This is a genomic window from Streptomyces sp. NPDC014734 (assembly GCF_043083325.1).
GTDB lineage: Bacteria > Actinomycetota > Actinomycetes > Streptomycetales > Streptomycetaceae > Streptomyces.
Window position 1 is genome coordinate 1 of record NZ_JBIBYN010000005.1, and the last position, 47017, is coordinate 47017.

Annotated in this window: 43 protein-coding genes and 1 pseudogene; 28 read left to right on the plus strand and 16 right to left on the minus strand. The window is 72.7% G+C overall.

The window, feature by feature from the left end; genetic code table 11:
• Positions 1-136: 136 nt before the first annotated feature.
• The 5 genes from ACF1CT_RS10695 to ACF1CT_RS10715 form a co-directional block, all read right to left on the minus strand.
• Positions 137-1072 carry a dihydrodipicolinate synthase family protein gene (locus tag ACF1CT_RS10695; protein WP_391783447.1) on the minus strand — a complete coding sequence of 312 codons (936 nt, stop codon included), beginning with the start codon at positions 1070-1072 and terminating at the stop codon, positions 137-139.
• Positions 1069-2076 carry an ABC transporter ATP-binding protein gene (locus ACF1CT_RS10700; protein ID WP_391783448.1) on the minus strand — a complete coding sequence of 336 codons (1008 nt, stop codon included), beginning with the start codon at positions 2074-2076 and terminating at the stop codon, positions 1069-1071. Before ACF1CT_RS10700 ends, ACF1CT_RS10695 begins: the two co-directional genes overlap by 4 nt.
• Positions 2073-4040 (minus strand): dipeptide/oligopeptide/nickel ABC transporter permease/ATP-binding protein, encoded by a 1968-nt coding sequence (locus ACF1CT_RS10705; RefSeq protein WP_391783449.1) that lies wholly within the window; start codon positions 4038-4040, stop codon positions 2073-2075. Before ACF1CT_RS10705 ends, ACF1CT_RS10700 begins: the two co-directional genes overlap by 4 nt.
• A gap of 1 nt (position 4041) precedes the next feature.
• Positions 4042-4992, minus strand: coding sequence for an ABC transporter permease (locus ACF1CT_RS10710; RefSeq protein WP_391783450.1), 951 nt, complete (start codon positions 4990-4992; stop codon positions 4042-4044).
• Positions 4993-5262: 270 nt separating this feature from the next.
• On the minus strand, positions 5263-6858 hold the full coding sequence (locus ACF1CT_RS10715) for an ABC transporter substrate-binding protein (RefSeq protein ID WP_391783451.1): 1596 nt from the start codon (positions 6856-6858) through the stop codon (positions 5263-5265).
• Positions 6859-7044: 186 nt separating this feature from the next.
• Here ACF1CT_RS10715 and ACF1CT_RS10720 point away from each other — a divergent pair, with 186 nt between their 5' ends.
• The 5 genes from ACF1CT_RS10720 to ACF1CT_RS10740 all read left to right on the plus strand — a co-directional run bounded on the left by ACF1CT_RS10720 (position 7045) and on the right by ACF1CT_RS10740 (position 13216).
• Positions 7045-7779 (plus strand): FadR/GntR family transcriptional regulator, encoded by a 735-nt coding sequence (locus ACF1CT_RS10720; protein ID WP_391783452.1) that lies wholly within the window; start codon positions 7045-7047, stop codon positions 7777-7779.
• A gap of 170 nt (positions 7780-7949) precedes the next feature.
• Positions 7950-8981 carry an acetylxylan esterase gene (locus tag ACF1CT_RS10725; RefSeq protein WP_391783453.1) on the plus strand — a complete coding sequence of 344 codons (1032 nt, stop codon included), beginning with the start codon at positions 7950-7952 and terminating at the stop codon, positions 8979-8981.
• A gap of 14 nt (positions 8982-8995) precedes the next feature.
• Complete coding sequence (locus tag ACF1CT_RS10730; RefSeq protein WP_391783454.1) at positions 8996-10291, plus strand: GDSL-type esterase/lipase family protein; 1296 nt, start codon at positions 8996-8998, stop codon at positions 10289-10291.
• A gap of 108 nt (positions 10292-10399) precedes the next feature.
• Entirely contained in the window at positions 10400-11839 is a 1440-nt protein-coding gene (locus ACF1CT_RS10735) for an exo-alpha-sialidase (protein WP_391783455.1), read from the plus strand.
• A 189-nt stretch (positions 11840-12028) separates the two neighbouring features.
• Positions 12029-13216, plus strand: a complete 1188-nt coding sequence (locus tag ACF1CT_RS10740; protein ID WP_391783456.1) for an FAD-dependent monooxygenase — start codon at positions 12029-12031, stop codon at positions 13214-13216.
• Between the two features lie 172 nt (positions 13217-13388).
• Here ACF1CT_RS10740 and ACF1CT_RS10745 read toward each other — a convergent pair whose 3' ends face one another.
• Together ACF1CT_RS10745 and ACF1CT_RS10750 are read right to left on the minus strand one after the other, a co-directional pair.
• Entirely contained in the window at positions 13389-14078 is a 690-nt protein-coding gene (locus ACF1CT_RS10745; RefSeq protein WP_391783457.1) for an ABC transporter ATP-binding protein, read from the minus strand.
• On the minus strand, positions 14075-15196 hold the full coding sequence (locus ACF1CT_RS10750) for an ABC transporter permease (RefSeq protein ID WP_391783458.1): 1122 nt from the start codon (positions 15194-15196) through the stop codon (positions 14075-14077). Before ACF1CT_RS10750 ends, ACF1CT_RS10745 begins: the two co-directional genes overlap by 4 nt.
• A 195-nt stretch (positions 15197-15391) precedes the next feature.
• Here ACF1CT_RS10750 and ACF1CT_RS10755 point away from each other — a divergent pair, with 195 nt between their 5' ends.
• Positions 15392-16015: a TetR/AcrR family transcriptional regulator gene (locus tag ACF1CT_RS10755; protein WP_391783459.1), complete on the plus strand. Its 624-nt coding sequence runs from the start codon at positions 15392-15394 to the stop codon at positions 16013-16015.
• 75 nt (positions 16016-16090) lie between these two features.
• Here the strand turns inward: ACF1CT_RS10755 and ACF1CT_RS10760 are convergent, their stop codons facing one another.
• Positions 16091-16786 (minus strand): FadR/GntR family transcriptional regulator, encoded by a 696-nt coding sequence (locus tag ACF1CT_RS10760; RefSeq protein ID WP_391783460.1) that lies wholly within the window; start codon positions 16784-16786, stop codon positions 16091-16093.
• Between the two features lie 153 nt (positions 16787-16939).
• Here ACF1CT_RS10760 and ACF1CT_RS10765 point away from each other — a divergent pair, with 153 nt between their 5' ends.
• The 4 genes from ACF1CT_RS10765 to ACF1CT_RS10780 all read left to right on the plus strand — a co-directional run bounded on the left by ACF1CT_RS10765 (position 16940) and on the right by ACF1CT_RS10780 (position 21262).
• The gene (locus tag ACF1CT_RS10765; RefSeq protein WP_391783461.1) at positions 16940-17899 is read left to right on the plus strand and encodes a dihydrodipicolinate synthase family protein; all 960 of its coding nucleotides are present in this window, start codon (positions 16940-16942) and stop codon (positions 17897-17899) included.
• Positions 17896-18996 carry an ROK family protein gene (locus ACF1CT_RS10770; RefSeq protein WP_391783462.1) on the plus strand — a complete coding sequence of 367 codons (1101 nt, stop codon included), beginning with the start codon at positions 17896-17898 and terminating at the stop codon, positions 18994-18996. Before ACF1CT_RS10765 ends, ACF1CT_RS10770 begins: the two co-directional genes overlap by 4 nt.
• Positions 18993-19745, plus strand: a complete 753-nt coding sequence (locus tag ACF1CT_RS10775; RefSeq protein ID WP_391783463.1) for an N-acetylmannosamine-6-phosphate 2-epimerase — start codon at positions 18993-18995, stop codon at positions 19743-19745. The genes ACF1CT_RS10770 and ACF1CT_RS10775 overlap by 4 nt, the downstream gene beginning before the upstream one ends.
• 62 nt (positions 19746-19807) lie before the next feature.
• Positions 19808-21262 (plus strand): sialate:H+ symport family MFS transporter, encoded by a 1455-nt coding sequence (locus ACF1CT_RS10780; RefSeq protein ID WP_391783464.1) that lies wholly within the window; start codon positions 19808-19810, stop codon positions 21260-21262.
• Positions 21263-21459: 197 nt separating this feature from the next.
• On the opposite strand, the gene ACF1CT_RS10785 is transcribed toward ACF1CT_RS10780, so the two are convergent.
• On the minus strand, positions 21460-22689 hold the full coding sequence (locus ACF1CT_RS10785; protein ID WP_391783465.1) for an acetyl-CoA C-acetyltransferase: 1230 nt from the start codon (positions 22687-22689) through the stop codon (positions 21460-21462).
• 445 nt (positions 22690-23134) lie between these two features.
• Here ACF1CT_RS10785 and ACF1CT_RS10790 point away from each other — a divergent pair, with 445 nt between their 5' ends.
• Positions 23135-24694 (plus strand): 3-hydroxyacyl-CoA dehydrogenase, encoded by a 1560-nt coding sequence (locus tag ACF1CT_RS10790; RefSeq protein WP_391783466.1) that lies wholly within the window; start codon positions 23135-23137, stop codon positions 24692-24694.
• A gap of 145 nt (positions 24695-24839) precedes the next feature.
• Positions 24840-25232: a VOC family protein gene (locus ACF1CT_RS10795; RefSeq protein ID WP_391783467.1), complete on the plus strand. Its 393-nt coding sequence runs from the start codon at positions 24840-24842 to the stop codon at positions 25230-25232.
• Positions 25233-25463: 231 nt separating this feature from the next.
• On the opposite strand, the gene ACF1CT_RS10800 is transcribed toward ACF1CT_RS10795, so the two are convergent.
• Positions 25464-26162 (minus strand): DUF6597 domain-containing transcriptional factor, encoded by a 699-nt coding sequence (locus ACF1CT_RS10800; protein ID WP_391783468.1) that lies wholly within the window; start codon positions 26160-26162, stop codon positions 25464-25466.
• A 52-nt stretch (positions 26163-26214) separates the two neighbouring features.
• Between ACF1CT_RS10800 and ACF1CT_RS10805 the strand changes: the two are divergent.
• A pseudogene (locus ACF1CT_RS10805) lies at positions 26215-26550 on the plus strand (CU044_2847 family protein); the annotation flags it as partial.
• Between the two features lie 139 nt (positions 26551-26689).
• Here ACF1CT_RS10805 and ACF1CT_RS10810 read toward each other — a convergent pair.
• Positions 26690-27898 (minus strand): YihY/virulence factor BrkB family protein, encoded by a 1209-nt coding sequence (locus tag ACF1CT_RS10810; RefSeq protein WP_391783469.1) that lies wholly within the window; start codon positions 27896-27898, stop codon positions 26690-26692.
• Positions 27899-27915: 17 nt separating this feature from the next.
• Here ACF1CT_RS10810 and ACF1CT_RS10815 point away from each other — a divergent pair, with 17 nt between their 5' ends.
• From ACF1CT_RS10815 to ACF1CT_RS10875, 13 genes are all read left to right on the plus strand, one after another.
• Complete coding sequence (locus tag ACF1CT_RS10815; RefSeq protein ID WP_391783470.1) at positions 27916-29562, plus strand: acyl-CoA dehydrogenase family protein; 1647 nt, start codon at positions 27916-27918, stop codon at positions 29560-29562.
• 374 nt (positions 29563-29936) lie between these two features.
• Positions 29937-31199, plus strand: a complete 1263-nt coding sequence (locus tag ACF1CT_RS10820) for a GAF domain-containing protein (RefSeq protein ID WP_391783471.1) — start codon at positions 29937-29939, stop codon at positions 31197-31199.
• Between the two features lie 134 nt (positions 31200-31333).
• On the plus strand, positions 31334-31945 hold the full coding sequence (locus ACF1CT_RS10825) for a GNAT family N-acetyltransferase (RefSeq protein ID WP_391783472.1): 612 nt from the start codon (positions 31334-31336) through the stop codon (positions 31943-31945).
• 379 nt (positions 31946-32324) lie between these two features.
• Positions 32325-34022, plus strand: a complete 1698-nt coding sequence (locus tag ACF1CT_RS10830; RefSeq protein WP_391783473.1) for a nitrite/sulfite reductase — start codon at positions 32325-32327, stop codon at positions 34020-34022.
• Positions 34019-34198: a hypothetical protein gene (locus ACF1CT_RS10835; RefSeq protein ID WP_391783474.1), complete on the plus strand. Its 180-nt coding sequence runs from the start codon at positions 34019-34021 to the stop codon at positions 34196-34198. Before ACF1CT_RS10830 ends, ACF1CT_RS10835 begins: the two co-directional genes overlap by 4 nt.
• On the plus strand, positions 34195-34908 hold the full coding sequence (locus tag ACF1CT_RS10840) for a phosphoadenylyl-sulfate reductase (RefSeq protein ID WP_391783475.1): 714 nt from the start codon (positions 34195-34197) through the stop codon (positions 34906-34908). The genes ACF1CT_RS10835 and ACF1CT_RS10840 overlap by 4 nt, the downstream gene beginning before the upstream one ends.
• A gap of 23 nt (positions 34909-34931) precedes the next feature.
• Complete coding sequence (gene cysC / locus ACF1CT_RS10845; RefSeq protein WP_391783476.1) at positions 34932-35477, plus strand: adenylyl-sulfate kinase; 546 nt, start codon at positions 34932-34934, stop codon at positions 35475-35477.
• Positions 35474-36409: a sulfate adenylyltransferase subunit CysD gene (gene cysD / locus ACF1CT_RS10850; RefSeq protein WP_391783477.1), complete on the plus strand. Its 936-nt coding sequence runs from the start codon at positions 35474-35476 to the stop codon at positions 36407-36409. The genes cysC and cysD overlap by 4 nt, the downstream gene beginning before the upstream one ends.
• Complete coding sequence (locus tag ACF1CT_RS10855) at positions 36410-37744, plus strand: sulfate adenylyltransferase subunit 1 (RefSeq protein ID WP_391783478.1); 1335 nt, start codon at positions 36410-36412, stop codon at positions 37742-37744.
• A 263-nt stretch (positions 37745-38007) separates the two neighbouring features.
• Positions 38008-39120 (plus strand): aliphatic sulfonate ABC transporter substrate-binding protein, encoded by a 1113-nt coding sequence (locus ACF1CT_RS10860; RefSeq protein WP_391783479.1) that lies wholly within the window; start codon positions 38008-38010, stop codon positions 39118-39120.
• 49 nt (positions 39121-39169) lie between these two features.
• Positions 39170-39958 carry an ABC transporter ATP-binding protein gene (locus ACF1CT_RS10865; protein ID WP_391783480.1) on the plus strand — a complete coding sequence of 263 codons (789 nt, stop codon included), beginning with the start codon at positions 39170-39172 and terminating at the stop codon, positions 39956-39958.
• Positions 39945-40823, plus strand: coding sequence for an ABC transporter permease (locus tag ACF1CT_RS10870; protein WP_391783481.1), 879 nt, complete (start codon positions 39945-39947; stop codon positions 40821-40823). The genes ACF1CT_RS10865 and ACF1CT_RS10870 overlap by 14 nt, the downstream gene beginning before the upstream one ends.
• Positions 40824-40828: 5 nt before the next feature.
• Entirely contained in the window at positions 40829-41593 is a 765-nt protein-coding gene (locus ACF1CT_RS10875) for a sirohydrochlorin chelatase (RefSeq protein WP_391783482.1), read from the plus strand.
• 156 nt (positions 41594-41749) lie between these two features.
• Here ACF1CT_RS10875 and ACF1CT_RS10880 read toward each other — a convergent pair whose 3' ends face one another.
• From ACF1CT_RS10880 to ACF1CT_RS10890, 3 genes are all read right to left on the minus strand, one after another.
• Positions 41750-42334, minus strand: coding sequence for a TIGR03086 family metal-binding protein (locus ACF1CT_RS10880; protein ID WP_391783483.1), 585 nt, complete (start codon positions 42332-42334; stop codon positions 41750-41752).
• A 119-nt stretch (positions 42335-42453) separates the two neighbouring features.
• The gene (locus tag ACF1CT_RS10885) at positions 42454-43089 is read right to left on the minus strand and encodes a TetR/AcrR family transcriptional regulator (protein ID WP_391783484.1); all 636 of its coding nucleotides are present in this window, start codon (positions 43087-43089) and stop codon (positions 42454-42456) included.
• A gap of 4 nt (positions 43090-43093) precedes the next feature.
• A complete protein-coding gene (locus ACF1CT_RS10890) occupies positions 43094-43456 on the minus strand; it encodes a hypothetical protein (protein ID WP_391783485.1) in 363 nt (120 codons plus the stop codon).
• Between the two features lie 314 nt (positions 43457-43770).
• Here ACF1CT_RS10890 and ACF1CT_RS10895 point away from each other — a divergent pair, with 314 nt between their 5' ends.
• Together ACF1CT_RS10895 and ACF1CT_RS10900 are read left to right on the plus strand one after the other, a co-directional pair.
• Entirely contained in the window at positions 43771-44649 is an 879-nt protein-coding gene (locus ACF1CT_RS10895; protein ID WP_391783701.1) for an aldo/keto reductase, read from the plus strand.
• Positions 44650-44682: 33 nt separating this feature from the next.
• Entirely contained in the window at positions 44683-45534 is an 852-nt protein-coding gene (locus ACF1CT_RS10900; protein ID WP_391783486.1) for an ABC transporter ATP-binding protein, read from the plus strand.
• A 110-nt stretch (positions 45535-45644) separates the two neighbouring features.
• Here the strand turns inward: ACF1CT_RS10900 and ACF1CT_RS10905 are convergent, their stop codons facing one another.
• On the minus strand, positions 45645-46043 hold the full coding sequence (locus ACF1CT_RS10905) for a DUF4440 domain-containing protein (protein ID WP_391783487.1): 399 nt from the start codon (positions 46041-46043) through the stop codon (positions 45645-45647).
• The gene (locus ACF1CT_RS10910; protein WP_391783488.1) at positions 46040-46615 is read right to left on the minus strand and encodes a DUF1697 domain-containing protein; all 576 of its coding nucleotides are present in this window, start codon (positions 46613-46615) and stop codon (positions 46040-46042) included. The genes ACF1CT_RS10905 and ACF1CT_RS10910 overlap by 4 nt, the downstream gene beginning before the upstream one ends.
• Positions 46616-47017 lie beyond the last annotated feature (402 nt).

Sequence of the window (47017 nt, forward strand, 5' to 3'; positions counted from 1 at the left end):
GGGGGGCCCCCCCCCGGGGGGGCGGCGCCCCCCCCCCCCCCCCCCGCGCCGGGGGGGGCCCCCCCCCCCCCCCCCACCCCCCCCCCCCCGGGGGGGGCCGCCGCGCCCCCCCCCCCCGCACCTCCGTCCGTTGTGCTCAGGCCACGGACAGTCCCGCACGGTCCAGACAGGCGGCGATCGTCGTGGTCTCCGCCTCGTCCAGTCGCCGCATCGGCCGGCTCATCGCATTGGTGGCGATGATCCCGCGCAGCATGAGGGCGGTCTTGAACGCGCCGAGTCCGGCGGCGGTGGCGGACGCGGTGCCGGGGCGCGCCGCGCGCACGATGTCGAAGAGGTCGACGAGGCGGTCCTGTTCGGCCCGCGCGGTGGCCCAGTCGCCCCGCACCGCTGCCTCGTGGAGGCGCACGTACCCGTGCGGGTCCACATTGCCCAGGCCGGGGACGGAGCCGTCGGCGCCACCGAGCATCATCGCGTCGACGACGAGTTCGTGCCCGGTGAGCACGGAGAACCCCGGTATCCCGCGGGCTCCGAGGGCGAGGCGACGGAACGAGCCGTCGTCGCCGCTGGAGTCCTTGACCCCGGCCAGCACGCCTTCGGCGGCGAGCGGCAGCAGCAGTTCCGGGTCGAGCTTGCTGTGCACGCAGACCGGTACGTCGTACGCCAGGACCGGCAGGTCGAGGGCTGCCGAGACGTCCCGGAAGTGGCGGTCGATCTCGGCGGTGTGGGTGCGGGTGTAGAACGGCGCGGTGACGACGACGGCGTCGGCGCCGAGGGCGGCGGCGGCGCGGGCCCGTTCGATCGCGCGGTCGGTGGTGGTCTCGATCGCTCCGACGAGGACCGGGACCTGTCCCGCGCAGGCCGCCGTGATGATCCTGATGACCTCGTCCTGGCGGCTCGGCGTCAGATAGGCGGTCTCGCCGGAGCTGCCGAGGGCGAACAGGCCGCTGACACCGCCGTCCAGGAGGTGTGCCACGACGCGTTCCAGGGACGGCCGGTCGATCTCGCCGTCCTCGGTGAGCGGGGTGACGACGGGCGGGATCACTCCGGAGTGGCGCGGAGTTCGGGCGGTCATGCGGTGCTCCTTGCGGACGGTACGGGGGCCGGGTCCCCGGCGGGGGACTCGGGGCGCTGGGGGTGGACGCAGTGCCAGCGGTGCGCGTCCGGGCCGGTGGCCGGGGCGGGGAAGACCGTGGCGCAGGCGTCGTCCGCCTTCCAGCAGCGAGTGCGGAACGGGCAGCCGGAGGGCGGGTTGGTGGCCGAGGGGACTGGGCCGGTGAGCACGATCCGTTCGGTGGTCTCCAGCAGGCTGGGGGTCGCCGAGAGCAGTGCCTCGGTGTACGGGTGCGCGGGGCTTCCGGCGACGTCCGCCGCCCGCCCTTCCTCGACGATCCGGCCGAGGTAGAGGACGGCGACGCGGTCGGCGAGATAGCGCACGGTCTGGATGTCGTGCGAGATGAACACCATCCCGAGGCCGAGGCGTTCACGCAGGTCGACGAGGAGGTTGAGGACCTGGGCGCGGACGGAAACGTCGAGCGCGGAGGTCGGTTCGTCGGCGACGATCAGTTCCGGTTCGAGGGCGAGCGCGCGGGCGATGGCGACGCGCTGGCGCTGGCCGCCGGAGAGCTGCCCGGGGAGGGCCGCGAGGGTGTGACCGGGCAGGCCGACCAGGTCGAGCAGTTCCTCGACGCGCGCCTCGCGCTCCCCCCGGGTACCCCGTCGGTGCACGTCGAGCGGGTCGCGCAGGATCTGGCGGACCGTGAGGCGGGGGTTGAGCGCGGTGGACGGGTCCTGGAAGACGACGCCGACGGCGGAGCCGAACTCGTCGCGGCGCCGGGCGCCCGACATGTCCCACAGATCGCGGTCGTGGAAGAGGACCTGTCCCTCGGTGGGCTTCTGCAGCCCGGTCAGGACGCGGGCGAGGGTGGACTTGCCGCAGCCGGACTCGCCGACCAGGCCGACGATCTCGCCCCGGTTGACCTCCAGCGTGGCGTCGGTGAGGGCGTGTACCGCGTCCCGGCGGAACACGCCGCCGCTGCGGGCCTTGTGGCGTACGTGGACGCCGTCGAGCCTGATCACAGAGCGCTCCCTTCCAGTTGTGCGGCCTTCGCCGGGTGGTGACAGGCGAATCCGTGGTCGTGCGCGCCGTCGCGCGGGGTGAGTGCGGGCGGGGTCGTGCGGCAGAGTTCGGTGGCCCCGGCGCAGCGCGAGGCGAACCGGCAGCCCGTACCGAAGCCCTGGGGTGCGGGGACGATGCCGCGGATCTGGTGCAGCCGTTCGGCGCCCGCCTCCAGGGAGACGACGGAGCCGAGGAGGCCGCGGCTGTAGTGGTGGGTGGGGCCGGTGAGTACGGAGCGGGTGGAGCCGATCTCGGCGAGGCGGCCCGCGTACATGACGGCGACGCGGTGCGAGAGGTCGCCGACGAGGGCGAGGTCGTGCGAGACGAGGACCATGGCGAAGCCGAGTTCGTCGCGCAGCCGGACGAGGAGTTCGACGACCTGCGCCTGCACGGTGACGTCGAGGGCGGTGGTCGGTTCGTCGGCGATGAGCAGGCGGGGGTTGCGGGAGAGCGCCATGGCGATCAGGACGCGCTGGCGCTGGCCGCCGGAGAGCTCGTGCGGGTAGCTGCGCAGGGTGCGTTCGGGCGAGAGGCCGACGAGTTCGAGGAGTTCGGCGGGGGTCCGGGTGCCGCCGCGCGAGGTGAGCTGCTTGAGCTGGGTACCGACGAGGACGGACGGGTTGAGGGAGGAGAGCGCGTCCTGGTAGACCATCGCGATCTCGGGGCCCATCAGCGCGCGGCGTTCCTTCGGCGGGAGCGCGAGCAGGTCGCGGCCGCGGTAGAGGATCTCGCCGCTGACCTCGGCGTTGCGGGCGAGCAGGCCCATGACGGCGAGGCTGGTGATGGACTTGCCGCAGCCGGACTCTCCGACCAGGCCGAGGGTCTCGCCCTCGTGGACGGTGAAGTTCAGCGCGTCGACGACGGGGATGTCGCCGTAGCGGTCGGGGAAGCGGATGGCGAGGTCGCGGACGACGAGGAGCTCGGCGGCGTCCTCGCGGACCGGGGTGATGGCCGGTTCGGTGGCCTGGATCCGGTCGGCGAGCCGGGCGAGCGCGGCGTCGATGTCGGCGGTGGAGGCGGCCTCGACCGGGTCCGGCGCGGTGGTCGTGGTGGGGTCGGCGGCGGGACGGGCGCTCTTCGGGGCGGCGGAGGCGTCGGTGAGGCCCTCGGAGAGGATGTTGAGCGCGAGGACGGTGATCAGCAGGGCGAGGCCGGGGAAGAAGGTGGCCCACCAGCCGCCGGCCAGGAGGATCTGCCGTCCGTAGGCGAGGACGCTGCCCCAGCTGGGGTCGGGGTCCTGCACTCCGGCGCCGATGAAGGAGAGGCTGGCCTCGAAGATGATCGCCTCGGCGACCATGACGGTGGCGAACACCATGACCGGGGCCATGCAGTTGACGGCGACGTGGCGCAGGACGATGTAGCCGCGGCGGGCGCCGATGACCTTCTCGGCCGCGACGTAGTCCTCGCCGTACTGGGACAGCACGTTGGCGCGGACGACGCGGGCCAGGGACGGGGTGTAGACGAACGCGATGGTGAAGATGATCACCGGGATGCTGGTGCCGAAGACCGCGACGAGCACGGCGGCCAGCGCGATCGGCGGGAACGACATGACGACGTCGAGGGTCCGCATCACGGATTCGTCGCCGAGCTTGCGGGAGGTGGCGGCCAGCGAGCCGAGCAGCGAGCCGGCGACCAGGGCGACGGCGGTCGCGCCGAGGCCGATGACCAACGAGTAGCGCGAGCCGTGCACGACCCGGGCGAAGACGTCGCGGCCTGCCCGGTCGGTGCCGAACCAGTGGTCCGCGCTCGGGGCCTGGACCGGGGTGCCGGTGGTCAGCGGATCCTGGGTGACCAGGGGGGCGAGCACGGCGCCGAGGACCACGACGATCAGGACGCCGAGGGCGATGCGGGAGGTGACCGGGAGGGAGCGGAACGCGATGCCCGGTCGGGACAGTTTGGTGGCCAGAGAGCCGGTGGCGAACATGTCACACCGTCCTGATGCGCGGGTTGACCAGCAGGTAGAGCAGGTCGACGATGACGTTGACCACCAGGAACGCGATGGCGATGGTCAGTACGGTGCCCTGGACCAGCGCGACGTCGCCGCCGGTGACACCTTCGAGGATGAGCTTGCCCATGCCGGGCAGGTCGAAGATCGCTTCGATGACGACGGCGCCGCTGAGCATGTAGCCGACCTTGATGCCGAGCACGGTCAGCGGGGTGACGAGCGCGTTGCGCAGTACCGAGCGGATCACCAGGAGCGGCGGGAGTCCGTTGCCGCGTGCGGTGCGGACGTAGTCGCGGTCGAGTTCGGCGACCATGGCGGTCCGCACCAGGCGGGCGAGGGAGGCGGAGACGGGGAGCGCGAGGGAGATCGCGGGCAGCGTCATGGTGGTGAGCCAGCCGCCGAAGGAGTCGGCGGGGTTGGTGTAGCCGCCGGTCGGGAAGATCCGGGTGTTCAGGGCGAACTGCTGGATGAGCAGCACACCGAGCCAGAACGACGGGATGGCGACCCCGGCCATGGAGACGACCCGGAAGAGCTGGTCGGGCCAGCGGTCCCGGTACATCGCGCCGATCACGCCGAACAGGACGGCGAGCACCACCGCGAGGACCAGGCCGAGGAGGGTCAGCTGGAGGGTGAGCGGGAAGGCGGCGGTGATCCGGTCGATGACGGGCTGGCTCGGCGGGACGGTCGACCCGAGGTCGAAGTGGAGCAACTGGCCCAGGAAGTGGACGTACCGGACCGGGAGGGGGTCGTCGAGGCCGTTGGCCTCGGCGAAGGCCGCACGGGCCTCAGGGGTGGCGCTCTCCCCGAGCGCGTTGAAGGCCGGGTCGACCGGCGAGAACTGCAGCACCACGAAGACGAGCAGCGCGATACCGAGGATCATCACCGGCATCATCGCGACGCGGCGCAGCGCGAGCCGGAGAAAAGCAACCATCGTCGGGTTCCTTGCGGTTGGGCGGGTGACGGTCCGGGACACCTGGCTGGAGGAGGTGTCCCGGACCGGGCGATCGGGCGCCCGGGCCGGGGCCCGGCAGGCGCTCAGAGGCTGTCGGGTGGCCTTCGGCCGGAAAGCGGACGCGGCAGGGCGCGTGCGACTCCACGGCGCCGGGAGGGCCCGGTAGCGGAGCTACTCGGTCGTCCCGGCAACACCGGAAGCGCGTGTGCCAGGACGTGGCCGCCCGGTCGGAGGTCACCCGGCAGGCTCTCAGGCGCGGCCGACGTCCATGAAGGACAGACCGGTGGTGGGCAGCGGCTTGAAGCCGGGCAGCGCCTTCTCGTTCCAGGCGGTGGGCAGTTTGCGGTGGAGGATCGGGTAGAGCGCGGCCTCGTCGGCGACCAGGTCGGTGATCCGGCCCCACAGCTCCTTGCGCTGTGTCTCGTCGGCGGCGCCGGCGGCCTTGTCGAGCAACTGCTTGACCTGCTTGTAGGCGGCGGAACCGGCCCAGCCGTAGCGCTTCTCGGGCCAGAATCCGTAGTAGAACCAGCGCAGCAGGAGGTCGGCGTCGTTGCCGAAGACGGACGGGTCGCCGGGTGCGACCAGCACGTCGAAGGCTCCCTTGTCGACCTTGGCGTACTGGGCCGGGGACTGCGCGATGTCGAGGGTGACCTTCACACCGGCCGCCTCCCAGCTCTCCTTGAGCAGCGGGGCGATGTCCTTGACCCAGCCGGTGTCGGTGGTGAGGACGGTGAAGGAGAGGTCCTTGACGCCCGCGGCGGAGAGCAGTTGCTTCGCCTTGGCCACGTCGTGGGTGTAGACCGTGGCGGCCTTGCGGTAGTCGGGGTGGGTCGCGGGGACGTAGCCGGTGGCGGCCGCGGCGTTGCCGACCATCGCGGTGGAGATGATCTTCTCGGTGTCCAGGGCGTAGTGCAGTGCCTGGCGCACGCGCTTGTCGGCGAACCGCTTGTCGGCGGTGTTGAACATCAGGAAGAGCAGGCCGAAGGACTGCACGGACTCGGTCCTGGCGGAGCCCGAGAGCCGCTTGACGTCGATGTACGGGACGTCCTCGATGGCCTGGACCCGGCCCGACTCCATTGCGCTGACACGTGCCGACTGATCGGACATCAGGCGCCAGACCATCTTCTTGGCCTTGGCGGGGTGCGGGCCGTTGTACTTGTCGTACGCCTCGAAGACGATCTTGTCCTCGCGGGTGGCCTCGATGAACTTGTACGGCCCGGAGCCGACCGGCTTCGCGTCGAACGCCTTGGGGTCGGGCTCGACGATCTTCCTCGGGACGATCCGGGCGACCGCGATCCGGGACGGGAAGAGCGCGAAGGGGTGCTTGAGCTTGAACTCGACCGTGCTCGCGTCGACCGCCTTCACGGTGTCGATGAAGGGCACGAACTGCGCCATCAGCGAGGAGTTCTTCGGGTCCAGGATGCGCTCGAAGCTGTACACCACGTCGTCGGGGGTGACCGGCGATCCGTCGTGGAAGGTGGCACCCTTGCGGAGCGTGGCCCGGTAGGTGGTGGCGTTGATCTTCGTCGGCATCTCGGTGGCCAGCGCGGGGCGGGCCACCAGCGTTGCCGGATCGAGATCCACCAGGCCCTCGAAGATGTGCATGTTGGCGGCGTACGGCGTCGCGCCGGAGGTGATCATCGGGTCGAAACCGGTGGACAGGGGGTACGAGAGGCCGGCTTCGATGAGCCCGTCGCCGCCGCCCTCGGACGCCGTGCCGTCGGCGGTCGAGGACGGTCCTCCGCAGGCGGACAGGCCCACCGTGAAGGCGGCTGCCGCACCGACGGCACTGGCGTAACGCAGGAAGGTGCGGCGCTCGACACCCGCGGGTCTCAGCTCGGGCACGGGTCCTCCAGGGACATTGAGGTGGAACGTGACGGCATGAAGGATCGAGGGAGCGCATCGGGGATGCGGAGCCGCAGGATGTGCGGCCCCCAAGATCCAGGCATAAGACGTCAGATGTCTGATGCCTTGATAGCGTGGGAACGTAGCTTGACAATCGAGAGGGGTCAAGAGGTGGGGAGTTCACACATGTCCGGCACGAGACCCGGACGGCAGTTGCTCCGGCAGGAAGTCGTCGAGGGAATCAAGCGCTACATCCTTGAGGAACGGCTCCGCCCGGGGGATCCGCTGCCCACCGAGCCGGCCCTGTGCGAGGCGCTCGGCGCCAGCCGTTCCAGCGTCCGCGAGGCGGTCAAGATCCTCAACGCGCTGGACATCGTCGAGGTGCGGCACGGCCACGGCACCTACGTGGGCCGACTGAGCCTGTCCGCCCTGGTGGAGAGCCTGACCTTCCGCGGACTGCTCTCCCCCGACGACGACTTCCAGGTGATGGCCGACCTCGTCGACGTGCGCGAGCTCTTCGAGCGCGGGATGGCCGACCGGATCGTGACGCTGCTGGCGCCGGAACAGCTCGACGCGCTGGACGGGCTGGTGACCACGATGCGCGAGACCGGCTCGCAGGACGGGCACGGCTTCGTCGAGGCGGACCGGGCGTTCCACGCGCTGCTGGTGGCCCCGTTGGGCAACGAGCTGATCGGCCAGCTCTCGATGGCCTTCTGGGACGTGTACACGATCGTCGCGCCCCACCTCGACGGCTTCACCCACGCCGACGAGACGGCGACGATCACGGCCCACCAGAACATCGTGGACGCCGCCCGGGCCAAGGACGTACCCGGATTCATGCGGGCGCTGAGCGAGCACTACGCCCCGGTCAGGCGCAGGATCTCCGAGGCCCGCGTCCGGGACGGCCGCGCCCGGGACTGACCGCCCGGCGGACCCTCCGGAGGATCGGCCCCGCCCCCACCGGGGCCTTCCGGGGCCTTGACGCTCGCCGCGAGCCCTGCCTACTGTCCGTGTGCCGCCAGGACATCTGACGTCTTCTGTCCCGAGGGGCGGCGTTCACCACCCTGGTCGCACCCCGGAAGGGCACCTCCATGCCGTTGACCGATCTCCCGCTCGCGGACTGCCGCGCCCACCGGCCGGAGCTGCCGGTTCCGGACGGTTTCGACGCCTTCTGGGCGCGGACCCTGGGGCGGGGGCCGGTGGACGGCTTCCCGGCGCTGCCCGACGGTCCGGCCTCGGCGGGGAAACCGGTGTACACCCTGGTCGACACCGGGCTGCCACAGATCCGGACCTACGACGTGACCGTGCCGGGTTTCGCCGGACGGCCGGTCCGCGGCTGGCTGCGACTGCCGGCCGGGGCCACCGAACCGCTCGGCTGCGTGGTCGAGTTCCTGGGGTACGGTCGCGGACGCGGTCTCGCCCACGAGAACCTGCTCTGGGCATCCGCCGGACACGCGCATCTGATCATGGACACCCGCGGCCAGGGCTGGTCGGCCGCGCCCGGCGGGACCGCGGACATCGACGCCGGTGCGGCCGGAACCGTCCCCGGTTTCGTCACCCGCGGCGTCGAGAGCCCGGAGACGTACTACTACCGGCGGGTGTTCACCGACGCGGTGCGCTGCGTGGAGGCGGTGCGCGCCCGTCCCGAGATCGATCCGGACCGGATCGTCGTCACCGGGGTCAGTCAGGGCGGCGGCATCGCGCTGGCGGTGTCCGGGCTGGTGCCGGGGCTGGCCGGGGTGATGCCGGACGTGCCGTTCCTCTGCGACTTCCGGCGGGCCGCCGAGGTCTCGGGCCGGCCGCCCTACACCGAGATCGCCGAGTACCTGAGGCTCCACCGCGACCGCGTCGAGTCGGTGTTCACCACACTCTCGTACTTCGACGCGGCGCTGCTCGCCACCCGCGCCACCGCTCCCGCGCTGTTCTCCATCGCGATGATGGACGACATCTGCCCGCCCTCCACCTGCTTCGCCGCCTACAACCACTACGCGGGCCCCAAGGACGTCCGGGTCTACGAGTTCAACGGGCACGAGGGCGGCACGGCACACCATCAGCGGGAGCAACTGGACTGGGTGCGCTCCCTGTTCGCCGGCCTGCCGTCGGGGCGGGCCGGACACTCCTGACCGGAGGCTCTTCCGTGCGCAGACGATCCATGCTTCTCGCCGCGGGCGCGGCGGCCCTGGGCTCCCCGCTCGGCGGTCGCGCCTTCGCGGCCGCGGGCGGCGGCCCGCTCCTGGACCACGGCACGCCGGTGGATCTGGACGGCGGCGAGTACGTCGACCTGTCGGACCGGCTCGACGCGCTCGCCCCGCTCACCACCGGGACCATCCTCGTCACCTTCCGCACCACCAGCCACAACGAGGCGATGACCCTGTTCAGCGCCTCGGACCCCACCGCCCCCTCCTCCAACATCACCCTGAACCTGTCCGGCGGCGCCCTCCAGTTCTCCGCGCGGAACGGGGGCACGGTACTCATCAATGTCATGACCCGGACACGCTACGACGACGGTCTCCGCCACACCGTCGCCGTCACCGTCGGCCCGTCGGGCACCCGGCTCCACGCGGGTGGGCGCGTGGTGTTCGAGACCGCGCGGCACGCCTTCCTCCGCGACGTCTCCGGGCTTGACGCCCTCGCCCTGGGCCGCAACCTGGACAGCGACCATCCCGGCGGCGAATGGTTCTGCACCGGCACGATCGAACGGGCCGCGGTCTGGGACCGGGTGCTCGACGAGTCCGAACTTGTCGCGCAGAGCCCCCGCCCCGACCTCGCCGACCTGGGCCGGATCTCCACGATCCTCAACAGCGACACGCCCGCCACCTGGGTACTCACCGGGGACAGCATCACCCACGGCGCCCTGCACACCAACGGCTGGCGCAGCTACCCGGAGCACTGGACGGAGCGGGTCCGCTGGGAGCTGGGCAAGCCGAAGAACCGCGACTTCGTGATCGACTCCGGCGTGAGCGGAGCCACCAGCGCCGAACTCGTCGCCCGTTTCGCGGAGCGGGTCACCGCCTTCTCCCCGGAGGTCGTGTCGATCATGATCGGTACGAACGACATCGCGACGTCGGGACTCGGCCCGGAGGCCTACCGGGCCAACCTGGTCTCGCTGGTGCGCTCGGTGCGGGCGCTGCCCGGCTCACCGGTCCCGGTGCTCCAGTCCCCCAACCCGGTCGATCCGGCCATCTGGCCCGGCCGCACCGGACTCTCGCGGTACGCGCAGGTCATGGGCGAGGTCGCGGCACAGCAGAACACCGTCTTCATCGACCACTACGACGACTGGCTGAGCGGCGACGGCGGGCAGGTCCCGCTCTCCCTGCTCAGCGACGGGCTCCACCCCAACGAGCGGGGGCACCACCGCGTCGCCCTGAAGATGATCAAGGATCTGAGGGTCTTCGACGGCGGCAGCCGGGTCTGCTCGCTGCGCGTCCCGTAGCGGGACACCGGCCCTTCCCCCGTACCCGGCCGACGGGTACTTCCCCGTCCCGGGCCCGCGTCTCCACCCTTCCGAGAAGCACCACCCCTTCCGAGAAGAGAGATCCCCATGCAGCGAAAAGTCTCCCTCGCTCTGCTCAGCGCCGCCCTGCTGGTGGCCACCGCGGCCGGCACCGCCCACGGTGCCGCGCCCGCGGCCGGTGAACTGACCTCCCAGGACCTGACCGTCGACGGGGTGGGCTCGCCCCACTACCGCATCCCCGCGCTCACCACCTCCGTCAAGGGCACCGTTCTCGCCGCCTACGACGCCCGGCCCACCCTGGGCGACCTGCCGGGCAACATCTCCGTCGTGCTGCGCCGCAGCACCGACGGGGGCGTCACCTGGCAGCCCCAGCAGGTGGTCCGTCAGGACGCCGCGCCGAAGGGGTACGGCGACCCCAGTCTCCTCGTCGACCGGGAGACCGGCCGGATCTTCCTCTTCTACGCGGCCTCGGTGAACCAGGGCTTCTTCGGCTCGGCCACCGGCAACGACGAGAACGACCCGAACGTCCTCCAGGCCGACTACAGCTACTCCGACGACGACGGGCTCACCTGGTCCCACCGCCGGATCACGAAGCAGATCAAGAACCCCGCCTGGGCGGGCATGTTCGCGGCCTCCGGCGAGGGCATCCAGCTGCGGCACGGCACGTACCGGGGCCGGCTGATCCAGCAGTACGCGGTCCGCGTCAACGGCGCCAACTACGCGGCAAGCGCCTACAGCGACGACCACGGCGAGACCTGGAGGATGGGCAACCCGGTCGGGCCGGGCGGCGACGAGAACAAGACGGTGGAGCTCTCGGACGGCCGGGTGATGCTCAACAACCGTTCCGCGCCGTACCGGACGATCGCGTACTCCACCGACGGCGGCGTCAACTACACCCCCTTCGCGCAGGACACCCAGCTCACCGACCCGGCGAACAACGCCTCGGTGATGCGTTACAACCCCGATGCCGCGCCGTCGGACCCGCAGTCGTCGTGGCTGCTGTTCAGCAACACCGAGAACGCGTCGGCACGGCGGAACCTCACGGTCAAGATGTCCTGCGACAACGGGCGGACCTGGCCGATCAGGAAGGTCGTCGACCCGGGCGCCGCCGCCTACTCCACGCTCACCCGGCTGCCCGGCGGGCGCCTCGGACTGCTCTACGAGCGCGCCGACTACCAGCACATCACCTACGCGTCCTTCGACCTGAAGTGGCTGGGCGGCACCTGCGCCGACATCACCATCACCCCGCCGGCCACGCTGAGGGCGGGAACGGGCGCGGAGGTCACGGTCCGCGTCGTCAACCGGATGGACGTGCGGCGCGAGGCCGGCACCATCGACCTCTCCGTGCCGTCCGGCTGGACGACGCAGCAGCGGGCCATTCCCGCGCTGAACCCGGGCCAGGGGGCCAACATCAAGGTGCCGGTCACCGTGGCCGCCGGGGCGTCGGGGAACGCGACCCTCACCGCGACGTACCGGACGATGGGCCTCCAGGCCTCCGGCGGCAGGTCGGTGACCGTGACTCCGTGAACGCGCGGTGACGGGCCCGCCCGGGCCCGGGCGCACGTCCGCGCCGGGTGATGCCCGGCGGGGACGTGCGCCCCGGACGATGCCGTGCGCCCCGGGGAGGACGCCGTGGATCCCGGTGCCGTCGTGGACCGGGTGCGACGATGAGGCGGGCCGAACACTTCGCGGGGCGTCGGAACGGACGGTGCAACGGTGGCGGTGACGGGTGTGCGCATCGGGGTGGTCGGCGGCAGCATCGCCGGCTGCGCCATGGCGATCGCGGCGCAGCGGGCCGGGGCGGACGTGACCGTCCATGAGCGCGGCGACGGCGCGTTGCAGGACCGGGGCTTCGGCATCGTCATGCCGCCGTCGCTCCACCGTGAACTGGTGACGGGCGGATACCTGGGTGCGGACATGCCGACGGCGCCGGTCGACACCCGCGTCTGGCTCACCCGGGCCCCGGGGGGCCGGTCGGCGCGCGAGCTGGCCCGGCAGCGGTCCCCGGTGGCGTCGTGCAACTGGGGCCTGTTGTGGCGGGCGTTGCGTGCTCGCGTCCGCGAGGAGGTGTACCACCGCGGGATGCCCGTCGAATCCGTCGGACGGGCGCCCTCCGGCCGGGCCCTGATCCGCACCGGGTACGGGGAGCGGGAGTACGACATCGTGGTGGGGGCGGACGGCCACCGGTCCGTCACCCGCGAAGCGGTGGCACCGGGCGTCCGGCCGGTGTCCTCCGGCTATCTGGCGTGGCGGGGCACGATCGCGACGAGCGCGCTCCGCGACCACCCGAAGACGCTGGAGCTGCTGCGGACGGCCTGGGTCACACTGGGGTTCTCCGGCGGGCACGCCGTCTTCTATCTGATTCCGGGGCCGGTTCCCGGATCGCGGTTGCTGGCCTACGTCGTCTACGGATTCCCGCCGCGGACCGCGGGGCCCCGGGACCCGGTCCCCCTCGCGTACGTGCGCGACCTCGCCGACGAACACTTTCCCGCGGAGTGGGCCGATGTCGTCGCCCGGGGCGAGCACACCGCCCGGGCGCTCCATCCGGTCGCCGACTTCGTGACACCGCGCGCCGCCGAGCCGCCGTTCCTGCTCGCGGGCGACGCGGCGAGCGTCACCCGGCCGCACACCGCCAGCGGCGCGGTCAAGGCACTGCGGGACGCGCTGTGTCTGGAGCGGACGTTGGGCGCCGGTTCGTCGGTGGCCGAGGCACTGCACCGGTACGCCGACGAACGCACCGCCGAGGGGGCCCGCCTGGTGGAACTGGGCCGCCGGCTGGGACACGGGCTTGTGGAGCGCACACCGGACTGGGCGGTGATGGGACCGGCCGACGTGGAGGAGTGGAGCCGTGCCGCGTTGAACGGCGCCGACAGCTACCTGTACGGCGGTGTGCACCGGCACTGACCGGCCCCCTGCTGCCGCGCGGGGCCGGGGTGGGGGCGCGGCGACGGTCGCACGCGGGCTTCCGGTGCGCCCGGCCGCCACACCGGAACCCACCGGGGTGCCGCGGGCCGGGTCGGGCGCCCCGGAGCCTGTCGGGTGGCCTCCGACCGGGCTGAGGCCACCCGACAGGCTCTCAGCGCCCGGTTCGCGCGGCCGGAGTCGCGGCGGTCAGTTCGGCCATGTCCACGATCCGGTCGGCGGCCTCCGCCACGGCCGGGTCGTGGGTGGCGACGACCGTGACGCAGTCGTCCTGGCGGGTGCGTTCGGCGAGCAGGGCGGCGAGTTCGCCCGCCTGGGAACGATCGACGGCCGCGGTCGGTTCGTCGACCAGCAGGAGTCTCGGGGAGAGGAAGAGCGCGCGGGCCAGGGCGACGCGCTGGCGTTCGCCGCCGGAGAGCTGGTCGGGGCGGTGGCGCAGCCGGTGGCCGAGGCCGACCCCGGTCAGCGCCTCCTCGGCGCGTGCGCGGTGGGCGCGGGGCCGTTCCCCGCTGATGTACGCGGCGGCCAGCAGTTGTTCGACGGCGGGCAGGCCGGAGAGCAGGTTGCCGCTCTGGAACATGTAGCCGACGCGTTCTCTGCGCACCGTGGCCCGGCCCCGGTCGGAGAGTCCGGCGAGGTCGTCGCCGTCGAGCAGGACCTGCCCGGCCGTGGGCCGCAGCAACGCCCCCGCGACGGCGAGCAGGGTGGATTTTCCGGAGCCCGAGGGGCCGACCAGGGCGGTGGTGCGGCCCGGTTCGAAGGTGATGTCGAGGCCGTCGAGGACGGTGGTACGGGCGTCGGCGCGGCCGAACTCGACGGTGACGGAGATCAGTTCGAGGCTCATCGGTTGGCTCCCAGCATGGTCAGCGGGTCGGCGCGGGTCACCCGGCGCAGGGTCAGCGCGGTGCCCGCGAGGCCGACGGCGGCGACGGTGCACATGGTGGTGGCGAGGGTGGCGGCGGGCAGGCTGAACGGCACCTTCTCGCCGACCAGCAGACCGACCGCTCCGGCGAGCAGCGCACCGGCGGCGGTACCGACAACGACGACCAGGCCCGCCTGGAGCACGGTGTGGGCGAGCAGCCGCCGTCGGGAGGCGCCGAGCGCGCGCAGCAGGGCGAGTTCGGGCTGGCGCTGCACGGTCCACACGGCGAAGAAGGCGCCGACCACCAGGGGCGCGATCAGGTAGAGGAAGACCTGGATCGAGGTCATGGTGACGCGTTCGCCGGTGTAGCCCGGGGCCGCCTCGTACGCCTTCTCCTTGGTGAGGGTGGTGGTGGAGTGGCGTGCGTCGAGGGTGGCGGCCGGTGTCGTCGGCGCGGTGCGCAGGGCCAGCGCGCTGAACTGGTCGGGTACCGCGGCGGTGGCGGAGGCGGGGGCGCCGGGGGTGCTGAAGCGGATGCGCTGCCAGGTCTTCAGCGGGACGTAGGCGGCGGGGACGTGTCCGTAGCTGAGGCGTTCGGCGAGGCCGATGACGCGCAGTTCGATGCCGAGCCGGTCGATGACGAGGGTGTCGCCGACGCGTACGCCCTCGTCGGCGAGCTTCCCGGAGATCACGATGCTGTCCGCGGCGGCGTCCGCGAGGTCGTCGCCGCGGACGACGGACGGGTTGAGGAAGGAGCCGGGCTCGACCCCGAAGGCGGCGAGATCGACCTCGGCGCCCCGGTTCGTCGTACCGCGGGTGATGGAGACGCCCAACGGTGTGGTGTCGGTGCCCGCGCCCTTCCGCCAGGCGTCGGCGGTCCTCGCGTCGAGGAGGCTGCGGGCGAACTGGTCGGACCGGGCGTCCGAGGAGAAGACGAGGTGCGCGGCGGGGAGGCGGCGGAGCGCGGAGATGGTGTCGTCGCCGAGACCGGTGGTGAAGCCGGAGACGATGCCGACGAGCGCGGCGACGAGCACCACGACGGACCCCATGAGCAGGAAGCGCCCGCGGGCGGCGCGCAGCTCCAATAGTGCGAGGAACACGGTGGTTCCCTTCGGTGAATCGACGTTAGGGACGGTGCGTCGCCAACATAGAGGATGGCGACGCACCGTCCCCATGTGGGGGTGGGTACGGAAATCGGCCTCCGCGACCTCACGGCCGACGGCAACGCCGGAGCCGGGATCACGGGGCGCCGGGAGCCCGCGCTCCGTCGCTCCCCGGCTCGTTAAGGTGGGCCCGTGCCTCGCATCAGTGCCGCCACGGTCGTAGAGCACCACGCCCAGCAGCGGCTGGCCCTGGTGCGGGCGGCGCGTGCGCTTCTGGAGGGCGGCGACGCCGAGGCGGTGACCTTCACGGCGGTCGCCAGGGCCACCGGCCTGGCCCGCAACAGCGTGTACAAGTACTTTCCGGGGCGGCCCGAGCTGCTGGCCGCCGTGGTCGAGGACGCGATGCCGCGCTGGACGGAGGCGATCCGGGCGGGCATGTCGGCGGCGGGCACACCGCGGGAGCGGATCGCCGCATACGTCTCCTCCCAGCTGGACCTGGTGCGGAGCGGGGAGCACCGGATCGCCCAGGCGCTCGCCGGAGTCCGGGACACGGGCGTGGTGCGGGAGAGCGCGGCACGGGCGCACCGGGAACTGCTCACCCCGCTGATCGACGCGCTCGTCGAGCTGGGCGAGGAGGACCCCCGGCGCACCGCGCTGCTGCTGCAGGGGATCGTCAACGCCGCCACGACGGCGATCGAGTCGGGCGACGACCACACGGCGGTCACGGACCGGGCGGTACGGATGGCGGTCGCCGCGATCACGGGTGCGACGGGCCGACAAACCGGCGAAACGGCGAACGGCGGACCGGCGGACTGACGGGTCGGCAGGTCGTGCGCCCCGGCGGCCCCCGGCCGGACGGCGCCGGGGCGGCGGCCACCGCACGGGCACGCCCTACGGGCGGCGCGGCTCCAGGCGGGCGCGGATGCCGTCGAAGTGGGTGCGCATGGCGCGTACCGCGCGGTCGCCGTCGGCCGCCGCCACCGCCTCGACGATCTCCCGGTGCTGGGCGCAGGTGACCCCGGGGTCCTGATGGCCGTCGTCGAGATCCTCGCGCACCCGGTCCATGGCCGCCCAGAAGGCGTCGAGCACCTCGCTGAGCAGGTGGTTGTCGAGCGAGGCGTAGAGCGCGAGGTGGAAGGCGCGGTCCGTGCCGCGCGCCACCCTCCCGTGCGCGCGGGCCTCGGCGTCCATCGCCGCCGCGAGGCCGCGCAGCACGTCGAGGTCCTCGTCCGGGATGCCGGCCGCGACGGCACCGATCAGCCCCGTCTCCAGCGCCTCGCGCACCTTCATCAGTTCGAGGAGACCCGGCTCGCCCCGGCGGTGCCGGACGGCCGCCCGGAAGGCGAGCCCCTCGGCGAAGGGCGACAGGGACAGCGACCCGACAAAGGTGCCGGAGCCGCGGCGGATCTCCACGACGTTCATGGCCTGGAGCCCCTTCAGGGCCTCCCGCACCGAGACCCGGCCGACGCCGAAGATCTCCATCAGCTCCGCCTCGGTGGGCAGCGCGTCACCGGGGGCGAGCCTGCGTTCCAGGATCAGTTCCTTGAGCCGGCGCTCGATGTCCTGGACCACGGTGGGGCGTGTCACAACGTCCTCCTGAGCTTCGTTTGCCCCTTGACCGGTCGCAGGAGCATCTGTTTAAGGTGAGGCCAGACATAGGACATCTTACGTCTCATGTCGCGTTCCGTGCGGCCACCCGGGGCCACGGATCGCCGCATCGACCGAGCTGGAGCCCTCACCATGTCCCTGACCACACCCTTGCGCGGCGTCGTCCCGCCGGTCTGCACGCCGCTCGACTCCCGGGGGGAGGTCGACACCGCGTCCCTCGTCCGCCTCGTCGAGCACCTCGTCGACGGCGGGGTGCACGGGCTCTTCGCGCTCGGCTCCACCAGTGAGGTCGCCTATCTCACCGACGAGCAGCGCGCCACGACGCTGCGGACGGTGGTCGAGGCGACGGCAGGCCGGGTTCCGGTGCTGGCCGGTGTCATCGACACCACCACCGCCCGGGTGATCGAACACGCGCGGTCCGCCGCCGCGCTCGGCGCGGACGCCCTGGTCGCCACCGCGCCCTTCTACACGCGCACGCACGTCAAGGAGATCGCCGGGCACTTCCGGCGGCTGCGCGCGGCGGTCGGCCTGCCGCTGTTCGCGTACGACATCCCGGTCGCGGTGCACAGCAAGCTGCCGGCCGGGCTGGTGCGCGAACTCGCCGAGGACGGCACCCTCGCCGGGCTCAAGGACAGCAGCGGGGACGAGGGCGGGCTGCGCAGACTGATCGTCGAACTGGGCGGCCGGGACGGCCGCGAAACGGGCCCGGCGCCGGAGTTCAGCGTACTCACGGGCTCCGAACTCACGGTGGACGCCGCCCTGTTGGCAGGGGTCGACGGTGTCGTCCCCGGCATCGGCAACGTCGATCCGGCCGGATACGTCCGACTGTACGAGGCCGCGCGGGCCGGGGACTGGGCCCTCGCCGCGCAGGAGCAGGAACGGCTCGTGGAGCTGTTCGGCATGGTCGATGCCGGACCGGAGGCCGACATGGGCCGCAGTTCCTCGGCGCTCGGCTCGTTCAAGGCCGCGCTCCATCTGCTCGGTGTCATCGAGTGCGGCGGCACGGCCTTCCCGCAGATCCCGCTGGGAGCCGAGTCGGTCGCCGAGGTCGGCCGGCACCTGCGCGCCGCCGGCCTGTCCCCGGTCCGATGAGCGCCCGCGCGCGATCGGAGTCCGCCGGGGCGCCGGGCGCCGGAACGGGCGCCGTGGTGATCGGACTCGACCTCGGCGGCACGAAGATCGCCGCCGCGCTCCTCGCCGCCGACGGGACGGTCCTGGCCCGGCACACCCGGCCGACGCCGGCCCGCGACGGCGCTCCGGCGGTGCTGGACGCGCTCGCCGGGGCCGCCGCCGCCGTCGATCCGCAGCGGCGGGCCACGGCGCTCGGTATCGCGGCGGCCGGGGTCGTCGACCCCCGCACCGGCCTGGTCACCAGCGCCACCGACTCCATCCGCGGCTGGGCAGGCACCGCGCTGGGCAGCGGCCTCGCGGACCGCACCGGCTACCCGGTGGCCTGCGACAACGACGTACGTGCCACCGCGGTGCCCGAGCTGGCGGCGCTGACCGTCCCTGGGCGGGACCACACGGTGCCGGTGACGGCGCACCCGCAGGGTCCGGCACCGTCCGGCGCCGGGCGGGAGGTTCCGGGACCGGCCGATCCGGACCGTGCGGCGTCACGCCCCCGGCGGGCGGGCGGCGGTTCGCTGCTGTTCGTCGCCGTCGGCACGGGCGTGGGCGGCGCGATCGCCGTCGACGGGCGGATGCTGCACGGCGCGTCCGGCATCGCCGGGCACCTGGGTCACCTGCCGAGCCCGGAAGCCGCCGGGCTGCCGTGCACCTGCGGAGCCACCGGGCACCTGGAGGTCATCGCCTCCGGACCCGGTATCACCGCCCACTACGAACGGCTGACCGGCACCCCCGTCGACCGGCTGGAATCCGTCGCGGCCCGCGCCGCGCGGGGCGACGCCGACGCCGTCCGCGCCATCACCGTCGGCGCGGCCGCCGCCGGGCACGTGCTCGGTGGCCTCGCCAACGCCCTGGGGCCCGACCGGGTCGTCGTCGGCGGCGGCGTCCCGCGCATCGGCCCGCTGTACGGGGACGCCCTGGCCGCCGCGTTCGCCTCGGAACTGATGCCGCCGCTGCGCGGGCTCGTGCCCGAACCGCCGCGGTTCGGTGCCGACGCCGCCGTGCGCGGCGCCGCCGCCCTCACCACCCTCCTTCCCCTCCACCACCCGGGAGCCGGTCGATGACCACACAGGATCCGACCACCGCGCACGAACCGAACGCCGCCCAGGAACCGGACGCCGCACACCGGCCGACGGCCGCTCAGGAGCTCGCCGACTCCCTCCGGGGCAGGCTGATCGTGTCCTGCCAGGCACCTCCCGGCGATCCGATGCGGGAGACCGGTACGCTCGTCCGGCTCGCCCGGTCGGCCGTCGCCGGGGGCGGCGCGGCGATCCGTGCCAACGAACCGGAGGTCGTCGCCGCGATCGTGGCGGCCGTGGATCTCCCCGTCATCGGTCTGTGGAAGGACGGCGACGAGGGCGTGTACATCACCCCGACCGTCCGGCACGCCCTGGCGATCGTCGAGGCCGGTGCCGTCGTCGTCGCCGCGGACGCCACCGACCGGCCCCGGCCCGACGGCTCGTCCTTCGCCGAGCTGGTCGCCGCCGTCCACGAGGCCGGTGCCCTGGTCATGGCCGACGTCGCCACGCTCGCCGAGGGCGTCACGGCCGCCGCGCTGGGTGCGGACCTCGTGTCCACCACGCTCTCCGGCTACGTCCCCGGAACCCCGAAGCGGACCGGCCCGGATCTCGATCTGGTCTCCGCGCTCGCCGCCGCGATCGACGTGCCGGTGGTCGCCGAAGGGCGGATCAACACCCCCGAGGAGGCCGCCGAGGCCCTGGCACGCGGCGCCCACAGCATCGTCGTCGGCACCGCCATCACCGCCCCCACCGCCCTGACCGCCCGCTTCGTCGCAGGTATCACGCGGCCCTGACCCTCCCCACCACGCGGGACGGGCGCTCAACGGCGAGTCCCGTCCCGCATCCTGGAGTCACCGTGCAGACCACAACACCCCCCACGCTCCCCTGGTACCGCGAGGTGAGCGGCACCCAGTGGAAGTCGTTCTTCGCCGCCTGGATCGGTTACGTCCTCGACGGCTTCGACTTCGTGCTGATCACGCTCGTCCTCACCGAGATCGGTGACGACTTCGGCCTGAGCACGGTCCAGGCGGCCAGTCTGGTCTCCGGCGCGTTCATCACCCGCTGGCTGGGGGGTGCGGTTCTCGGCGCCGTCGGCGACCGGTACGGCCGCAAGCTCTCCATGGTCCTGAGCATCCTGCTGTACTCGCTGGGCACCTTCGCGTGCGGGTTCGCCTGGAACTACCAGAGCCTCTTCGCGGCCCGGCTCGCCATCGGCATGGGCATGGCCGGCGAGTACAGCGCCAGTGCCACGTACGTGATGGAGAGTTGGCCGGCGAGGCTCCGCAGCCGGGCCAGTGGATTCCTCATCTCCGGGTTCTCGGTCGGCTCGGTACTCGCCGCGCAGGTCTACACCTGGGTGGTGCCGTCGCTCGGCTGGCGGTGGATGTTCTACCTGGGGCTGATCCCCATCGCCATCGCCCTGTGGATGCGGCGCGCCCTGCCGGAGGCCGAGGAGTGGACCCGGGACGTCGCCGGGAAGGAGACGAGGCCCAGTCCGTTCCGGCCACTGTTCCTGACCCGGAGCCGTGCCGTCGTCAACACGGTGCTGGTGGCCGTCGCCACCGTCTCGCTGTTCCTCGTCTTCACCCCGGGCGGGGCAGGTATGGTCCCGGTGCTCTCGGTGACGGCCGGGCTCGCGCTCGCCGCGCTCGCCGTACAGCTCGGCGGCAGGCGGGGATGGGTGCTGTACCTGTCGATGATCGTGACGCTGTTCTTCGCGTTCCTGTACTCGTGGCCGATCCAGGCACTGCTGCCCACCTACCTGAAGACGGAACTCGGCTACACCACCGGCCAGGTCACCGACGTGCTCTACTTCGCGGGCTTCGGGACCATGGTCGGCTGCTGGGCCGCGGGCTTCCTCGGCGACGTCATCGGCGCGAGGAAGGCGTACGCGCTGACGTTGCTGGCCTCGCTCGCCTTCGTCTACCCGGTCTTCGCCGTGCACGACAACCTGCTGTTGCTCGGCATCCTGCTCTTCCTGCTCCAGGCGACGAGCTTCGGCATCTCGGGTCTGCTCCCCCGCTACATCGGCGGGCACTTCCCGACCGGGAGCCGGGGCGCGGCCCTCGGCTTCACGTACAACGTGGGGGCACTGGGCGGCGCCGTGGCCCCGGTCCTGGGCGCGCATCTGGCGTCCGGGATGGACCTGGGGCAGGCCCTGGCCGTGCTGACCTTCGCGGGCACGGTGATCGTGGTGCTGCTGGTGGGGTTCGACGTGCCGGCCCGGCTGAACCGGCTCACCGACCCGGACGCGGAGCGGGACCACCTCGCGGCGGAACGGAACGCGGACTCGCACGCCACGTCCGGGTGACAGGGCTCGCCCGCCGACGTGGTCCCCGCCGACGGAGTTCCCGCCGACGGGATCCCGGCCACCGGTTCCGGTCGCCGCCCCACGCGCCGGGGCGGCGCGGCCGGGGGCGCGCCCGGCCGAGCGGGCGGGCCCCCGGGGCCCGCGGCCGCCCGTCGTCCATCGCTCTCCCTTCGGCGGTACGGCCCCGGTCCCGGGGCTCAGGCCGCGACGCGCTCGAAGACCGCGGCGAGGCCCTGCCCCCCGCCGATGCACATCGTCTCCAGCCCGTACCGGGCCTCCCGGCGGTGCAGCTCCCGGGCCAGGGTGGCAAGGATCCGGGCACCGGTCGCACCGACCGGGTGGCCGAGCGAGACACCGGAGCCGTTGACGTTGACACGCTGCTCGTGGTCGGTCTCGCCAAGACCCAACTCCCTTGTGCATGCCAGCACTTGAGCGGCGAACGCCTCGTTGATCTCGATCAGGTCGAGGTCGGCGAAAGTGAGTCCGGCACGTTCGAGGGCGGCCCGCGCGGCCGGTACGGGGCCGATGCCCATGGTCGCGGCGGGCACCCCCGCCCGGGCGAAGGAGACGAGCCGGACCAGCGGGACGAGGCCGAGCCGTTCGGCGGTGGCGGCGCTGGTCACCAGGCAGGCGGCGGCCGCGTCGTTCTGCCCGCTGGCGTTGCCCGCGGTGACGGTTGCCTCCGGATCGGTCCCGGCCATGACCGGGCGCAGCGCGGCGAGTTGTCCGGCGGTGGTGTCCGGGCGGGGGTGCTCGTCCGCGGTGACGACCGTCTCGCCCTTGCGGGTCCGTACGGTGACCGGAACGATCTCGGCGTCGTAGCGTCCCTCCGCCGCCGCCCGGCCGGCGCGTCGTTGCGAGCGCAGGGCGAGGGCGTCCTGGTCGGCGCGGCTGATGCCGTACGCGCGCCGCAGGTTCTCGGCGGTCTCGATCATGCCGCCCGGGACGGGGTGGTTGACGCCGCCGGCGGTGGCCCTGCCGCGGACCAGCGCGTCGTGGAGCTGGAGGCCGGGGCCCTTGATGCCCCAGCGGCCCTCGTGCGTGAAGTAGGGGGCCGCGCTCATCACGTCGACACCTCCCGCGACGACGATGTCGCTGAAACCGGCCCTGATCTGCATCGCCGCGTCCAGGACGGCCTGGAGACCGGAGCCGCACCGGCGGTCGATCTGGGTGCCGGTGACGGTCTCGGGCAGCCCGGCGTCGAGGGCGGCGACCCGCCCGATGGCGGGCGCCTCGGCGCTCGGGTAGGCGTGCCCGAGGATCACCTCGTCGACCGCCTCGGGGGCGACCCCGGTGCGGGCGACCACCTCGGCGACGACGCGTGCGGCGAGGGCCGCCGGGGTCTGCCGGGCGAACACTCCGCCGAAGCGGCCGATCGGGGTGCGCAGCGGTTCGCAGATGACGATGTCGGACTGCTGGTCGGGCACGGCATGACCTTTCGGTGGCGAGGGGCGTGCGATCCGCCCTTTCGATGGCACGGGTGCGGCGTGACGTCCACGGGGCGAGGGGCGCGTCGCCGGTCCCCGCGCCCCGCGACGGGGCCGGGAACGGAGCCCGGGCCGGGTACGGGAACAGGGCCGGAACCGAGGACGGGGCCGGGGCCGGGGCGGTCCGCCGTCCGGTGGCCCCGGGTCGGGGACGTGACGCGTCTCCACCACGGATGACGCGGCTCCCATCTGCCCTCCCGGACGATCGGACCGGCCGCCCACCGACCGGAATCCGCCACGCCGGTCCATCGTTCCGACGTCTCGACGCGACTCTATTTCGGCCGGGGACGACGATCAATGGCCGCCAACGGGGACATGGTTCCGGGCCGCGTCTATCGTCGCGGGGACGGATCACTTGTCACTCGCCGAGAGGACCGCAACCGCCATGCGTATCAGGATCGTCGGCGCCGGGGCCATGGGCCGCGGCATCGCCCAGTGGGCGGCGACCGCCGGACACACCGTCGAACTGTGCGACGCGCGCACGGAAGCGGTGACCGCCGCCGCGGATTTCGTCCGGGACATGCTCGAACGGGCCGTGCGGAAGGGCCGGATGTCCGCCGAGGACGCCGCCGCCGCCGGGGGGCGGCTGGTCCCGCTGGACGACCCGTGGACGGCGGGCCCGGACGTCGAACTGGTCGTCGAGGCGGTCCGGGAGGACTTCGGCACCAAGACGGAGGTCTTGGGCCGCCTCGAACGGGTACTGCCCTCGACGGCCGTGTTCGCGACCAACACCTCGTCCCTGTCGGTCACCCGGATCGCCGCCGCGCTGAAGGACCCGGGCCGCATGGCCGGGCTGCACTTCTTCAACCCGGTGCCGCTGATGCGGATCGTCGAGATCGTGCCGGGCGCGGCCACCCGGCCGGACATCCCACCGGCCCTCACCGCGTTCGTCGAGGGCTGCGGGCATCGTGCCGTCACGGTCGCCGACACCCCCGGTTTCCTGATCAATCACGCCGGTCGCGGTCTGGTGACCGAGGCTCTCGCGCTGCTGGAGGAGACCGTCGCCGAGCCGGCGGAGATCGACCGGATCGCCCGTGACGTGCTCGGGCTCCGGATGGGCCCGTTCGAACTGATGGACCTCACCGGTCTGGATGTGACGGCCGCGGTGATCGACTCGATCTGGGAGGGGTTCCGGTACGAGGACCGCCTCCGCCCCTCCTTCCTGACGCCGAACCGGGTGGCCGCCGGGCTGCACGGCCGCAAGACCGGGCGCGGCTGGTTCGAGTACGGCCCCGGGGCCGCCGCCCCGGTCCCGGAGGCCCCGGTCACGGGCGACGCGGACCGTCCGGTGTTCGTCCACGGGGCGGGCCCGCGGGACGGGGACGCGGTGGCGTTGCGCGAGGCCCTGACCGACGCGGGCGCCGTCGTCGAGACGGGCGTGGAACCGTCCGGCGGGGCCGTCGTGCTGGTCCCGGTCTGGGGCACCACGGTGGCCTCGGCGGTGGAAGCCCACGGGCTGCCCCCGGAACGCGCCTTCGGGACCGATCCGCTGCCGCCGGCCGGACGGCGCCGGGTGCTGGCCGTGACCCCGGCGGCGGACCCGCAGGCCGCGCGCGACGCCCGCGCGGTGCTGGCCCGGGCGGCGGACGGCGGCGATCCGTACCCGGTCTCGGTGGTACGGGACACGGCGGGCTCGGTCGCGCAGCGGTTGCTCGCCTCGATCGTGTCGGTGGCGTCGTCGATCGCGGAACGCTCCCTCGCCGCCCCCGCCGATATCGATCTGGCCGTCACGACCGGGCTCGGCTACCCGGTCGGACCGCTGGCCTGGGGCGACCGGGTCGGTGCCGCCCGGATGCTGGAGCTGCACCGGGCGCTGCACCGCACGACGGGCGACCCGCGCCACCGCCCGGGCCGGTGGGTGACCGAGCGCGCCCAGCTCGGTCTCGCGCTGACCGACCCCGGAACCTCGCCCGCCGACTGCGTTTCCGGTCCGGGCACCGCGTAGACATCCGGTCCGGCACCGCGCGGAAGCGGGCCGCACGCCGGACGCCGCCCGTGCCGGGCACCGGCCCTCCGCGCGCCGAGGGCCCGGCACCGGCGGTGTCCGATTCGTACAAGACCCCGCCGCGGCACCGGCCTACGGTCGGGTCATGACTCCACGCATGGACGCGATCGGCCTCATCACCGCGGATCTGGCCGCGTCGCTCACGTTCTACCGCCGTCTCGGCCTCGGCATCCCCGCCGACGCGGAATCCTCACCCCACGTCGAGGTGACGCTCCCCGGCGGGCAACGTCTGCTCTGGGACACCGAGGACGTCGTCCGCTCGTACGACCCCGCATGGACGGCGCCGCGCGGCGGGGAGCGTCTCGGGCTCGCCTTCCGCTGCGACGGTCCGGCGGAGGTCGACGCGGTGTACCGGGACCTGACCGGCGCCGGGTACCGGGGTCACCTCGAACCGTGGGACGCGGTGTGGGGGCAGCGGTACGCGATGGTCCTCGACCCGGACGGCTGTGCGGTGTCGCTCTTCGCCGACCGCGGCTGAGAGCCTGCCGGGTGGCCTTCGGCCGGAAGGCGGACGCGGCACGGCGCGAGCGGTTCCAGGGCGCCGGGAGGGCCCGGTGGCGGAGCCGCCCGGTCGTTCCGGCAACACCGGAAGCGCGCCTGCCGGGACGGGGCCGCCCGGTCAGAGGCCACCCGACGCCCTCTGGGGGTTCCCGGCCGCCCGGTGCCGTCCCCCGCACCGGCGCGAAGCCCGCACCGCACCGCACCACCCTCACCTCGAAGCGAGATGGGCGGTCAGGGTCGTCCCGGCCAGTTCCCGCATCTCCCGGGCGAGGTGGGCCTGGTCGGCGCACCCCGCCAGGACCGCCGACTCGGCATACGGGGTGCCGGACCGCACGAGGGCGAGCGCGCGTTGCAACCGCAGGATCCGCGCGAGTGTCCTGGGCCCGTAGCCGAAGGCCGCGAGCGACCGGCGGTGCAGCTGCCGGGCGCCGAGACCGGCGCGGCGGGCGGTGTCCGCGACGGAACGGCCCGCGTCGAGTTGTGCCGCGACCGACCGCATGAGCGGGTCGGGCGGCCCGGTGGCGGCCGCCCGCCGCAGGGCGATCGCCTCCAGCGCGGTCGCCGGTTCGGCGGCCTCGGCGAGTCGTTCGTTGAGGACGCGGACCCGGGCGCCCGGCCACAGATCGGCGAGGTCGACCCGGCGGTCGCGCAGTTCGTGGGCCGGTACGCCGAGGAGCGCGGGCGCCGTCCCGGGCGCGAAGCGCATCCCGGCGTACCGCCCGCCGACGCCCGGGGCAGGGACGAGAGCACGGGTGTCGGGGCCCGCGACGCTCAGCCGTCCGTCGATCCAGAGCAGGTCCATGCACCCGTCGGGCAGCACCGGATGGACCGCGCCCTCCGGCACGCGCAGCGTCCACAGCACAGCGCCGTCGAGCCGCGCATTCCACTCTTCGTACCTGTCCCCCATGCCCCGCACGCTAGTCTCGTCGTCCGACGCAATCGGCTTCCGGGGGCGGGTCATGACGGCACTGATGGAGTTCACCACCGACAGCGGCGCGACGGTGACCGTCGAGGTCGACCGGCACACGCCGGGCGCGAACCTGGTCGCGCTGGGCGAGGACAACGTCCTGGCCAGAGCGGGCCGCACATTCGACAGCGCGCTCACGGGAATCCGCTCGGCGGCCGAGTCCGCGCTCGCGGTGTTCCGGGACGGGGTCCTCAAACCGGACGGTGTGGAGCTGGAGTTCGGGGTGAAGATCACCGCGGAGGCCGGGGCCGTGATCGCCAAGAGCGCGGTCGAGGGCCATCTGGTGGTCAAGCTGTCCTGGTCCCCCGGCGAGACGCGGACCCCGGCCCCACCGCCGCCCGCGGCCGCGCCCGTACCGGCCCCGGCGCCCCCGCCGTCCCCCGTCGTCCCGCCACCGTCCGCACCCGTGCCGCCCCCCGCACCGGCCGGCTGAGGACCGTCCCGGGAACGGCCCGGCCCCGGAGGACTCAGTCCCCGGGCGGTCCCTCCGGCCTGCGCGAATCCTCGTGCGGTTCCTTCTGCGGATCTTTGTGGGGTTCCTTGTCCGGCTCCTTGTCGCGGCCCGGCTGGAACCTCGACTTCACGTCCTCCGGCGGCAGGAACCTCGACCAGCGCTCCGGGAACTCGGAGGGCATGTAGGGGCTGTCCTCGTCCTCGTCGACATCGCCGTCCTCCTCCTCCCGCTCCGCCTGGGACCGCGCGACAAGTTCCGCGGCCTGGGCGGCCCGTACCCGGTCGTTGGCGGCACGTGCCGCGGCCGTCGCCAGCGAGGGCCACACCCGGTCGATGGCGGCGTTGACCGCAGCGCCGACCAGCACCGCGAACGCGGAGACGCCGATCCACAGCAGGACCGCGATCGGGGCCGCCAGCGAGCCGTAGATCGTGGGCCCCTCGACGGTGCTGGTGAGGTAGATCCGCAGCAGGAAACTGCCGAGCACCCACATCGCGAGCGCCACCAGCGCGCCCGGCATGTCCTCTATCCACGGCGAACGCACCGGCACGGACACGTGGTAGAGCGTCGTCAGGAAGGCGATCGACAGCAGGATCACCAGGGGCCAGTACAGGATGCTGATGATCTCGGTGCCCCACGGCACGAACTCCACGACCCGGTCCGGGCCGACCACGAGCAGCGGCAGTACGACGGCGCCCAGCAGCAGCGCGACCACGTAGAGCAGGAAGGCGAGCAGCCGGGTCCTGACGATGCCGCGCTGGCCGTCGAGGCCGTACATCACGGTGATCGTGTCGATGAAGACGTTGACCGCCCGGGATCCGGACCAGAGCGCGATCGCGAAGCCGATCGAGATGACGTCGGGCCGGGCACCGGTGGTGACGTCCGCCAGCAGCGGCTTGGCGAAGTCGTTCACACCCCGCTCGCTGAGCACCGTCTGCGCGGCGTTGAGGATGTTGCGCTCGATGGAGGCGACCGTGGTGGTGCTGGTCCACTCGTCGACGTAGCCGAGCAGCCCGATGAGGCCGAGGAGCAGCGGGGGCAGGGACAGCAGGGTGAAGAACGCCGCCTCGGCGGCGAGTCCCAGAATGCGGTACTCCATGCACGAGTTGACGGTGTCCTTGAGCAGCTGCCAGACCATCTGGCGCTTGGACACGTTGCGGTAGAGAACCCGGGCACGGTGGAGCCGCCCCGGTGGCCGCTCGGGTGTTTCATTTGCTGCCTGCACGTCTTTACCGTATCGGCATGGCACCCTCCACCCACACCGTGTTCAATCAGGCACCGCCGCTCGTCGGCTACGACGTCTACGCCGCAGACCTCGCCCTCTCCGAGGCGGTCCGGCGCCATCTTCCGTCCGAACTGCTGGCCGGGGCCCGGGCCGAACTCGGTGAACTGGGCAGGTCCGCCGGTTCCGCGCAGACGCAGGCGTGGGGGGCGCGGGCGAACGAGAATCCGCCGGTCCTGCGTTCCCACGACCGCTACGGTCATCGCATCGACGAGGTGGAGTTCCATCCGTCCTGGCACCGGTTGCTGGGGCACGCGGTCGGTGCCGGTCTGACCGGCGCGTGGAGCCGTCCGGGCGGTCATGTGCGGCGGGCGGCGGGTTTCCTGGTGTGGACGCAGGTCGAGGCGGGCCACGGCTGCCCGCTGTCGATGACGCACGCGGCGGTGCCCGCGCTGCGCACCGATCCGGCGCTGGCGGCGGAGTGGGAGCCGCTGCTGACCTCGACGGTGTACGAGCAGGGGCTGCGCCCGGCCGCGCAAAAGGCCGGGGCGCTGTTCGGGATGGGCATGACGGAGAAGCAGGGCGGCACGGACGTGCGCTCCAACACGACCCGGGCCGAGCCGCTGTCCGCCGAGGGCGAGTACCTCCTCACCGGACACAAGTGGTTCTGTTCCGCGCCGATGTCCGACGCGTTCCTGGTGCTGGCGCAGGCACCGGGCGGTCTCACCTGCTTTCTGCTGCCCCGGGTGCTGCCGGACGGCACCCGCAACCCGTTCGCGATCCAGCGGCTGAAGGACAAGCTGGGCAACCGGTCGAACGCCTCGGCCGAGGTCGAGTTCGACGGGACGTGGGCGCGCCGGGTCGGTGACGAGGGGGGCGGGGTGCGCACCATCATCGAGATGGTGGCGGCGACCCGGGTGGACTGTGTGACCGGCTCGGCGGCGTTGATGCGGCAGGCGGTGGCGCAGGCGATCCACCACTGCGCGCACCGCCGCGTGTACGACGGGGTGCTGATCGAGAAGCCGCTGATGCGCAATGTGCTGGCCGACCTGGCGCTGGAGTCGGAGGCAGCGACGGTTCTGGCGATGCGGCTGGCGGCGGCGTACGACGCGGACACCGAGGACGAGCGGGCCTTCCTGCGGATCGCGGTGCCCGCGGCGAAGTACTGGGTGACGAAACGGTGCGCGCCGGTGGTGGCCGAGGCGCTGGAATGCCTGGGCGGCAACGGCTACGTCGAGGAGTCCGGGATGCCCCGGCTGCTGCGGGAGGCGCCGCTCAACTCGGTCTGGGAGGGCTCGGGGAACGTCCAGGCGCTCGACGTGCTGCGGGCGCTGCGGCGCGAGCCGACCGCGCTGAACGCGTTCCTCCGGGAGATCGGCCGGGCGCGCGGGGCCGATCACCGGCTGGACGGGGCGATCAGGGACATGCTGGCGGAGCTGGCCGATCTGGAGGGGATCGAGGCGCGGGCCCGGCGCCTGGCCGAGCGGATGGCGACGGTGCTCCAGGGGTCGTTGCTGGTCCGCTGGGCCCCGCCGGAGGTCGCCGACGCGTTCTGCGCGTCACGACTGGGCGGGGACGGGGGCGCGGCGTTCGGGACGCTGCCGCACAGCCTCGACCTGGCCTCGGTGGTGGAACGGGCCCGTCCCGTCGAGCGCGAGAGCTGCTGACCGGGCCTGCCGGGACCGTCGCCCCCGACGCTTCACGGCCACGGGGCCGACTCCGGCGACACCGGACACTTACCGGACATGGGCGGATGAAACGGGCGGGCGACACGCCCGGGAGAAGAGCGACGGAGGGTGGTGCTGCGCCGACACGGCACCACCCTCCACGCAGTACACACCGCTCGACGGGGCACAGGCGCCGCCGCACGGTGTTCCGCCACTCTCGTACGGACCCGCACCCTCTCGCCAGAGTTGCAAAGGGTTGCAGCCATTATGTGGAGAGCACGGTATCGGGCCCCCCGGCGGGGCAGGATGGGCCGGCGGGCCATCGGGCCGGCCCTGGCGTTGGGGGTACGAGAGTGGATGCACGCGCTGCCGAGGTGACACGTTCGGCTGTCCCGCAGTCCGCCCGGGCCCAGCACGGGACCCACCGGGCCAGGGAGGCGAAACTCGCGGGCGACGCCGCGCCGGCCGCCCTCCGCGCCGAGATCGGCGCCTCCTGGGACCGTGTGCTGCGCAGCGGTCTCGATCCCGACCAGTCCACCGAGAGCGTGCTGCTCCAGCGGGACGAGGTCGAACGCCGGCGCCGCACGTCGGCGCTGGGCGAGGTGATGCCGCTGCTGAACGAGAGTCTGGTGTCGCTCGCCGAGGCCGCCCAGCAGATCGTGGTGGTCACGGATGTGGAGGGCAGGGTGCTGTGGCGCCGCGGCAGCACACGGGTGCTGCGGCGGGCGGACAGCATCTGCCTGGCCGAGGGGGCGACGTGGGCGGAGGAGAGCACGGGGACGAACGCGATCGGCACGGCGCTGGTCGCGCGCGCACCGGTCCAGGTCCATTCCTCGGAGCATTTCGTGCGCCGTCTGCACGACTGGACGTGCGCGGCGGCCCCGGTCCGTGATCCGCGGGACGGCCGGCTGATGGGGGTCGTCGACCTGAGCGGTCCGGCGTCCACCTTCCATCCGACCTCGCTGGCACTTGTCGGTTCGGTGGCCAGGCTGGCCGAGAGCGAGCTGAGGAACCGGCACCTGCGCGCCATCGACCGGCTGCGTTCGGTGGCGGCGCCGCTGTTGTGCCGGCTGGGCGGCCGGGCCGCGGCGGTGGACGTGCACGGCTGGCTGGCCGCGGTGACCGGGATGCCTCCGGTGGAGCGGCTGCCGCTGCCCAAGTCGATGCGGCCCGGCCGGATCTGGCTGCCGTCGCTCGGCATGTGCGAGGTGGAACCGCTGCCCGGGGGCTGGCTGGTGCGGGTCGCGGACGGGCCCGGGGACGGGGACGGGCCGCGGCAGCGGGTGGTGCTCGACCTGAGCCGTCCGCACCGGCTCTCGGTCAGTGTGGTGGGCACCGTGGGTACGTGGACGCGGGGGCTCTCGCCGCGCCACGCGGAGCTGCTGTACGCCCTGGCACTGCACCGCGAGGGGCGTACGGCGTCCGAACTGGCGCAGGATGTCTTCGGCGACGCGACCCGGACGGTGACGGTGCGGGCGGAGATCTCGCGGATCCGCCGCCATCTCGCCCAGGTGCTGGCGCACCGCCCGTACCGCTTCGGCGAGGGGGTCGAGGTGGAGGTGATCCACCCCGATCAGCCCGCCGATCTGCTGCCGCGTTCGACGGCCCCGGTGGTGGTCACGGCGCGCACCGCCTGAACGGGACGCCGCCCGGGACCGGCAGCCTGCCCGGCGGACCGGCCCGGTTCGGCGCGCACGGCGGACCGGCTCGGTTCGGCGCGCACGGCGGACCGGCTTGGGCGCGGGACGCGGGGCATGGTTCCCTGGCAGCCATGAACAGCCCCGCACGCAGCACCACCGCCACCGCCCCCACCGCCCCCACCGCCGAGGTGACCGTCTGGTCCCTGGAACAGACCTCCCCCGACGACCTGCGCCCCGCCGCGGTCCCCGAGGGCGATGTGCGGATCGTGCGGTCCGCGGTGCCGTCGCCCGAGTTCAGCCGGTTCCTGTACACGGCGGTCGGCGGCGACATCCGGTGGACGGACCGGCTCGCGATGACGTACGCACAGTGGCAGGAGGCGCTGGACCGCCCGGGGGCGGAGACCTGGGTGGCGTACGAGAACGGCACCCCGGCCGGGTACATCGAGCTGGATCCGGGGGACGACGGCGTCGTCGAGATCATGTACTTCGGGCTGATACCCGCCTTCCGGGGGCGCCGGATCGGCGGCCACCTGCTGTCGTACGGTGTCGCCCGCGCCTGGGACCTGGCGGAGCGCTGGCCGGAGCGGACACCGACGAAGCGCGTGTGGCTGCACACCTGCTCCAAGGACGGTCCGCACGCCATGGACAACTATCTGCGGCGGGGCTTCCGGCTCTTCGACACGACGGTGGAACTCGAACCGGTGGTCGCGACTCCGGGGCCCTGGCCGGGGGCGGAGCGGTAGCGCCCGGCCCCCGGTCCGCCGGGGGCCGGCGGACCGGGCGGGCCGATACCGGCACGACGAACCGCGCACGGAGAGTGATCGGCACCACACCGTCTCGCATCGCGGGACTTTCACGTCCGCATCATGGATGGTGGTGGACTGGCCCGAGATCCGCGTGCCACGCTTTCGCCATGTCCGGAACTGGAACCGCCTTGGTGAGTCGACGTCACGTCGACCTCGGCCGCATGTCCAGCGCCATCTGTCCGGCGAGCTGAGAGTCCCAGCACCGCCGCGTTCCGCTGTTTTCCAGCGCCCCTCCGTACCTCCTGCGCACCGCCGCGCCTCACCGCGAGTGTGCAGTTCAGAGCCGCCCTCCTGCAGTCCCGAAGGACGTATCTTCATGGCCGCCAGCCCGGATCAGCCCACCACCGCCACGGCCCGCCGCAAGGCCGGGCGCCACCGTGGCGAGGGACAGTGGGCCGTCGGACACCACACTCCGCTCAACGGCAACGAGCAGTTCAAGAAGGACGACGACGGTCTCAATGTGCGGACACGTATTGAGACGATCTACGCCAAGCGCGGATTCGACTCGATCGACCCCAACGACCTGCGCGGGCGCATGCGTTGGTGGGGTCTGTACACCCAGCGCAAGCCCGGGATCGACGGCGGCAAGACGGCCGTCCTGGCCCCCGAGGAGCTGGACGACAGGTACTTCATGCTGCGGGTGCGCATCGACGGCGGCCGGCTCACCACCGCGCAACTGCGGGTGATCGGCGAGATCTCGCAGGAGTACGCCCGCGGCACCGCGGACATCACCGACCGGCAGAACATCCAGCTGCACTGGATCCGCATCGAGGACGTCCCGGCGATCTGGGAGAAGCTGGAGGCCGTCGGGCTCTCCACCACCGAGGCGTGCGGCGACTGCCCCCGCGTGATCATCGGCTCCCCGGTGGCGGGCATCGCCGCCGACGAGATCGTCGACGGGACCCCCGCGGTCGACGAGATCCACGACCGTTACATCGGCAACAAGGAATTCTCCAACCTGCCGCGCAAGTTCAAGACCGCGATCTCCGGCTCCCCGGTCCAGGACGTGGTGCACGAGATCAACGACATCGCGTTCGTCGGTGTGGTCCACCCCGAGCACGGTCCGGGCTTCGACGTGTGGGTCGGCGGCGGGCTCTCCACCAACCCGCGGCTCGCCGAACGGCTGGGCGCCTGGGTGCCGCTGGCCGAGGTCCCCGACGTCTGGGCCGGGGTCGTCGGCATCTTCCGCGACTACGGCTACCGGCGGCTGCGCAACCGGGCCCGGCTGAAGTTCCTGATGGCCGACTGGGGCCCGGCGAAGTTCCGCCAGGTGCTGGAGGACGAGTACCTCAGGCGTCCGCTGGTCGACGGACCCGCGCCCGAGCAGCCCAGCAGCCGCTGGCGCGACCACATCGGCGTGCACCCGCAGAACGACGGCCGCTTCTACGTCGGGTTCGCCCCCCGGGTCGGCCGGGTGGACGGCTCCACCCTGGCCAAGATCGCCGATCTGGCCGCCGCGCACGGCTCGGACCGGCTGCGCACCACCGTCGAACAGAAGATGATCATTCTCGACGTCGCCGAGGACCGGGTGGAATCGCTGGTCGCCGGGTTGGAGGCGCTCGATTTCCAGGTGAGGCCGTCACCGTTCAGGCGCGGCACGATGGCCTGCACCGGCATCGAGTTCTGCAAGCTGGCCATCGTCGAGACGAAGGGGCGCGGCGCCTCGCTGATCGACGAACTGGAACGCCGGCTCCCGGACTTCGACGAGCCGCTCACCATCAACCTCAACGGCTGTCCCAACGCCTGCGCCCGCATCCAGACCGCCGACATCGGTCTCAAGGGCCAGTTGCTGCTGGACGCCGACGGCAACCAGGTGGAGGGCTACCAGGTCCACCTGGGCGGCGCGCTCGGCCTGGAGGCCGGGTTCGGCCGCAAGGTGCGCGGCCTGAAGGTCACCGCGGCCGAACTGCCCGACTACGTCGAGCGCGTGCTGTCACGCTTCCAGGCGGAGCGCGAGGACGGCGAACGGTTCGCCACCTGGGCGGCGCGGGCCGGGGCGGAGTCGCTGTCGTGAGCGAACGCGCCGCGCCGTTCCACTGCCCGTACTGCGGCGACGAGGACCTGCGCCCGCACGAGAACGGGCACGGCGCCTGGGAATGCGCCTCCTGCAACCGCGCGTTCCAGCTGCGGTTCCTGGGCCTGCTGACCCGGGGCCTTCAGCGCGACGACGTGGAAGGGGACGGGACATGACGGACAGTCGAATCATCGGCGCGAACGCCGGGGAGCTGCGGGAGATCGCCGGGCGGGCCGGGCGGGAGCTGGAGGACGCCTCCGCGACGGAGATCCTCCGGTGGGCCGTCGACACCTTCGGCGAGGGTTTCTGCGTCACCTCGTCGATGGAGGACGCGGTCGTCGCGCACCTCGCCTCGCGTGTCCGCTCCGGTGTCGACGTGGTCTTCCTCGACACCGGCTACCACTTCCCGGAGACGATCGGCACCCGCGACGCGGTCGAGGCGGTGATGGACGTCCGTGTCCTCACCCTCACCCCGCGGCAGACCGTCGCCGAACAGGACGCCGAGTACGGGCCGAGGCTGCACGACCGCGACCCCGACCTGTGCTGCCGGCTGCGCAAGGTCCGGCCCCTCCAGGAGGGCCTGACCCGGTACACGGCCTGGGCGACCGGGCTGCGCCGCGACGAGTCCCCCACCCGGGCGCACACCCCGGTCGTCGGCTGGGACGAGAAGCGGCGCAAGGTCAAGGTCTCCCCCATCGCCCGCTGGACCCAGGACGACGTCGACGCGTACGTCGCCGAGCACGGCGTCCTCACCAACCCGCTGCTGATGGACGGCTACGCGTCCGTCGGCTGCGCGCCCTGCACCCGCCGGGTGCGGGCGGGCGAGGACGCCCGCGCCGGGCGCTGGTCCGGCCGGGGCAAGACCGAGTGCGGGCTGCACGACTGATGACGACTGATCAGGAGATTTCGATGAGCGTGACGGAGACGGGAGCCACCGTCTGGCTCACCGGTCTGCCGAGCGCGGGCAAGACCACCATCGCCTACGAGCTCGCCGGGAGGCTGCGCGGCGAGGGCCACCGCGTGGAGGTGCTCGACGGGGACGAGATCCGGGAGTTCCTCTCCGCCGGTCTCGGCTTCTCCCGCGAGGACCGCCACACCAATGTGCAGCGGATCGGCTTCGTCGCCGAACTGCTCGCGGCCAACGGCGTGAAGGTGCTGGTCCCGGTCATCGCCCCGTACGCGGACAGCCGGGACGCGGTCCGCGCGCGGCACCGGGCGGAGGGCACCCCGTACCTGGAGGTGCACGTCGCGACCCCGGTCGAGGTGTGCTCCGTACGCGATGTGAAGGGGCTCTACGCCAAGCAGGCGGCGGGCGAGATCAGCGGGCTGACCGGGGTCGACGACCCGTACGAGGCGCCCGAGTCGCCGGACCTGCGGATCGAGTCGCACCGGCAGACCGTGCAGGAGTCCGCGGCGGAGCTGTACGCGCTGCTGAGCGAGAGGGGTGCGGCGTGACGACCGTCGCGAACGTGTCGGAGGGCATGGGCAGCCCGTACGCACTGAGCCACCTGGACTCCCTGGAGTCCGAGGCGGTGCACATCTTCCGCGAGGTGGCGGGCGAGTTCGAGCGGCCGGTGATCCTGTTCTCCGGCGGCAAGGACTCCATCGTGATGCTGCACCTGGCGCTCAAGGCGTTCGCGCCCGCGCCGGTGCCGTTCGCCCTGCTGCACGTCGACACCGGGCACAACTTCCCGGAGGTGCTGGAGTACCGCGACCGCGCGGTCGCCCGGCACGGACTGCGGCTGCACGTCGCCTCGGTGCAGGAGTACATCGACGCCGGGAAGCTCCGCGAACGTCCCGACGGCACCCGCAATCCGCTCCAGACCGTGCCGCTGACCGAGGCCATCCAGCAGCACCGCTTCGACGCCGTGTTCGGCGGTGGGCGCCGCGACGAGGAGAAGGCGCGCGCCAAGGAGCGGGTGTTCTCGCTGCGCGACGAGTTCTCCCAGTGGGACCCGCGCCGCCAGCGCCCCGAGCTGTGGCAGCTCTACAACGGCCGGCACGCGCCCGGCGAGCACGTCCGGGTGTTCCCGATATCCAACTGGACCGAGCTGGACGTCTGGCAGTACATCGCCCGTGAGGGCATCGAGCTGCCGCAGATCTACTTCGCCCACGAGCGCGAGGTCTTCGCCCGGTCCGGGATGTGGCTGACCGCGGGCGACTGGGGCGGTCCCGCGGAGGGCGAGCGGGTCGAGTCCCGGCAGGTGCGCTACCGCACGGTCGGCGACATGTCCTGCACCGGCGCCGTCGACTCGGACGCGACGACGCTCGACGCCGTCATCGCCGAGATCGCCGCCTCCCGGCTCACCGAACGGGGCGCCACCCGCGCCGACGACAAACTGTCCGAGGCCGCGATGGAAGACCGCAAGCGCGAGGGGTACTTCTAGATGACCATCACCAGCGAGCAGTTGTCGGCCACCACCCTGCTGCGGTTCGCCACCGCGGGGTCCGTCGACGACGGCAAGTCCACCCTCGTGGGGCGTCTGCTGCACGACTCCAAGTCGGTCCTCACGGACCAGTTGGAGGCCGTGGAGCACGCCTCCCGCAATCGCGGCCAGGAGGCCCCCGACCTGGCGCTGCTGACCGACGGTCTGCGGGCCGAACGCGAGCAGGGCATTACCATCGACGTGGCCTACCGCTACTTCGCGACGACGCGCCGCCGGTTCATCCTCGCCGACACCCCGGGCCATGTGCAGTACACCCGGAACATGGTCACGGGCGCCTCGACGGCCGAGCTCGCCGTCGTCCTGGTCGACGCCCGCAACGGCGTCGTCGAGCAGACCCGCCGCCACGCCGCCGTCGCCGCCCTGCTCCGCGTCCCGCACGTCGTCCTCGCCGTCAACAAGATGGACCTCGTCGGCTACACCGAGCCCGTCTTCGCCGCCATCGCCGAGGAGTTCACCGCGTACGCGGCATCGCTCGGCGTCCCGGAGATCACCGCGATCCCGATCTCCGCGCTGGTCGGCGACAACGTCGTGGAACCGTCCTCGCACATGGGCTGGTACGGCGGCCCGACCGTCCTGGAGCACCTGGAGACGGTGCCGGTCAGCCACGACCTCACCGCCTGCCACGCCCGCTTCCCGGTCCAGTACGTGATCCGGCCGCAGACCGCCGAACACCCCGACTACCGGGGCTACGCGGGCCAGATCGCGGCCGGCGCGCTCCGTGTCGGCGAGGCGGTGACGGTCCTGCCCTCCGGCCGCACGTCGACGATCAGCGCGATCGACGCGCTCGGCGAGAGCGTCGACATCGCCTGGGCGCCGCAGTCGGTGACGCTCCGGCTGGCCGACGACATCGACATCTCGCGCGGCGACCTGATCGCGCCGTCCGGCGACGCGCCGGCCGTGACCCAGGACGTCGAGGCGACCGTCTGCCATGTCGCGGACGAGCCGCTCACCGTCGGCCGCCGGGTGCTGATCAAACACACCACCCGCACCGTCAAGGCGCTCGTCAAGGACATCCCCTCGCGCCTCACGCTGGACGACCTCTCCCAGCACCCGGCGCCGGGCCGGCTCGTCGCCAACGACATCGGCCGGGTGGTCCTGCGCACCGCGGAACCGCTCGCGCTCGACGCCTACGCGGACTCCCGGCGCACCGGATCGTTCCTGCTGATCGACCCGGCGGACGGCACCACGCTCACGGCCGGCATGGCGGGCGAGTCCTTCGCCACCACGGCCGGGGCGGCGGACACCGCGGACGACGACGCCGCGTGGGACTTCTGATGAGCAACGACGTCTACTCCACGTTCGCGAAGGAGGGCGGCCGCGTCGGCAGCGGGGCCCTCGGCAGCGGTCAGGGCGGGGTCGGGCGATGTGCGTGATGACGTACGCGCACCGCACGCGCGCCCACTCGCACCAGCCGCACGACCCGCACCGCCGGTTCAGACGAAAACCCGCCGACCTCCCGGCCACGTCCCCGTAGATCCCCGCGGTTCCCGCGATTCCCGAGGGACGTGAGCACCGGGCCGACGAGAGGAACACCTCCCGTGCCTGCCCCCCGCACCACCGCGCACCGCCGGCCGGCCGCCGTCGCCGCACTGCCGCTGCTCGCCCTCGCGCTCACGGCCTGCGGCTACGGATCCGCCGCCGACGACGACTCCGGCTCCTCGGACGTCGCCGCCGGAGCGAAGAAGCTCTCCGCGGACACCGTGCGCATCGGCTACTTCCCGAACCTCACGCACGCCACCGCGCTGGTCGGCGACCAGGAGGGGCTCCTCCAGAAGGAACTGGGCGGCACCCGGCTGAGGACCTCGCAGTTCAACGCGGGCCCGTCCGAGATCGAGGCGCTGAACGCCGACTCGATCGACATCGGCTTCATCGGCCCGTCGCCGTCCATCAACGGCTACACCAAGTCCAGGGGCAAGAGCCTGAGGATCATCGGCGGTTCGGCCTCCGGCGGGGTCAAGCTGGTCGTCGACCCGAAGAAGATCAAGACCCTGGACGACCTCAAGGGCAAGAAGATCGCCACCCCGCAGCTCGGCAACACCCAGGACGTCGCCTTCCTCAACTGGATCTCGGAGAAGGGCTGGAAGGTCGACGCCCAGAGCGGCAAGGGCGACGTCTCCGTCGTCCGCACGGACAACAAGGTGACCCCGGACGCCTTCAAGTCCGGTTCCATCGACGGCGCCTGGGTCCCCGAGCCCACCGCGTCCAAGCTGGTCGCCGAGGGCGCGAAGGAACTCCTCGACGAGTCGTCGCTGTGGCCGGACAACAAGTTCGTGATCACCAACATCATCGTGTCGCAGAAGTTCCTGAGGGATCACCCGGACGTCGTCGAGGCGGTCCTGCGCGGCTCGGTGAGGACCAACGAGTGGATCAACGCCAACCCCGATGAGGCGAAGGCGTCCGCCAACGCCGCCCTGAAGAAGCTGACCGGCAAGCCGCTGCCCGCCGAGATCCTCGACCCGGCGTGGAAGTCCATCCAGATCACCGACGACCCGCTGGCCGCCACGCTCGACGCCCAGGCCGAACACGCCGTCGAGGCCGGGCTGCTGGACAAGCCCGACCTCAACGGAATCTACGACCTGAAGCCGCTGAACAAGGTCCTGGGGGCCGCGGGCAAGCCCGAGGTCGCCGACGCCGGACTCGGCGTCAAGTAACCCCGCCCGAACCCAGGATCCACATCCAGATCCCCAGGAGGTGACGACCATGGCGACCACACTCACCAGGGCCGAGGACCGCACCGCGGTCGGGCACGCCGCCCGTATCTCACATGTCTCCAAGTCCTTCGGCACACCGGAGGGGCCGCAGCTCGTCCTGGACGACATCTCGCTCGATGTCGCGCCGGGCGAGTTCGTCACCCTCCTGGGGGCCTCCGGATGCGGAAAGTCCACACTGCTCAACCTGGTGGCCGGGCTCGACCGCCCGACCGCCGGATCCATCGAGACGCCCGGCGGGCGGCCGGCCCTGATGTTCCAGGAACACGCCCTGTTCCCCTGGCTGACCGCCGGCAAGAACATCGAACTCGCGCTGCGGCTGCGCGGCGTGCCCAGGGCGGAACGCCGCGACGAGGCGGAACGGCTGCTCGGGCTGGTCCGTCTGGGCGGGGCGCACAACAAGCGCGTGCACGAGCTCTCGGGCGGCATGCGGCAGCGTGTGGCGATGGCCCGCGCCCTCGCCCAGGACAGCCAACTGCTGTTGATGGACGAGCCGTTCGCGGCGCTCGACGCCATCACCCGGGACGTACTGCACGACGAGCTGACCCGGATCTGGCACGAGACGAGCGTCTCCGTCCTCTTCGTCACGCACAACGTGCGCGAGGCGGTGCGACTCGCCCAGCGCGTCGTCCTGCTGTCGTCCCGCCCCGGCCGGATCGCCCGGGAGTGGCACGTCGACATCGAGCAGCCGCGCCGCATCGAGGACAACGCGGTAGCGGAACTGTCCGTAGAGATCACCGAACAACTCCGTGGGGAGATCCGCCGCCATGGCCAGCACTGACACCAAGCCCGACGACCTGGCGGGCCTGGAGGCGGGACTCGACGCCCTGGACGCCGTGAAGGTGCGCCGCACCCCGGTGCGCGAGGTGCTGCTGCGCAAGGTGCTGCCACCGCTCCTCGCGGTCGTCCTGGTGCTCGTCGTCTGGCAACTCCTCGTCCGCGCCCAGGTCACCGACGACTACAAGTTGCCGTCACCGGCCGCGGTGTGGGACAGCGTCACCGACATGTGGCTCCGGGGAACGCTCCTGGACGTCATCTGGACCAGCGTCTCGCGCGGCCTGCTCGGCTTCCTGCTGGCCGTGGTGATCGGCACTCCGCTGGGGCTGCTGGTCGCCCGGGTGAAGCTGGTCCGGGCGGCGATCGGCCCGATCCTGTCCGGGCTGCAGTCCCTCCCCTCGGTCGCCTGGGTGGCGCCCGCCGTGATCTGGCTCGGGCTCAACGACCGGATGATGTACGCGGTGATCCTGCTGGGCGCCGTGCCCTCGGTCGCCAACGGGCTGGTGTCCGGCGTCGACCAGGTGCCGCCGCTGTTCCTGAGGGCGGGCCGCACCCTGGGCGCGACCGGTCTGCGCGGGACCTGGCACATCGTGCTGCCCGCCGCGCTGCCCGGCTACCTGGCCGGCCTCAAGCAGGGCTGGGCGTTCTCCTGGCGCTCGCTGATGGCCGCCGAGATCATCGCGTCCTCCCCCGATCTGGGGCTCGGGCTGGGGCAGTTGCTGGAGAACGGCCGCAACAACGCGGACATGCCCGGCATCTTCCTCGCCATCATCCTGATCCTCTTCGTCGGCATCGCGATCGACCTGCTGATCTTCAGTCCGCTGGAGCGGTGGGTGCTGCGCAGCCGCGGACTCCTCGTCAGGAGCTGAGAGCCATGTCCGCCCCCGTCCTCCTCGTCATCGCCCACGGCAGCCGCGATCCGCGGCACGCGGCGACCGTGCACGCGCTCACCGCGCGAGCGCGTGCGCTGCGGCCCGGGCTGCGTGTGGCGACCGGCTTCCTCGACTTCAACGCCCCTTCCGTACCGAGGGTGTTGGAGCGTCTTGCGGCACAGGGCGCCGAGGACGTCGTCGCGCTGCCGCTGCTGCTCACCCGGGCCTTCCACGCCAAGTCGGACATCCCGGCGGTGCTGCGCGAGGCCCGGACCCGACTGCCCCGCCTGCGCATCCGCCGGGCGGGGGTACTCGGCCCGTCCCCGTTGCTGAACGCGGCGCTGGAACGACGCCTGTACGAGGCCGGCGTCCGCCCCGGCGACCGGGCGTCGACCGGTCTCGTACTGGCCTCGGCGGGCTCCACGGACCCGGAGGCGATCGCAGTGATCGCTGAAATCGCGCGGGAGCTGCGGCACACCGGTTGGTGCGCCGTGCGGCCTGCGTTCGCCTCCGCCTCTTCTCCCGCAGGGTTCCCCCGCACCGCGGACGCGGTGCGGGCCCTGCGGGCCGAGGGGGTGCGTCGGGTGGCGGTGGCCCCCTACGTGATCGCCCCCGGCCGGCTCCCCGACCGGATCGCCGCGGGCGCGGCCGGGGCGGACGTGCTGGCCGGTGTGCTCGGCGCGTCACCGGAGCTGGCGCGGCTGCTGCTGGACCGGTACGACGAGGCCCGCGTCCCGACGGCACGCACGGCCCCGCTCAGCGCCTGACCGGGGCCGCCCCGGCCTCCCGTCCCCGTCCCTCTCCCCCTCGGCAGACGTCCGGGCTTCCCCGTTTCCGGGCCCCGGGCGCCGTCCTCGGCACCCGGTCCTCCGCGCACCGCCCACCGCCGGACCTGGTGCGACGGGCACTGCGCGGCGGGGCTGTCAGCCGCTGGTCCACCGGGGGTCGCGTCCGCTGTGCGCCAGAGCCCGTTCGAGCACGGAGGCCGGCGCGGGCAGCGCCACCTCGTCGGCGAAGCCGCCGTAGGACCGGTAGAGCGCGGCGTTCGCGTCCACCACGTCGAGGAGGTAGCCGGCCGCGGCGTCGGAGAGCCGGAACTCCTGACCGGTGGCGCGGGCCACGTCCCAGGTGTGCAGGGCGGTCTCCTCGATGAGCATCGCCGCGGTGTCCGCGGCGGGGACGGTCGAACCTCCGAGGTCGATCTCCCCGTCCCACGCGGCCGGGTCCGACCAGGCGGCGACGGCGCGGTCCAACTGCTCCGCGTACCGCCGCGCCCAGTCGGGGTCGGCGGTGAAGTCGCGGGCGATGAGCTCGTCGGAGAGGTCCTCGCGCCGGGCGCGGCTCTCCAGCCCGTGCGAGGTGTAGAGCACCCAGTGGTTGACGAGTTCGCGCAGCCCCCAGTCGCCGCAGGGGGTGCTGGGTTCGTCGAGTTGTTCGGCGCGGACGGAGCGGGCGACTCGGGCCGCCTCGGCCGCGACTTCGGTCATGTGAGCGTGCTCGTTCTTCATGCTCCCGAGGTTAGGACCGGTCCCCCGTGCCCGGATTGAAGAAAGGCGACAGCGGTCCGGGAGGCATGGCGTCCGTACGGGGGCGAGCCGGTCCGGAGGAACGGCGAGGTGTCGTCCAGTCAGCTTCGCTGGATGCCGACGAGGAGGATGTCCGCGAGTTTGTCGGCGTAGTCGTCGGGGTCGATGTGGGGGTGCTGGGTTCCGAGGTGTGCGAGCATCATGTCGATCGCGCCCTGGTAGGTGATGGCCATCACGCGGGTGTCGAAGTCACGCAGTGTTCCCTCGGTTTGGCCGCGCCGGAACAGCGATTCCTGTGCTTGGTAGGTCTCTTCGTAGTCCTCGGGTGTCAGGCGCGGCGTGCCGTCGGGGTGACGCAGGTTGTGGGTGATGCGGTTGAGCGCGGTGAGTTCTCCGCGATGGGTGACGGTCAAGGCCGCGACGCGGCGCAGGGCTGCGCGGATGATGTCCGGGACGGGCTCGGTCAGGTCGAGCGAGTTCGCGATGCGGTCGCGGATGGTGGTCATCGCGGCCTTGGCCGTGGACTCCATCAGGTCGTCCTTGTCGGCGAAGTAGTGCCAGATCAGCCCCTTGGAGACGCCGGCCCGCTCGGCTACGCGCGTCAACGACAGGCCGTCGTAGCCGCAGTCGGCGAGTTCCTCCACGGCCGCGGTCATGATTTGAGCCCGGCGCCGGTTCTCGTCGAGTCGCCGCCGACGCGTGCCCGGCCCTGTGGTGCGCGAGGAAGAAGTAGCCATGCCGTCACTGTGGACCGTCGGACCGGTCTTTGGCGAACGTCCGGCGGCTGCGGCCGACCCGGACCGACAGGACCGCGAGGATCAGCATCATCGCGGCGATGGCGAGCATCTCCACGCGCATCCATGGAGGGAAGACACCGGGCAGCGCGGCCTCGACGAGGTTCACCACCAGCAGGACGCACCCGATGACGGTGAGTGCGCGAAGACCGGAGGCACTCCCCCTGAGCGCGGCGCGCGTCCGCAGGGGCAGCACGATCGCGAACACGGCGACGATCACCGCGTGCCCCCATGCCTCCGAGGTCGCCAGACGTGGCGCCGTCGCCGCCATGACGGCCAACGCCGCCGGTGTGCCCAAAGCCACTGCCACGTAGGCGGCTACCAGTCGCCTTACCCTCGCGAGCGATAAGGACACGGGTGATGCCGGCTCGCGCTCGCCTCCCACCATGCTATTGACCATGCGGTCAACACTATCCGACTTGACCGCATGGTCAATAGGGGAGGATGCGGGCGATCGGCCCGGGACGGAGGAGGGAGCCGGCGCGAATGGGGCCTCGCCTGTGCGAGCGGGGCCGGGAACATGGGGAACCTCGTGACCGACGACAACGCGGGAGGCTGAGTCGCGGGGCCTCGCGGGCCCGCCCCCTCTCGCTCCCCGGCTCGTAGCATTGGGCGATGTCCTCCATGTCTCACTCGCATTCCCCCGCCCTCGTCCCCGCCGACGTCTTCCTGCTCGGCGGCGACCTTCCCGTGCGGCGTCTCGGCTACGGGACCGCGCAGCTCACCGGCCCCGGCTACTGGGGGCCGCGTGGTGACCGGGCGGACGCGGTGGCGGTGCTGCGCGCGGCCGTCGAGCAGGGCGTCACACTGATCGACACCGCCGACAACTACGGCCCCGGCCTGGCCGAGGAGCTGGTGGCCGAGGCCCTGCGCCCCTACCGGGACGATCTGGTGATCGCGACGAAGGGCGGGGTGGTGCGCACGAGCGACAGCGCCTGGCACGTCGCCGGCCGGCCGGAACGGCTGCGGGCGATGTGCGAGGCGAGTCTGCGTCGGCTGCGGACGGACCGGATCGATCTGTACCAGCTGCACCGGCTGGATCCGGACGTACCCATGGCCGACCAGCTGGGTGCCCTGGATGACCTGAGGCGGGAGGGTAAGATCCGGTACATCGGTCTGGACACCCTCAGCGCCGACCAGTTGGAGCAGGCTCTCTCCCTGACCGGGATCGCCTCGGTGCAGAACCGCTTCAATCTCCTCGACCGTTCGTCGGACGCCGTGCTGAGGATGTGCGAGGCCCGTGGTCTCGCCTTTCTGCCCTGGTTCCCGCTGGCGAACGGTGCGCTGACCGGCGAGGCGGCGGCATCGCTGACCGATGTCGCCGACCGTCACGGTGCCACCCGTGGGCAGATCGCCCTCGCCTGGCTGCTGCACCGGTCCTCCGTTGTGTGCCCCACCCCCGGCACCGGTTCGCCCCGCCATCTCTCGGAGAACCTGGGAGCGCGGGAGATCCGGTTGTCCGCCGAGGACCTGGACCGGCTGGAGGGGCTCGCGTCCGCCTGAAGGACTTTCCCGCACGAAGGAGTTGAACCGCACGTGTCCACGCACACCACTGCTCCCGTTCCCGCCCCTGCCGACGCGCCCGATCCCCTTGCCGCGCCGGTGATCCGGGCCGTGGACGTCTCGTTGGTACGGGATGGCAACGTCCTGCTCGACTCCGTGTCGCTGACCGTGCGCGGCGGGGAGCACTGGGCCCTGCTCGGAGCCAACGGAGCGGGCAAGAGCACGTTGCTGGGCCTGCTCGGCGCGGTCAGCCATCCCACCCGGGGCACGGTCGAGGTGCTCGGGCGCACACTGGGCCGGGTCGATCTGCGGGAGTTGCGTTCGATGCTCGGGCACATCAATCCGCGCCACCCGTTGCGTTCGCCGCTGTCGGTGCGCGAGGTGGTGCTGACCGGACTGACCAACTCGGTCGAGCCGGTGCCGCGCTGGTCGCCGACCGAGGAGCAGCGGGACCGGGCGGACGCGTTGCTGAAGACCCTGGGCATGGGAGGGAAGACGGCGTCGCGCTGGCCCGCGCTGTCGCAGGGCGAGCGGGGGCGGACGCTGATCGCCCGCGCGCTGATGCCGGAACCTCGTCTGTTGTTGCTCGACGAGCCCGCCACCGGCCTGGACCTGGCGGCCCGCGAACAGTTGCTGGACAGCCTGGACTCCTTGCGCGAGGAGCATCCGGGGCTGGCGACCGTGCTGGTCACCCACCATTTGGAGGAGTTGCCGGCCTCCACCACGCACGCGATGCTGCTGCGCGGTGGGCGGTGCCTGGCGTCGGGCCCCGCCGACGGGGTGCTGACCACCGACCGGGTGAGCGACTGCTTCGGGCATCCGGTGGCGATCTCCCGCACGGACGGCCGCTGGACGGCTCGGGCGCGACGGGGCGCCCACCACTGAGTACGGCGTCCCCACCGTCGAGTGGGCTTCCACCGCAAGCCGCCGAACGGGCCCGGCGCCGTCGAACGGGCCCCGATGCGCCCGGGCGGGTCTCTCGCCGCCCGGCGGGTTCAGTCGTCGGCGGCGGGAGCGCCGGACGCGTCGGTGGGGGCGAACGCCGTCGCCTGGTGGAAGTAGAGCGCCCACCCCGTGCCGGTGAGCAGCCACAGCGAGCTGCGGTGGGCGAGGTGCCCCTTCCGTTCGGTGTCGTAGGTGAGGTGGACCAGTTCGCCGTCCAGTTGGGTCCCCCGCATCAGGGACGCGGTCTGGGGGCCGGGGCGCGGGGCGTCCTCGCCCGTGAGCGAGGCGATCATCGCGTCGCGGTTCCAGACCCGGCCGGCGGAGTCGATCTCCCGGTAGTCCGGGTGCAGCAGGCTGCCGAGGACATCGGGACAGGCGCGCACCGCGGGGTCCAGGAGGCGCAGCTCGCCCTCCACCGCCGCGGCCACCGCGGGGGACGGTTCGGTCATGCGTCGGCTCCGCGGTGCGCGGCCGGGGTCCGGGTCGTCATCTCCACCAGTTTGCGCACGGTGTTCCAGTTGCGGGAGGTGGCGACGACGTCCCCCGTGAGGGAGGGGCGCGACAGGGCGCCGGCGAGTTTGGACCGTCCCAGCCCGTCGGGGGCGTAGAGGTAGAGGGCCCGGTCGCCGAGCCGGAACTCCTCGGGGAGGAAGGACGCCGGGTCGATCCGGTCGAAGCGCGTCGGGTCGACCGGCTGTCCGAAGTAGGTGATGTGCAGGTGTCCGCCCGCGAGTTCGGCCGCCGGGAACGGGCACGCCCCGGCGACCGCGGCGAGGTAGGAACCGTCCCGGACCAGGCAGGGTACGGGGAAACCGAATCGCTTTTCGATCGCCCGCTCCAGTTCGGCGGCGAGCGCGTCCGCGTCGTCCGACGGGCTGCTGAAGACGGCGTTGCCGCTCTGCAGGTGCGTTCGGACGTCCCCGTGACCCAGTTCGGTGAGCAGCGTGCGGAGTTCGGCCATCGGTACCCGTTTGTGGCCGCTCACGTTGATTCCGCGCAGCAGCGCCGCGTACATCGTCATGCGCCCACCCTAACGACCTGGGGCGCGATAGAGGGTGGACCGGCGAGCGGCGTCATGCGGCTTCGCGTCCGGGGCGGAGGAGGGGGTGGGGGCGCGGGGGCCTCCCCTGTTCGAGCGGGGCCGAGACGGTGGGGAACCCCGCGGCCGACGACGGCGCGGGAGGCGGAGTCGCGGGGCGTCGGGAGCCCGCCCCTGCCTTGCTCCCCAGGTCGTGAGGGGTGCCCCGCACGCGCGGATGCGGCCGCCGCGCCCCGTGGGGGAGGGCACGGCGGCCGCGGTCCCGGGGCGGGGCCCGGGGGGCCGCCCCCCCGGCCCGCCCCGGGGGGCCAAAACCCAAAACTGATCCCGCTGTTTGGGGTGGGCCCCGGGGGGGGGGCGGAGACGGCCGGGGGGGGCCCCCCC

What these genes read in the sequence shown, in the direction of transcription:
- ACF1CT_RS10695 (WP_391783447.1), bottom strand. Translation starts at nt 1,072, where the DNA reads ATGACCGCCCGAACTCCGCGCCACTCCGGAGTGATCCCGCCCGTCGTC.
- ACF1CT_RS10705 (WP_391783449.1), bottom strand. Translation starts at nt 4,040, where the DNA reads ATGTTCGCCACCGGCTCTCTGGCCACCAAACTGTCCCGACCGGGCATC.
- ACF1CT_RS10880 (WP_391783483.1), bottom strand. Translation starts at nt 42,334, where the DNA reads ATGAAGAACGAGCACGCTCACATGACCGAAGTCGCGGCCGAGGCGGCC.
- ACF1CT_RS10765 (WP_391783461.1), top strand. Translation starts at nt 16,940, where the DNA reads ATGTCCCTGACCACACCCTTGCGCGGCGTCGTCCCGCCGGTCTGCACG.
- ACF1CT_RS10855 (WP_391783478.1), top strand. Translation starts at nt 36,410, where the DNA reads ATGACCATCACCAGCGAGCAGTTGTCGGCCACCACCCTGCTGCGGTTC.
- ACF1CT_RS10825 (WP_391783472.1), top strand. Translation starts at nt 31,334, where the DNA reads ATGAACAGCCCCGCACGCAGCACCACCGCCACCGCCCCCACCGCCCCC.
- ACF1CT_RS10910 (WP_391783488.1), bottom strand. Translation starts at nt 46,615, where the DNA reads ATGACGATGTACGCGGCGCTGCTGCGCGGAATCAACGTGAGCGGCCAC.
- ACF1CT_RS10885 (WP_391783484.1), bottom strand. Translation starts at nt 43,089, where the DNA reads ATGGCTACTTCTTCCTCGCGCACCACAGGGCCGGGCACGCGTCGGCGG.
- ACF1CT_RS10895 (WP_391783701.1), top strand. Translation starts at nt 43,771, where the DNA reads ATGTCTCACTCGCATTCCCCCGCCCTCGTCCCCGCCGACGTCTTCCTG.
- cysC (WP_391783476.1), top strand. Translation starts at nt 34,932, where the DNA reads ATGAGCGTGACGGAGACGGGAGCCACCGTCTGGCTCACCGGTCTGCCG.
- ACF1CT_RS10830 (WP_391783473.1), top strand. Translation starts at nt 32,325, where the DNA reads ATGGCCGCCAGCCCGGATCAGCCCACCACCGCCACGGCCCGCCGCAAG.
- ACF1CT_RS10800 (WP_391783468.1), bottom strand. Translation starts at nt 26,162, where the DNA reads ATGGGGGACAGGTACGAAGAGTGGAATGCGCGGCTCGACGGCGCTGTG.
- ACF1CT_RS10775 (WP_391783463.1), top strand. Translation starts at nt 18,993, where the DNA reads ATGACCACACAGGATCCGACCACCGCGCACGAACCGAACGCCGCCCAG.
- ACF1CT_RS10710 (WP_391783450.1), bottom strand. Translation starts at nt 4,992, where the DNA reads ATGGTTGCTTTTCTCCGGCTCGCGCTGCGCCGCGTCGCGATGATGCCG.
- ACF1CT_RS10865 (WP_391783480.1), top strand. Translation starts at nt 39,170, where the DNA reads ATGGCGACCACACTCACCAGGGCCGAGGACCGCACCGCGGTCGGGCAC.
- ACF1CT_RS10790 (WP_391783466.1), top strand. Translation starts at nt 23,135, where the DNA reads ATGCGTATCAGGATCGTCGGCGCCGGGGCCATGGGCCGCGGCATCGCC.
- ACF1CT_RS10720 (WP_391783452.1), top strand. Translation starts at nt 7,045, where the DNA reads ATGTCCGGCACGAGACCCGGACGGCAGTTGCTCCGGCAGGAAGTCGTC.
- ACF1CT_RS10795 (WP_391783467.1), top strand. Translation starts at nt 24,840, where the DNA reads ATGACTCCACGCATGGACGCGATCGGCCTCATCACCGCGGATCTGGCC.
- ACF1CT_RS10870 (WP_391783481.1), top strand. Translation starts at nt 39,945, where the DNA reads ATGGCCAGCACTGACACCAAGCCCGACGACCTGGCGGGCCTGGAGGCG.
- ACF1CT_RS10815 (WP_391783470.1), top strand. Translation starts at nt 27,916, where the DNA reads ATGGCACCCTCCACCCACACCGTGTTCAATCAGGCACCGCCGCTCGTC.
- ACF1CT_RS10770 (WP_391783462.1), top strand. Translation starts at nt 17,896, where the DNA reads ATGAGCGCCCGCGCGCGATCGGAGTCCGCCGGGGCGCCGGGCGCCGGA.
- ACF1CT_RS10875 (WP_391783482.1), top strand. Translation starts at nt 40,829, where the DNA reads ATGTCCGCCCCCGTCCTCCTCGTCATCGCCCACGGCAGCCGCGATCCG.
- ACF1CT_RS10840 (WP_391783475.1), top strand. Translation starts at nt 34,195, where the DNA reads ATGACGGACAGTCGAATCATCGGCGCGAACGCCGGGGAGCTGCGGGAG.
- ACF1CT_RS10905 (WP_391783487.1), bottom strand. Translation starts at nt 46,043, where the DNA reads ATGACCGAACCGTCCCCCGCGGTGGCCGCGGCGGTGGAGGGCGAGCTG.
- ACF1CT_RS10745 (WP_391783457.1), bottom strand. Translation starts at nt 14,078, where the DNA reads ATGAGCCTCGAACTGATCTCCGTCACCGTCGAGTTCGGCCGCGCCGAC.
- ACF1CT_RS10735 (WP_391783455.1), top strand. Translation starts at nt 10,400, where the DNA reads ATGCAGCGAAAAGTCTCCCTCGCTCTGCTCAGCGCCGCCCTGCTGGTG.
- ACF1CT_RS10725 (WP_391783453.1), top strand. Translation starts at nt 7,950, where the DNA reads ATGCCGTTGACCGATCTCCCGCTCGCGGACTGCCGCGCCCACCGGCCG.